Origin of the sequence: Helicobacter kayseriensis, from assembly GCF_021300655.1 — a bacterium.
GTDB lineage: Bacteria > Campylobacterota > Campylobacteria > Campylobacterales > Helicobacteraceae > Helicobacter_G > Helicobacter_G kayseriensis.
This window is the reverse complement of record NZ_JAJTNB010000006.1, coordinates 1-57,671: the sequence shown is the minus strand read 5'-3', so window position 1 is coordinate 57,671 and position 57,671 is coordinate 1. Positions and strand designations below refer to the sequence as shown.

Genomic DNA, 57,671 nt, shown 5'->3' with positions numbered 1-57,671 from the left:
AAAACGCTTCATATAGGAATAAAATCCCAAAATAAACAAAAAGGGGAAAGACAAAAGAAAAGCAAGGGAATTAATCATATAGCTCACACCAACAAATCCGAGTGCATTAAAGATGATCAAAACCCTCATTGCATTGATTCCAATGCGCCCATCAACACTTGGGCGGTTTTTTGTGCGTTCATTTTTTGCATCAATATCACGATCCAAATAGCGATTAAAAGCCATTGCAAAATTGCGTGCAAAGATAAGGGCAAGCAAGCAAAGCCCCAGTATTTCAAACCCAAACCACAAAGAATGATTTTTTTGCAAAGAAGCACACAATAGCGCAATCAACATAAAAGGAGCAGAAAAAATCGTATGTTCAAAGGCAACAAGCTCACTAAAATCTTTAATTTTTTTTAGCATTTCATTCCAAAAACAATAAAAATTAAACTTGCGATTTTACTCTCTCTTAGAGTATTTTATACATCAAATAAAGCCAAAACATTCCACTCACAAACAATGAAACAAAATAGACCCTTTTGCTCCAAATCGCCCCAAAACTTAGACTTCCATACATAATCGCTAACCACAAGGGTGTCGATACTGATATTTTTAAAGAAGAGAATTGCAAACACATTTGCAAAAATTGATCCCATACCCCACCCCATCCAAGAAGATGCAAGCACAATGCACTCACAAACCACGGAGCAAAAAGAATGCTCAAAGGAATCGCAAGCCAAGAATCAAGAGAAAAAGAAGGAAAAAAGAGATGTGTCCAAATCAACATATGAAAAAATAATACAAGGTTTAATAAACATAAAATCACAAATCTCTTGAGCCAAAGATTGCAAATCCACCCAAAAGAGCAGTGCCTGAAAAACAAAAAAATATAAAACACACCCAAAACAGAAAACCAAAATCCAAGAGAGAAAACAAAATGAGGAAATAAAGCAAGAATCACCATTGCGCACAATGCAAGAAAAGAAAAATTAACCAAATGAAAGTAATAAAGCAAAAATAAATAGCCCATCAAACTCATCACATAAGCCCTCACAAAAGAAGGAGGAAAATCAAGCAAAACCAAGTAGCCAAATAAAAAGAGATGAAGCAAAATCCCCACATCAAAAAAACGATTGCGATAAGTAAAGTATCTTGCCTGAAAGAAGCGATAAATTGGGGAAACCACACAATAAAACAAAAAAGCCAAGATTCCCAAATGCAAACCACTGATAGCCAAAAGATGAGAAATCTTAAGATCACTTGCAAAATCCCTCCACTCTTTTGGCAAAGCAGAGGCAAAAAAGAGAGCTTGATAGAGTTGAGAAAAAATTGGATCTTGATGCTGTGAGCTCACAAAATCATAAAAGCCATATCGCCAATCCTTAGGCAATAAATCAAAACTAAACACAACAAAAAAACAGCTCTGAAGAGATTGGATAAAGCTACACGAGGCTGGCTTTCCAAACATTGAAATATCGCGATTTTGAAGATTCTTAAGATCTTCACGACTTGTCGCATACAAGATCATTCCATTTTGCGCTTTAAGCTTCAAAACCCATTTGTCGTTTTTAAAGTATTGATTTAAAACTCTTGCTTGAATCTTTTGCTTCTCTTGAGAGATATATTCCTGAAAATTCCAAAAACGCCATCCAAGCATCGCAACAAAAACAATACCTATCACCCCCAAAGTAATGAACCATTCTTTTTTGGATTCCAAAAATAAAACTCTAGAATCCATACTCCTCCCAATCAAACTCCATCATTCTTGCAAATCATACAATTTGAAGCTCTTGACTATAGCGGGTTTTTAAAAAATAAAAAATTCCCACAAGCATTCCTCCGCCCACCACAAACGCTAGCAAAACAGAATCAAAGATCCCCAATACCAAAAGCGAAACAAAAGCTGAGAATGCAGCAATGCTTGCATAAGGAAGCTGAGTAATAAAATGGCTTTGGACAGAGCAACCTGTACCAGCAGATGACAAAATGGTTGTATCTGAAATAGGAGATGTATGATCCCCAAAAATTGCTCCAGATAGCACTGCTGCCAAAGCTAACGATACATCTCCCCCAAGAGAAAGAGAGAGATCTACTCCGATAGGAATCATCACTGCAAAACATCCCCAACTTGTCCCTGTCATAAAAGCAATAAAAATTGAAGCAATAAATAACAGCAAAGGAATAAGAACCAAGCTTTTATTGCCCAAAAGCTCTTTTGCAAAATCAGAAAGATAAATCCCCGTCTGTAAATCATCTCTAACAATTGTTCCAATCGCCCAAGCCAAAATCAAAATCACAACAGAAGGAAGAGAGATCTTAATCCCTTGCTTAAAAATCAAATAATAATCTTCCTCTGCAATCTTCCCCTTTGAGGTCAAAAAACTCACAACAAGAGCAAGAACTCCTCCAAAGAAAATCGAAAAGCCCGTTTGTGCTTGATTTAAGATTGTCACAATATCGCTTGATTTGGAATTCAAATATCCTGTCAAAAAAATCATTGCCAAAGTCCCAAATGCCAATGCAACAATAGGAAAAATCAAAGAAGACATTCTCCCACAAGGTGCAACCTCTTGCATTTTCTCAATACCAACATTGACATTGCAATGCATCACAGGAAGATTGACCCTCCAAAGGATTGTTAAAAACACAGCAAGCAATGCAAACCATGCATAAAAATTCAATCCTATACTTGAGATTAAAGTCACAAGCGCACTTTGAGACCCTTCTTGAGGCAGACTTCCATTTAAGATTCCAATGATATAAGCCCCCCAACTTGATAATGGGATCAAAATACACACAGGGGCTGAGGTGCTATCAATAATATAGGCCAAACGCTCACGACTAATCTTGCTTGCATCACCCAATGGACGAACAGATCTCCCAAGAGTGAGAGCATTGAACTGATCATCGATAAAAATAACAATCCCTGCTATAAAGATCAAAAATTCTGAAGATCGGCGATCTTTAACCTTTTTTCTTGCCCAAGAAACAAATGCCTCAATTCCCCCAGAGTAAAAAAACATTTGAGGCAAAATACCCAATATCATCAAAAAAACAAAAATATAAATTGCGTGCGTATTAAGCTCTCTCTTCCCCTGATCCACATAATAAAAGACCGAAAGAAGCTTTTCAAAGATATAGATAGGAATTTCAAGGGGGCTAGAAGATTTCACAACAAAAGCACCCAATACAATCCCCACACATAAAGGCAAAATAATGCGCTTAGTCCAAAAAACCAAAACAAAAACACTCAATGGAACCAGAATAGAAAGATATTGATCGAAGTTCAAGAGGAATCCTTAAAGCAAATTCTGCGAAAGAAAACTTTCACAGAATTATAAGCACAGATCCCTCATATTTTTTTAAAAACAATATGTATTTTTATTTTTTAATAGGTAGTTCGCCCCCATATCGTTTTGATAGATAATACAAACTCACCACAAGCAATGCTCCTCCTACACCAAATGCAAGCAATGTGCTTCCTCCCAAGGAAACAACACAAAATGCTACAAATGAGAAAAACGCAACAATTGCCGCATAAGGAAATTGGGTCATAAAGTGGCTCTGCAAAGAACACCCTGCTCCAATGGAGGAAAGAATTGTTGTATCTGACATTGGCGAAGTATGATCCCCATAAACCGCACCAGAAAGCACTGCTGAAATCGCTATGATCGCATTTCCTCCACTTTGGGCACTCAACTCCACAGCAATTGGGATCATAATCGCAAAGCATCCCCAACTTGTCCCTGTGCTAAAAGAAATAAAAGCTGAAATCAAAAATAAAAACACAGGGAGCAAGACCAAGCTATGGCTACTAAGATAAGTTTTTGCTAGATTGCCAAGATAAACACCTGTTTGCAAATCCTCCTTAATCACTGGAGCAATCGCCCAAGCAAGGACCAAAATCACAATCGCAGGAAGCATTGATTTGATTCCCTTTAAAACAATCTCAAAATACTCTGTCTCAGCAATCTCCTTTCGCGAAAGGACAAAAGACACTCCAAGAGCAATCAATCCTCCACAAAATAAGGCAAAAGCGGTGTCTGTATTGGCAAGCATTTCAAAAAACTCTAGAGATTTACTTGCTTTATACCCTGTGTAAAAAATCATAAACACAATCGCTACAATCAAGACAAAAATTGGAATCAGTAGAAGCGAAAGTTTAGATTCTCTTTGCAAGAGATCTTGGGAAGATTCTGCCACATCAACATTGACATATCGACGCATCGCGGGAAGATTGATCTGCCATAAAATTGTCAAAAATACAGCAATCAATGCAAACCACGCATAAAAATTACTCCCAATACTCTCAAGTAAAACAAACAGCGCGTGATTAGAATCTTTGGGGAGATTGCTTTGTAAGATTCCAATGATATAAGCCCCCCAGCTTGAAAATGGGACGATCACACAAACAGGGGCTGAGGTGCTATCGATAATATAGGCCAAACGCTCACGACTTGAAGAATACATCCCTCCAAGAGGTTTGGCAATCTGCCCCACTGTCAATGCGTTGAAATAGTCATCAATAAAAATAACAATCCCTGCAAAAAAAGCAACAAATTCAGAGGTCTTTGTATCTCTGACCTTTCTTCTAGCCCATGCGACAAACGCACCAACTCCCCCCGAATAAATCACAACTTGAGACAAAATACCCAAAATAATCAAAAACAAAAATACATAGATTCCATACCAATTTGCTTCAAGCGTCCCACCTTTATAGCTATAAAACACAGAGGAAACCTTCTGATAGACATAATCAAAAATCTCTATTGGATTTTCATAATGCATCATCACCCCACCCAAAACAATACCCACAAAAAGAGACAAAACAATTCTCTTACTCAGGAGCACAAGGCCTATCACCACAAGTGGCACAAGAAGAGAAAAAAAAGTATCTGAATAATTCAAAATAACCCCTTTCTAGACTAAGATTAAGCCCGCAATACTAGCAAATCTTTGAAAGTGTTGGATATTTTAATGCCGAATAATATCAACGCCTTTAGGGGGATTAAATTCAAATTCTTTGCTTGGAATCTTTGGATTGAGTTGCACATTTTTAAGCTCGATCACCATATGATTCCCAAGCTCATCATTGTATTCTAACCTCTGAGGGATTGCATTTTTGACAATCAAAGCATATTCTTTCCCATCCACATAAGCAAGATAAAGATCAGAATCTTTTGGACTCTGTTTTGCGCGCTGAATGATTTTGAGAAAATTGATGCTTTGATTGGTTTGCAAATAGACCACTTGAGAAAGCAAAGGTTCATAAGAGATCAGTTCTCCCTTTTTTAAATAAACAATTTTTTGGATTGGAGTTTGATATTCCCATTTTGCATCATATGGAGCTAGTGCCACAAGAGATCCAGAATAATAAACCCCGCCCTCACCTTGAGAATTTTGCGCATATTGCACAAAATCTGCCCTCAAGCTTGTAATATTTTTATCTAGACCCACGCACATCACAACGCTCAATATCCAAAACAATAACTTCTGCATTCCTCAATCCTCTCAAACAATGAAACTTCAATATTTTATAGTGCTTGTGTTAAAATTGACAATAAAACTACCAAATAATCACAACAAGGGGTCATTTAATGCTTTCATCCATTTTTGGTTCAATTTTTGGAACACGCAACACAAGAATCCTAAAAAAATACAAAAAAAGAATCCATGCAATCAATGCCTTAGAATCACACTATCAATCCCTGCAAGATCAGGAGCTTCAAGAGGCTTTTTTAGCACTCAAACAAAAAGTCCAAAATCAAGAAGCCTCCCTTGAAGATGTTTTGAATGATAGCTTTGCCATTACGCGTGAAGCAAGTCGCAGAATCTACAACAAACGCCATCATGATGTCCAACTTATCGGTGGAATGGTGCTTCACGATGGAAAAATTGCTGAAATGAAAACAGGTGAAGGCAAAACTCTTGTGGCGACACTAGCTGTTGCGCTCAATGCAATGGTAGGAAAAAGCGTGCATGTCGTCACAGTCAATGATTATCTAGCTCAAAGAGACGCAGAAGACTTAAGAGAGTTATATGAATTTTTGGGATACTCAATCGGCTATATCACTGCCTCTACAAATGAAGAGGAAAGACTCAAAGTCTATGCAAGCGATATTGTTTATGGGACAAACAATGAATTTGGCTTTGATTATTTGCGTGACAATATGAAGTATTCCCTTGATCAAAAAGTGCAAAAAAATCATTACTTTGCAATCATTGATGAGGTGGATTCTATTTTGATTGATGAGGCAAGAACTCCGCTTATCATCTCAGGACCAGCCAACAAAAAACTAGAAAATTATCAAATTGCCAATGAAGTTGCTCAAAAGCTCACCAAAGATCAAGACTTCACAATCGATGAAAAAAATCGCGTCATTCTTTTGACTGAAGAAGGCATCCAAAGAGCTGAGGAGTTATTCAAAGTCGATAATCTCTACAATATCGAAAATGCTGGACTTGCTCACCATCTTGATCAAGCACTCAAGGCAAATTATCTCTTCATCAAAGACAAAGACTATGTTGTGCAAAACAATGAAGTTGTGATTGTTGATGAATTCACAGGCCGATTGAGTGAGGGCAGACGCTTTAGCGAAGGACTTCATCAAGCCATAGAGGCAAAAGAACAAGTTGCGATCAAGGAAGAGAGTCAAACCCTAGCAGATATTACTTTTCAAAACTATTTCCGCCTTTATGACAAGCTTGCAGGGATGACAGGAACTGCTCAAACTGAAGCAGGAGAATTTTTACAAATCTACAATCTTGATGTTGTCAGCATCCCGACCAATATCCCCATCCAAAGAAAAGATCTCAATGACTTAATCTATAAAAGCGAAAGAGAGAAATTCCAAGCCGTCATTGAAAAAATCAAAGAACTCCACAGAAAAGGCCAACCTGTGCTTGTGGGAACAGCAAGCATCGAAAAAAGCGAAATCCTACACGAACTCCTCAAAAAAGAACGAATCCCTCACACTGTATTGAACGCCAAACAGCACACAAAAGAAGCCGAAATCATCAAAGATGCGGGAAATAAGGGAGCAGTTACAATCGCGACAAATATGGCAGGACGAGGAGTTGATATCAAGCTGACTGACGAGATCAAAGAACTAGGAGGGCTTTATATCATCGGGACAGAACGACATGAAAGTCGTAGGATTGACAATCAGCTCAGAGGGAGAAGCGGACGGCAGGGGGATCCTGGAGTGAGTCAATTTTATCTTAGCCTTGAAGATAATCTTTTGCGAATCTTTGGAAGCGACAAAATCAAAGGCATTATGGAAAAATTAGGGCTTAAAGATGGAGAGCACATCGAATCTTCTCTTGTTACACGCTCTGTTGAAAATGCACAAAAGAAAGTAGAAGGATTGCATTTTGAATCAAGAAAGCATCTTTTGGAATATGATGATGTTGCCAACGAACAAAGAAAGGCAGTCTATCGCCTCAGAAATCAACTTCTAAATCAAGATTTTGACATTGATTCCAAAATCAAAGAAGATCGTCAAGCTGTAGTTGAAAACCTCTTACTCCAACTAGATATAACGCCAGAAATTCACTATCAAAATTATGATATCCCCAAACTTCAAGTGCAATTCCAAGAAAGCTTTGGAATCAAAATCGAAGGACTTGAGAATCTAGACTATGAAGAGCTTCAAGCCAAAATCATCGATACCCTCAATGCTAGTTATGAAGAAAAAATGCAAACTCTTGAGCTCAATCAAAGAAGTGAAATTGAGCGTATCATTTATCTCCAAGTCCTTGATAGTACTTGGAGAGAGCATCTTTATATGATGGACAACCTCAAAACAGGAATCGGCCTTAGAGGCTACAACCAAAAAGACCCTCTTGTAGAATACAAAAAAGAAAGCTACAACCTTTTCTTAGAACTTCGCAACTCTATTAAGACAGAAACGATCAAAACCCTCCATCTCATCAAACTACAAGCCCACCAAGAAGAGGCCAACAAGCAAGCTTTACAGAATCTAGAAGATGAATTTTCTCAAAACCTCACCTCCTCTCACCATGAAAATAAATTTGGCGTCAAGATTGCAAGAAATGAACTTTGCCCTTGCGGAAGTGGAAAAAAATACAAACAATGCCACGGAAAAAGTGGGCCAAAAAAAGGACTACTCGCTAGGAAAGCTCAATGAGCCTCTCCTCTCTCCTTCTTCCCAAATATCTCAAGTTTGACAAAACTCAGCCTTTTATCTTTATCACAAGCCTTATCGCCTTTTTAGGAATCGCTATTGGTGTGATGGTCCTATGTGTGGCGATGGCGATTATGAATGGGATCTCCAAAGAGCTTCAAGAAAAGATTTTTATCATGAATGCACCACTCAATATCAAAACTCTCGGCAAAAACGCGATCCCTCAAGATCTCCTCTATCGCCTCCAAATCGAATTTCCTCACCTCAACTTCAGCCCATATCTACAATCTTATGCAATGATCAAAACTGAATATGGAATCTTTCCAACCGTGATTTTTGGGATTGATTCTGTTTTGGAAGGACAAGTCAATCCGATTTTGCAAAGCACTCTTGAAGGCAAAGAAATAGACTCCTTTTCTCTCGTGATGGGTGAGGATTTCTATACCTCTTATGGAATCCAAAAAGCCCAAAAAGTCGTGCTCTTTTTTACTGATCTTTCTCCAAGTGCTTTGAGCTTCTCTCCCACGATGAAACGCTTTGAAGTCAAAGGGTTTTTTCACTCAGGGATTAGAGCCTATGATCGTGGATATAGCTACACTTCTCTAGAATCCTTAGCCAAAATCAAAGGAATCCAGCCTAACCTCTATGATGGCATCCATATCAACTCATCTAATCCCATGAAAGACTACAAAGACCTCTCCAGCTTTTTGGCTCAAAATTTCAAAAATCGGTTTTTTGTAGAGGGATGGTGGCATCAAAATGGCAATCTTTTCTCGGCGATGGAGTTAGAGAAACGCGCACTTTTTATTGTTTTGCTTTTGATTATTTTGATGGCATCGCTCAATATCATCAGTTCTCTCTTAATGGTAGTAATGAATAGACGCAAAGAGATCGCCCTGCTTCTTAGTATGGGGGCAAGCAAAGCAGAGATCAAAAAAGCTTTTTTTGGCATTGGAATGACTTTGGGCGTGGGTGGGATCATTTTGGGATTTGGCTTAGGGTTTGGGGTGATGGAGTTTCTTGCACATTTTCCTATCATCTCGCTTCCTGCAGATGTATATGGGACGACTAAACTCCCGCTTGATTTTTCTTGGATAGATGGGGTAATGATCGCCATTGGATCACTAATCATTGTATGCTTGTCATCTTTCTATCCGGCCCACAAAGCTTCACAAGTCAATTTATTGGAAGTTTTGAGGAATGAATAAGATAGCAAATTCATTCAAACTCTAAGTTGCCAGCCTAAAGATTAAAAAGATTACAAACTTAGAGATTGAGAAAAATGCAAAAATTAAGATTATCGGGCAGAGATCACTGTTTTGCCTTGGATTTTAGAAGCGATGAAAGGATTATAAATGGGTTTCAACATTGATATTAAATTTGATGCAAATGAGGTTTATCGTGATGCCTTTCAACCAGCTTTGAAGGAAGTTGGAAAGAGACTAGAAGATGTGGCAAAAACTGCAAATCTTATTTTAGCTCCATTTACTTTATGTGGAGCGTATGGTGTGAGATTTAAGAAATGGTGCAAAAGAATTGAGAATGAAGTCGATGAGAAAAATGTACAAGAAGCTCAACCCAATATCTTGCTCCCCACACTTGCAGGATTGGCAATCAATCCTGATGAAACCTTGCTAGGGGAAATGTTTTTTAATATCCTCAAAAGCTCTATTGATAAAACTAAGCAAAAATTCCTAAGTCCTGCATTCCCTAAAATCTTAGAACAACTCTCCAAAGATGAGGCGGTGATGCTAGTATTGCTCAAAAAACAAAAGTATCGCCTTCACACAAAAATGGATTTAGATAAACAACAAAATCGTTTTATCAACGAACAAACTCTTCTTGATGAATTTCCAAGAGAGAAACTTGATTTTCAAGAGAACTTATGGATATATAACGACCACTTACATAATCTCAATTTGAGTGGATGTTGGGAATATAAACAACAAGAATCTATTTATAGTGAAAGAATTATAGAACAAGGTAGTGGAGCGTTTTCTCACAAAGTCCCAGAACAAATAGGACTTAAGCGTTTTATGGAATTTAGACTTACAGACTTTGGAAAACACTTTGTTGAGGCTTGCATAAGCCAAAAATGCGAAGAATACATCTAATGCAAACAGAAAAACTCTCCATAATAAAATCTATTGGTGATACACAGAGAGAAGGGCTTAAAAACAAAAGAAATAGCATTATTCTCACTATTGAAATAGTCCAATTTGAATCTCCTACCCCTCTACCTATACTCATCAATTACTATACTTCCCCCTCAAGTCATCCTTTTGATGAAGAACTAAGACACTCTATCTATTTGGATTATCTCTGCACTGAAAAAATCTATAAACATATAGAAAAATTCGATGACAATTTTGACTTTTTAATAATCACAAAAGAAAATCTTTATCTTGGCTTAAATAGTTACAACTTTTGGACTTCTATACACTTTAGGGGGATAGTCTCTAAAACCATTCCAAGCGATTTAGACACAAATGCAGTCAAAGAATACCATCACGCTTTTTACTCATCATTTTTTGGGACAAATGCTTGCAATCAGTCTATAGACTTCAACACATTTTTTCAAAACAAAGTAGAGATTAGTGGAAACTTCATTAAAGCACTCGATTTTAAGAATTCCTATTTTGATAGAGAAGTTTGGCTTCGATATCTTTTGGTAAGAAAGAGTATAGGTTTTGCAAATTGCAGGTTCAATAAAGATTTCACTATCTCTGCAATGACACTTGAGAGTAAAACATTTTTAGATTTTTCTCATTCTATCTTTTTCCAAAAGGCGGATTTTTCATCGACTCAATTTTTTGGAGCTATTCGTTTCCATCGCTCTTCCTTTATGGCTGAAGCTTTGTTTTACAATTCACAATTTTTAGACACTGTTAATTTCTACTTTGCAACCTTTATGCAACCCCCAAGTTTTTCAATGTGTGTTTTTAAAGATTCAAAACTAGTCCATTTCACAGGAGTAGATATTTCACATCTAACCCTTCAAGTTCTTAAAACAAATATTCAAGAAAAAGCACAAGAAGAAAGAGGTGAAGAAAATGATTTTCAGGGTAGAGGAACAACTTATCTGCAAATCCAGCACACAATCAATCTAAGAGATTCTTTTCGCGTCATCAAAGAAACACTCAATGCCCAATCAAATAGTCTAGAATCTCAAAAATGGCACAAACTTGAACTATACGCAAAAGAGCTTGAGCTCAAATACAGGAGAAAAATCAAAAATCTAGAAAAAGAAGCAAGAGAGTTTGATCAAATTGCAAAGCAAGATATGATCAACAACGAAAGAGCCAATAAAAAACAAGAGCTATATATTCCTCGCATCAAGCAAAACGATTCGGCACAAATGCTAGAAATCAACAAAAGAGAAAGTCTCAAAAACACCATTGAGTATATTCAACTATGGTTTTATCGCCATACCTCAGACCACCACACTGATTTACTCAAAATCATCTCTTGGGTGATTGTTGTGATTGGGTGCTTTGGAATCCTTCTGTTTGCTTGCAGATATGGGACAAATCTCCAAGCTTTTATTAACAATCACTCCAAAAATACTTTTGTGGCTTTATTTAATACCCCACTTATCACACAAAGCAAAATGATAGGACTAGTTTATCTTCTTGGGGTTTGTAGTCTTTTTTGGAAATGGAGTAGGATCTTATTTTTTTCTAGCATCACTCTAAGTATGACGCTCATCTCATCTAAAAGTATTTTTGGAGTAAGCAGTCTTTTGGCTTCAAGTGCCTCTTATAATCCCCTAGAAAACTTCCTCCTGCTCCTCTATGCCCTTGTGATGATTCTCTTACTCTTCTCCCTCCAAAAAACTGCACGCAAAAACTCTATCGTGCCAAGCTAACCTAGCTCTAAAGCACAGACTTGACTTACACCTTTAATGCAAGCTTTATTGATTGGAGCTAAAGATTTTTTTGAGATGAAAAGCATAATCAGCTTGATATTGTTCGATTTTGGGATTTTTGACCACATCATAGCAAGCAAAGCTTTCCAAAGCCTGCATTCCTATAAATTGATGCGTTTTATGAAGAGAAAACAATGCACCATCCACTCCCCTCCCCTCAAAAAACTGATTTTTCTCCACAAAGGCCTCAAGTGGGGCATTCCAAGTCGTGGAGAAAAGATACTTTTTCCCATGACTCCCTCCTCCTGTGCCATATTTTTTGCTCTCATCCTCTCGACTTCGTCCATCTCCACTGAAAAGTTTTCCATATAACCCCAAAAAAACCTCATCAATATATTTTTTCACAATCCAAGGCTCACCCATCCACCAAGCGGGCATTTGATAGAGCAATACATCAGCTCTTAAGATTTTCTCCACTTCTTCTTGGATGGTATATCCCTGATCAATACAAGTTTGCTCAACCTCATAGCCAAGCTGAGTGAGAATCTCATTAGCAAGTTGATGAAGGGCTGTATTGAGTTTCCCCCCAGAAGATCCAAATACCTTTGCTCCATTCAAAAGTAAAACATGTTTCATTTTCTACTCCTCTTTAATTTCCTCTATTTAAATGGGCGGGGATTGTATCAAAGCTCTTTAAAGAGGAGATTTATAGTTGATTACTTTGTTTCGTTGTGCATTTGGTTATACACACTTCCACTGTATCGCACCTCTTCAACTGGCGTTTCATCATCTAATATCGGAGAAATTTCACCTGAAATATTCTCTCTTGCCTTTTCTAGCTCTTCCTCACTATAGCTATAGTGCAGATGGGCTTCCAAAACACTAGGCAAAGCACCGACTGTATTCAAAATCTCCATTTCTTTTTCGATATTTTCTGCCTCAATACTTATGATAAGCACCCTTTTCCCCTCATCCATTAGATGCACTTCACATCCTTTGATTTTTTCAATCTCTTGTTTGGCTTGTATCACCCCCTCTTTGGCATATACGATTGCACTTGAAATATTCATTTTTCTTCCTTTTGATATGGTTTGATTCTGATTGCTTCTGTGGGGCATCTTGATAAACATAAGCCACATCCATTACAACTCACAATTTCAGGATAAAACATCCCCATAAATTCAATCTTGCACGGACATATATCTTTGCAAGATAAGCAGATTGATTTATTCCACGCAAGGCATCCATTTGGATCAATCTCTGCCCTCATATTTACTTCTTCTTTTGATAGATCAAATCCCCCATGCTCTCCATTACTCTGATAGCAAGCCTGAACACACTTTTGGCAAAAAATACATCCACTCTCCTCAAAATGAAGAGTTGGAAAACCATCAGGAGTTAAGACGATAATATTCTCAGGGCAAGAATCCAAACAAGAATGCGTGACACAAGAAGAACAGATTGCAGAAAGCTCTGAAGTCAGATAGGGCATCATTTGCAAGATCTGAGATCTTGCAAAGATTCTTTTACTGAACCCCCTCATTGATCACATCAAGAAGGTTAGATGATTTTTTACTCTCTTTTGAGCGATAGATAGGCTTGAAGTTATTTTGAACCGCAGGCTTAAGATCAGCTTGTGGAGCATGACATTGTGTGCAATTCCATCGACTATCAGCCACTCCATCTTGCACGGCTTGCTGATGTCGCAAATCATAAGTATGCGACTTTGGAACAGGTGTCGCACCCACATCTGCAGCAACCTCTGGAGAATGGCAATCCAAACACATATTGCTATCTTGAGTAAAATCTGTCAATCCTTCCACATCGTGAGGAATCATCGGTGGAGCATTTTCATAAGCTCTTTCAAAAACTTGACTTTCTCCTGGCGCTTTATCACCATATTTAAAGTCTTGGAGTTTTGTTTTGTCTTCACTTTGCAATGGGGTTCTTCTCAACCCAATCTCATCTTCACTGATACTCTTAGCACCAAAGGCAAAACTTACCAATAATCCCCCTACTACAAACAAATTCATCATTTTCATTTTTTCTCTCCTAATAAACTAAATTTAAGCGCATCATCCTGACACACCTCAACACATCTTCCACATCTCAAGCAAGCCATCTGTTTGACTTGAACAGATTCTTTGCCAATCATATCAAGCACCTGAGGCTCTGGGCAGATCTTAATGCACTCCATACATTTTGTGCAATTTGAAGCATTATGCTTAATACGCAACAAAGAAAATTTTCCAATCAAAGAGAATGTCGCTCCGATAGGACAAATATGGCCACAAAAACCATTTTTAAGTACAAACAAATCAAATAAAAAAATCAAAGCAACGCCCAAGATTCCAAAGCCCATCCCAAAAACCACTCCACGATGAAGTGCAGAAACAGGATTGATGCTCTCAAAAGCAGGAATTGCAAAGATTGCTGAAAGTATCAACGCCAACACAAGCACACCATATTTCAACCCTCTTGGTATATTGACACCCTTAAGGGCATTAAGCCCAAGCTTGCGACGCAATAATGATGCAAAATCACTCACCAAATTGATTGGACACACATATGCACAATATGCTCTTCCCGCAAAGATTCCATAAAATCCCACAACAATCAAGAATCCAAGCCATAAATCAACAGCAACAACCCCTCCAGCGACAAAAAGTTGCAAAGTCGCAAAAGGATCGCTCAAAGGAATCACACCAAACACTTTTGAAAAACTCAAATCTCCACTCAACACAGAGCTAAGATTCTCCTTGCTCAATATGCTTCCCTTCACCTCTTGATTATATATATTTTGCACCCATTGCTTTTTTTCTTCTTGATGATTTCGCAATTCCAAAACTGCATAATTTCCAAGGATAAAAAGCCCCAAGATTCCAACCTGCACTAAGCGTCTAAGAATCAAAAATTTATTCTTCCACAAAGCTCTCATCTTAGAACCCTCCATCATTGAGATATTCAAGAGCATCTTTTCTGGGAGTAGATGAATTGATACGCTCATTCATCCTCTTCTCATCTCCCTCTTTCCAGCTTCGGATATAGTGCTCTCCCACCTTTCCTAAGACTTTCTCTCTTGGAAGGACTCTGATTGTGGGCTCTTGTGTAACACACGCCTTTTCACACATTCCACATCCTGTGCAAATCTCTGCATTGACGATAGGCAACATTTGTGCGTGCTCATTTGTGAAAGTATTGTGTCGGTATTCCAACACAATCGCCTCATCAATCAAAGGACACGCTCTATAACACGCATCACACTGTATCCCACCATAGGCAATACAATGCGTCGTATCCACCACAGCTACCCCCATCCTAGATCGATTGATATCAGGATTTCCCTGACTATCAAGCAATCTTCTCACATCCAAAGCATGAGTTGGACAAGCAACAGCACAAGGAATGTCTTTGCACATATAACAGGGGATCTTGCGAGGCTCAAAATAAGGCGTCCCTGCCTCAATCCCACTTCCAAAAGGAGCGAGCTTAAGGGTGAGATAGGGACAAGATTCCACACACAAACCACAGCGTATGCAAGATGACAAAAAGCTTTCATCCGCACCTGGTGGTCGCAAAGCAAGATCGTTTTTCTTGCCCTGCAAGTGTGTGCTCCAAACCATAGCTCCTGCACCTAAAAGTCCAGCACTCCCAATCCACTTGAGAATCGTCTGTCTTCGAGCAGGATCAAAGCCTTTTTGCATCTTTAAGCCTTATAAATTTTTACAGCACATTTCTTATAGTCTGTTTGCTTTGAAAGAGGACAAGTTGAATCAAGGCAAACTTTATTGATCAATACATTTTCATCAAACCATGGAACATAAATCAAACCTTTTGGAGGCTTATTTCTTCCACGAACATCAATTCTTGCTTTTACCTTCCCTCTTCGGCTTTCAATCCAAATCGTATCACCCTGATTTAGTCCCTTGGCTTGCGCATCTTTTGGATTCATATAGCACATCGCTTCAGGCACAGCTTTGTAGAGTTCTGGCACACGCATCGTCATTGTTCCACTATGCCAATGCTCCAAAACACGACCTGTGCAAAGCCACATTGGATATTCATCATTGGGCATTTCGCAAGGATCCATATAAGGACGTAAGAAAATCTTTGCTCGATTATCAATACTTACTTTTTCAGCACTTGGAGCTTTTAAATCTCCTTTGGGAATAGAAGCTCCCTTATGCCCATAAAATGCATATTTTTCCCCTGCTTTTGCATATTTTTTTGCATAAGGATCATATTCGGCATTGAATCTCCACAATGTTTCTTTCCAACCAAGTTTTTCTTTTTTGTCTTCAACAACAGGCCATCTCAAACCTCTTACATAATGATAAACATCAAAAGGAGCTAGATCATGTCCATGTCCTGTTCCAAACTTACGATAATCCTCCCAAAGATACTTTTGGATAAAGAAGCCACATCCCTTATATTCCTTGCCATCTCCCCCCTTAACCTTTCTAAAATCTCCCAATACTTCTGTATTGTCAAAGCCTTTTGTAACCTTGTCTTTGCCATAAGCAAAGGTTTTGGCTTCTTTATTGGCAAACAACACATCATAGAGCGTATCGCTTTCTTTGTAGCCCATTTTCTTGGCTTCTTCAAGTGTGGATTTCATCTCAAGATCTGGGAAATCTTTGCCCCAAGTTTCCTTAATCGTGAAGCGTTTTGCAAACTCCATCATTTGCCAAATATCAGGCATCGCTTCCCCAGGAGCTACAACTTGTTGTCTCCAATGCTGACTTCTTCTCTCAGCATTTCCATAAGCTCCCCATTTTTCATACATCATCGCGCTTGGCAAAATCAAATCTGCCACTTTTGCACTGATTCCAGGATAGCAATCACTTGTCACGATGAAGTTATCCATTTCGCGCGCAGCTTTGAGCCAGTGATTGAGATTGGCTGTGTTTTGCCATGGGTTATTGACCGCAACCCAAATCCATTTGATTTTTCCTTCTTCGATTTGACGCATTGCATTTAAATAATGCGCACCAACTTTTCCATTCAATGTCCCACTAGGAAGTTTCCAAATCTTTTCTGTCACTTCTCGATGTTTTGGATTATCTACCACCATATCTGCAGGCAATCTATGACAGAAAACACCCACCTCTCTTGCAGTTCCACATGCACTAGGCTGACCAGTCAAAGAGAAAGCCCCACTTCCTGGCTGACTTTGTTTTCCCAAAAGCATATGCACCATATAGCTTTGCTCATTGACCCAGCTTCCTCTTTGGTGCTGATTCATTCCCATAGTCCAGAAACTAACAACCTTGCGATTTTTTTCAATGTAATAATTTGCAAGACTTTGAAGTTTTTTCTTAAATTCTTCTAAATCTTCTTCCTCATCACCCTTAGCAAGCTTTGCCACAAAATCAAGTGTATAAGGCTCTAGTCCCTTTTTGAATTCTTCAAAGCTGATTTCCCAGTTTGCTCCAGCTTTACCCGCATTATCCATTTTAAGATCATCACCTGCTTTTAAGCCAAGATATTGAAGAGTGATCCCTTCTTGATCGCTTAGCTTTTTAGATACCTCTTTGGCGACAATATCCTTTTCACTCTTTGAAACATATGGAGAATTAGGATCATTTCTTAAACCATAGCCGATATTGACAAATCCTGTTGTGAAAACACAATGCTTTTTCACAAAATCCCAATCAATCGCACTTGGATTGTTATATACAATCTCTCTAGCAATATAATTCCAAATCGCTAGATCTGTTTGAGGTCTAAAAATAATCTCAATATCAGCAATGTCTGAAGTTCTATTTCGATAAGTTGTGAGATTGACAATCTTAACTTTTTCTTTATTGGTTAGCTTATGATCTGTAACCCTGCTCCAGAGGATTGGATGCATTTCTGCCATATTTGCTCCCCAAGTAACGATCGTATCTGTAAGCTCAATATCGTTATAGCATCCCGCAGGCTCATCGATTCCAAAAGTTTGCATAAAGCCCACAACAGCACTTGCCATACAATGTCTTGCATTAGGATCAATATTGTTGCTTCTCAAGCCTCCCTTAAAAAGCTTTACAGCAGCATATCCCTCAGGAATCGTATATTGACCTGATCCAAAGACCATTGTTGCTGTAGGGCCATATTGGTTATAAACTTTTTTAAATTGTTCTTCCATCACATCAAAAGCTTTTTTCCAGCTTACAGGAGCAAATTTACCCTTCTTATCAAACTCTCCTTTATTATTGACACGCAAAAGGGGTTGAACTAAGCGATCCTGAGCATACATAATCTTGGCACAGAAATATCCCTTGATGCAGTTAATTCCCTTATTGACAGGCGCTTCTGGATCACCCTTAACTGCAACAATTTTGTTATTCTTTGTAGCAACCATGATTCCGCATCCTGTTCCACAGAATCGACATGTTGCCTTATCCCATCTCCAATCATTTTCTCCTTGTTTTGCCTTTGCTTCAAGACTTTGAGGGATTCCCACCCCAACACTCAAAGCCGCACTCATTACAGCTGAGCTTTTTAAAAAATCACGACGATCTAATCTCTCTTGCATATTTTTCCTTCCTAAGTAAGATTGAAAACTTAATTGATTGTGCCAATCAAGCAAGTCATCAAAATTATATTCCAAATCCCACTAGAACATTTTTGGATACACCACACACCACTATATAAATAAATATATAACTCCAAAACACGCTTTATCAACTTGCGCCCTCTAGACCAAAAATGCTACTATCTCATCACAAAAACATACGACACTCACAATCTTTTAGAAGCCAAAACAACATTAAAAACTCAAGGAGTATTTCGATGAAAAAAATATCTTCTCTCATCAGTATTTTTGCATCATGCGCACTTGCCAATATTGCTGATTATAATTTTAGCTATCAAGACTATTTAGACTTTGGTCAAAATAGAGGAAAATTTACTCCCCAAGCTACAAATTTATCCATCATAGAAAAAAACAAAACAGCTCATCTTATCCCTGTTCCTATGCCCGACTTAGTTGGGAAAGTCGATAGCCAATCAGGCATTATGACCTTTATGGGAGGATCTTATGTTTATACTGCTACTCATACTCGCCTTGAAAATGCCTTCTTCTTTGGTGAAAAATATACAGAGGTAGACTTCAACGAAAAAGAACTAACCCAAGGAGACCTCTCATATGTACGCTATAGCAAATTCATCACAGCTGCAGTTAAGGCTGATTATTTAGAGATTTCTAGAGAAAATGATCTTCTTGCAGATCGTGATCGATTCACACATTATTTCCGCAGTGGCGCAGGAACTGCTATGTATCGCAAACCTGATGGAACCTTGGAAAAGATTCAAAATTCAGGGATTAGAACAGGAGGAATGCAACACTACGACAAAATCATCAATCAAGATAATTTCATTAAAATTATGACAAGCAAAGCCTCTGTTCTCCCAAATCCTGTAACCAAAGGAGATAGCGGATCTCCACTATGGGTTTATGACAATCAAAATCAAAAGTGGTATATTGTGGGCTCTGCAAGTCGCGCTAATCTCTCTACAGAATCTTATTATGCAGTATATCGCCAAAGTTTTCTAGATGAACTCATTGATCGCAATACAAATCCGACTATTGCACTCAATGGATCCTCTGTACTATGGGAAGATCAAAACATTCTAGCCCCCTCCAAACTTTCAGCTACAAATAATGCTTCCAAAAACAAAGATATCGTCCTAAAAGGTGGTGGAAGAATTACCTTAACCTCTAATATCGATCAAGGACATGGTGGAATCTATTTTGATTCTCATCAAAGCTATATCATCACCTCTCCTCTTGATGGAAACAGCTCTCCTTATTCTTGGAAGGGAGGGGGTCTTCATATCGACAAAAACACAATTGTCCATTGGCGCATCAAAGGAGTAGCAGGGATCAAAGACCCAAACAACAATCGTCCTGGAGGAAGTTATCTCTCCGCACCTGATTCTTTGCACAAAATTGGAGAGGGGACATTAAGCGTAGAGGTATTCAATGGAGGATGGCTCAATTTGGGAGAAGGAAAGGTGATTTTAAATCCAAACGATACTTCCAAACCAACATTTGAACATATTATTCTTGTGAGTGGAAGACCTACTTTAGAACTCACAGAGGGAAAAGGAGAGGCTTTGGATACAGATAAATTTTTCTTTGCATTTCGCGGGGGAACACTAGATATCAAGGGAAATGATCTTACTTTCAATACAATCAATGCCTCAGATAATGGAGCCAATCTCATCAACACCGGAAGCAAGCAAGCAAAAATCACTATTAAAAAACAAATGCTCAACGCCTTTGATATACTCATCCCTGGATCTGGAGAGTTTCTCTATCATGGAAATATTGGCAACAATATTCTTATTTTCAAAGATGGAGAAAGCCAAGACAAATGCACGAGTTCTCCAGAGTTTTGTTTAGGGTATGGCGAGAATCTTTTGGCATTTGATGGAAATATCCTCAATCCGGATGGAGGGATCAAACACATCAATGGAAAACTTGTCTTGCAAGGTCACCCAGTCATCCACGCCTATCTTCCCTATGGAACAGCACAACAAATCTCATCAATCACAGGAGATGATATCTATTCTACACCTACACGCATTACTCAACAAGATTGGGAAAAGCGATTTTTTATTTTGAATCAAATTGATATTTTTAAAGACAAAAATGATTCGACCTTCATTTTAGGTCGCGATGCAATTTTGCTCACAAACCTCTATGCCAAAGATACACAAGTTTTCTTTGGTGGAAGAGAGGAGCTTTATATCGATGCCTATGATGGAGAAAACACAAGCTATTCTATGGCTGGACAATATACGCGATACTCGTTCAAACAAAAGCTTTCCAAAGGAATCAATCAAAAAGATCAATCTTTTTATTTTGAGGGAAATATAATTGGGGAAAATAACACAACAATCTCTATCCAAAATACCTCAACCAATCCTATACGCTTTGGATCTTTTCAAGGCTTTGATCGCTCAAAAGCACAAGAGATACAAGCCCTGTTTCTTCTTGATGGAGAAAAAGGACTTCAAAATCCCTTTATTCTTACACCCGTGAGCTATCAAGTTAAGCTTGATCCAAGCTCAGAATTTAAGGTTAAATATATTTCCCTATATGGAGAGAATCAAGTCATTTTTGACACACTTCCCACTACTTCATCTCTTGAGACATCAAACTCTTATGCAAATTTCACAATTGAGCACCTCTCCCTTCATCAACAAAGCTCTATTGTGCGAGGAAATCTTACAATTGCCCCATTGCAAGAGACTCAAAACAATCAAAGCTCAATTCTTTTTACAAACCTTCACTCAGCCCTAAAGCTCAAAGGTGGAATTCTCAATCTCTCTACCCAAACAAAGCTTTACTTTGATTTTGCAACAACTTCACTAAAAGATCTCACCTACAACACTCCCTACTCACTCATCCTATCAGATCAAGTCATTCAAGATCAAAGAGAGCACAAAGATATCGTCATCTTTAGCTCTGCTTCCGATGATTTTGCTCTTCCAAAATTCCTCACTCCAAACACTTTCAATCAAGATCATAGCATTGGCTTGATTTTCCAAAAGACACAAAGCTCCCCTCTTCCACAATATGATTGGTTTGAAAACTATATTTTAGGAATCATTCAAGAAAAAGATTCAGATCTTGCCGACCAAAAACTCCAATCTGTCTTAGAAGCAATTGGGGATAATCGTCCAATGCTTGAGGCCATCATGGCAAACAACCTAACAAATGATCAAAAATATTATGAAGTCGATCTTGATCGTATGATTTTTGAATCCTTGCAAGGCAATCATGAGCTTACAGATTTTTCTTCTTCTCACACTCAAAGCGCAGAAAATATCGCAAGAGAGGGGATAGTCATCACCTCAAGATTACTCAATAATATCACCTCATTCAACCTCTATCGCAATAGCCTTTTGGCTCTCAATGCAAAAGCGGGGAGTAATCTCACCTCTTCACAAACCCAAAAAGCAAAACCGCGCTTAGCCCTCAATCTTATAGATCTTCCTTCTATGGCTAAAAGCGACTTTGCTTCAACAAATAAGCAGCTTGAAATCAATCTTTTCCATCAAACATCCTCTTTAACCTCATCTCAAAAACATAATCTTTGGATCACCCCTCAAGGAAGCTATTTCTTTCTAGGAGGACAATATTTCAATGCTGGAGTCAGTGGAGGATATGACTATCTTCCTATTGCAACAACTCAAGAGTTCTTGAGTTTTGGAGCATCTTTGCATTATGCCTATACAGAATTTAAGCAAAACAAACTTCAAGAAAGCGGAAATGCGACTTTTATCGGATCTGGGATTCAATACCATTATCAAGGACACGAGATCCTAGCCTATTTATATGGAGGAGTTTTGCAAGAAGAATTGATCTTGCAGGATTCTTATCTTTCATCTTCTCCTATTAAACATTCTCAAAATACTTATGCTCTGCAATTACAGGCACTCTATAAATACGCCTTTGCTTTCAATCAAAACAAATTAAAACACTTCCTTAAGCCTGTAGGAGGGATAGAAATCAGCTACTATCATATTCCTCAAGGAGCATTTGAGTGGATTTCTTATGGAGAACTCAATTCCGTGATTCCCACCCTCAATCTTGGAATCGAATACAACATTCTCACACAATCTACACAAAACATCATCTCTGTTTTATTTAAACACAACTTCATCTATCCCCAAGATAGACCTATTTATTTTGGCATTATTCCTCTCCCCTCTCCTCTCACACAAACTGATCTTCAACAATCATGGATTGAGCTAAGCTATAACGGCAACTATCGATTCAATGAGGTTTGGAGCATTGATTATTCTCTTTTGGCATCTTTAAGTGCAAGCCAATGGGGATATTTTGGAATCAGTGGCAATATAGGAGTTAGCTGGAGATTCTAGCCCTCCTTTTTAGAACTTTTCTTGTGATAGATGAGATAAGCCAAAACTAAAAACACCAAAAAAATTAAAGCATAAATGATCCATTGATTGATCTGAGAGGCAATCCAATCGCTTGCTTGACTTTCAAACAAATGCTTTGAATCTAGGTTTTGAAAAAATCCACCAAGAGAATACCCAATCCACATCAAAATCCCCACCCATATTCCTGCCCCCAAACTTGTAAAAATACAGAATTTGGATACATTCATCCTAGAAAGTCCAGCAGGAAGAGAAATGTATTGCCTCACTGCAGGAATCAAGCGCCCAACGAAGGTGCTAATATGGCCATGTTTTTGAAAATAACTCTCCATCTTCTCCATACTTTTTGGAGTGAAAAATACATATTTGCCATATCGGATAATAAAAGCTCTTCCCATCTTAAAAGCAATCCAATAATTCAATAACGCTCCTGCCAAACTTCCACCCACCCCACAAACAAACGCCCATACCGCACTCATCTCCTGCTGATAGACTAAATATCCCGCTGGAATCATCACAACCTCACTAGGGAAAGGAAAAAAACTTGATTCTAAAAACATCATGACAAAAATCCCAAAATACCCCCATTCTCCAATGGTTTGAACTATAAAATCCACAATCTCTTTCACTAAAACGCTCCAAAACTTATTGCTATAATTTCACAAACTAAAGTACGCATTTTAAGGAAAAAATTGAATAAATTACTGCAAGGTGCTATTAAGTTCAAAGAAGAAGATTACAATGAACACAAAGAGCTTTATGAAAGCCTCAAAAGAGCACAAAATCCTGATACTTTATTTATCGGATGTGCCGATTCTAGGGTCGTCCCAAGTCGTATTACAGGCACTCTCCCTGGAGAGCTTTTTGTCGTCAGAAATGTAGGGAATATCATCCCTCCCTATACTGCAAAAAATGATGCTTATCTTGCAACAACTTCAGCAATCGAATATGCTGTTGTGATCTTGGGTGTAGAAAATATCGTTGTATGCGGACATAGCAATTGTGGAGCTTGTCAAGCACTTTATGATGAGAATCTTGGAGCAAATACAGAACACTTGCAAAAGTGGATCGAGCTTTTGCATCCTGTCAAAGAACAAGTTGCACTTTTATCCCCCAAAAGTATCGCCAAACGCACTTGGCTCACAGAACAAATCAATATTGAAGTCCAAATCAACAATCTATTGACCTATCCCTTCATTCAAGAAAAGCTCGATCAAGGGGAGTTAAAAATTTTTGGTTGGTATTATATAATCGAGACAGGAGAAATCATGAATTATGATCTTCAGACAAAACAATTTAGAGTGATCAAAAAAGATGAAAAGGAGCAAAAATGATTTTAATGAGTGGTCCATGTGTCATTGAAAGTTATGAGAATCTATCCAAAATCGCCCAAATGCTTAAGCCTCTTGCAAATCATCCAAAAATTGACTTTTATTTCAAATCAAGTTTTGATAAAGCCAATCGCACAAGTCTTGATAGCTACAGAGGTCCTGGACTTGAGGAGGGGATAGAGATCCTCAAAAGCATCAAAAAAGAATTTGGCTATAAAATCATCACAGATATCCACGAAAGCACGCAAACATCAAAGATTGCCGAAGTGGCTGATGTGATTCAAATCCCTGCTTTTTTATGTCGCCAAACTGATCTTATTGTCTCAGTAGCAAAAACAGACAAAATCATCAATATCAAAAAAGGGCAGTTTATGAATCCCATAGATATGCAATACAGTGTTTTGAAAGCAATCAAAACGCGAGGGGGAGAAAAAGCAAGCTATGAGGAGAGTCAAAAATACAAAGTTTGGCTTACAGAGCGAGGAAGCTCTTTTGGATATGGCAATTTGGTTGTTGATATGCGAGGACTCAAAATTATGCGTGAATTTGCTCCTGTCATTTTTGATGCCACACATAGCGTTCAAATGCCTGGAGCTGGAGGAGGAAAAAGCGGGGGAGATAGTTCTTTTGTCCCATTACTTTCTAGAAGTGCAGCAGCAGCAGGGGTTGATGGCTTTTTTATGGAAACTCATTTTGATCCAAGCATAGCACTTAGCGATGGTCCCAATATGATTGAGACACAAAAGCTAGAAGCACTCATCAATCAACTCTTGGCAATTTCTGAAATTTCACAATAAAGGAGAAAAAATGCAAATCATTGAAGGCCAACTTAAACTCAACGGAAATAAAAAAGTCGCAATTCTCTCAAGTCGTTTTAACCATATCATCACAGATCGTCTTATTGAAGGTGCAAAAGACTGCTTCTTAAGACATGGTGGAGAAGAAAAAAACCTCTCTCTTATCCTTGCTCCTGGTGCTTATGAAATTCCTTTTGTTTTGCAACGCCTACTCCAAAGCAACGCTTATAGTGGAGTTTGTTGCTTGGGGGCTATTATTCGCGGAGGAACACCTCATTTTGATTATGTATCTGCTGAAGCAACAAAAGGAATTGCAAACATTACCCTCCAATACAATCAACCTGTAAGCTTTGGTGTTTTGACAACTGACAATATCGAACAAGCAATTGAGCGAGCTGGAAGCAAGGCAGGAAATAAAGGTTTTGAAGCGATGAGCTCATTAATCGAACTAATTAATCTTTATCAAAAGGTCTAATATGGCGACAAGAACACAAGCGCGCGAAGCCGTTATTTCTCTACTCTATGCATATGATAGTGGGAATCAAGAAATCCACAAAAGTGCAGTAGAAATCCTTCTTGAAAAAAAGATTAAAAACAAGCAACAAGAATTTGCACTCTCTTTGTTTGAAGGGACGATCTCTCATCTCCCTCAAATTGATTCTAAGATCAGCAAACATCTAAAAGAATGGGATTTTGAACGCATCGGAGGAATGGAAAGAGCGATTTTACGCTTAGGAGTTTATGAGATTTGCTTCACCCCTACAGATGCACCTATTATCATCAATGAAGCAATTGAATTAGCCAAGATTTATGGGAGCGATCATGCACCTAAATTTATCAATGGCGTTCTTGATTCAATCAAAAAGGAAAACAATGCAGTTGTGTCTTGCTCTTGATCTAGCCTCTAAGGCTGAAAACCTCTCTCTTCTTCAAAAGCTCAAAGATTGTCCTATATGGGTCAAGGTTGGACTTAGGAGCTTTATTCGTGATGAAAAAAAATTTCTAGAAGAAATCAAAGCTATCAATCCAAATTTCAAAATTTTCCTAGATCTCAAGCTTTATGACATTCCCAACACGATGAAAACAGCCACTCAAGAGTGCAAAAACCTTGGCGTAGATATGATTACAATCCACGCAAGCAGTGGGATAGAGGCAATGAGTGAAGTGATGAGTGTTGCCAAAGATTCTCTTCTTGTGTTTGCCGTAACAGCACTTACAAGCTTTGATGATGAGGGATTTATCCCTATTTATAATGCCCCCATCAAATCTCACGCCAAAACTCTCGCACTTCTTGCCCAAAAAGGAAATTGTCACGGGGTCGTCTGCTCTCCTCATGAAAGCCTAGAGATCAAAAATTCTACTTCACTTTTAACACTGACTCCTGGGATTAGATTTGCCGAAAATGAATATGGAGATCAAAAGAGAATCGCCACTCCTAAAGTAGCCAAGGAAGCAAAGGCTGATTTTATTGTCGTAGGTCGCCCAATCTATACACACCACGATCCCTTGCAAGCAACACTGCGCTTCTTAGAAGAGATCCAATGAAAACTTTCCAAAAACACACTACCAAACTCTCTTATGTATTTGGCAAAGTCCTCTTAGGGGCTTGTTGCACTCTCCCTCTTATGGGATATGACACCATCGATGAGGCTCTAAAAAATGGAATCACTCAAGGAGATGTGGGGTTTGTCACAGACTATCTCAAACCTGACTATGCTGATATTTCCAATAATCTTCAAGATGCCTATTATCTTGCCATCACAATGGGGATTCAATATCGCTCAGCTTTTTATAAAAATATGAGACTTTCTGTAGGGTTTCGTGCAGCCTATCCGATTTGGCAATGGCATAGAAACTCCTTTTGGGGCCCATCAAGTGGAGATACGACTTATATCAAAAGAGGAGATATGTCTCTTGACTTTGATCCCCTTAATCGTGTCCTTTTGAGTGATACATACTTAGAATATTTTGATGGAGATACAAGCATCAAAGGGGGGAGATTTTTCATAGAAAATGAATGGATCAGCAATCAAGTTGATGGATTCTGGATACGCAATCGCTCTTTACAGGATTTGATGCTTGAGTTTTTTTGGATTGGGCAATATGGCGAAGTTACACCTACACAAATGACAGCCTTTACCCAACCCGAGCCTCATCACAGTGGATATTTCTACACGGCAGCAAAATATTATCTTGGTGATATGTTTTGGGCGAAACTTTATTTATTCTCAGCCTACTCTGTTGCTTTTGGAATAGGGACAAGTGCCAATTTTGAATATAAATTTTCTTCTTCCAAAATCGGCCTAACATTCAATACTGCTGGAAGCTTTGAATTTGAAAATGGATCTAAATGGCTCAATACACAAAAGACAATCAAAGGAGGAGATGGGATTGATCTTGATGTGAAATTTTATGTCGAAGGAAAGATCAAAAATGCAAGCATTGGACTTGATCTAGGCTATATCCAAACAGGAAAATATAGCGGATGGGGAAGCCTCAATCTCCTCAATAATACAATCTCTCCTCTAGGGATTGGCAATGTTTTCAATAATGGAATCACTGATACAAGCTTATTTTATGGCAATCTTTACACAACCTTTGATGCCATCACTCTTTCTTTGTTGTATGGAACAGCATCATTTGTCAATAAATCATTAGGATCAAAACATTTCAGACAAAATGAAATAGACTTTCAGATGAGCTTTAATTTCACCAATAACGTATCAGCCTTTTTTAATGTCTACAATACACATTTAGGAAATCAAGCTATCCCTACAACAACGGAAGTTCAAGGAGGATTTAAGCTCTCTTTCTAGGATTTTTAAAAAGCAAAGATTCTCAATAAATAACAAAAATGATAATCTTTCTCATTTATTGACTCTTGAGATAAAAAGAAGTAGAATAATCCATCATCTTGAATTTCTAGGACGAAACATGAAAAAGACAATCATTGTTGCGCTTGCCGGACAGCCCAATGTCGGAAAAAGCTCTATTATTAACAAAATCAGTGGCTCTAATCTTAGAGTGGGGAACTTTCCTGGTGTGACCATCGAAAAAGCCGAAGCAAAGATTCTCTACAAGGGATATGAGATCAAGATCATTGACCTCCCTGGGACTTATTCGCTCAATCAATATTCCCCAGAAGAAAAGGTCACTCAAGATTTTCTTCTCCAAGAAGAATATGATCTAATCCTCAACATCGCAGATTCTACCAATCTTGAAAGAAACCTTATCCTCACAGCACAAATTCTTGAGCTCAATAAAAAAACTTTGCTAGCACTCAATATGAATGATGAAGCACAAAAGGAAGGGATTGAAATCAATTCTCAGCTTCTCTCCTCAATCTTAGGGATCCCTACTCTCAAGGTTAGTGCCAAAAACCAAGAAGATATGCTTCTTATTCTTGATCAAATCATCGCACTCCACACAAAACCTTTCTGCCCATCAAAACGCACCTATAATGAAGCTCTGGAAGAAGCGATTGGTGAAATTGAAAATCTCCTTTCATCCAAGCAATATCCCTGCATTGCTCAACTAATGAAAGAAAACCATTTTCAAAACTTTCGCCATTTGGCCATCCTACTTCTTCAACAAAATGAGAAAATCTATGCACTCCTTTCTTCCAAACCTTGCTGGATAGAACTCTCTCCTCTTGTCGCTCGATTGATCTCAAGAATCTACACCATCTCTCAAGAAAAGAGTATGCAAGAAGTCTTTGCCCTTGATCACTATGCCTATGCCAAAGGAGCAAGCCTAGAGGCACAGAAGCAATCCAATAGCCCAAGAGATAAAACACAAAAAATCGACTCTATCTTGCTCAACAAATACCTTGGAATTCCCATCTTTCTTTTGATGATGTGGATTCTTTTCCAAGCGACCTTTACGCTAGGTGCAATCCCAAAAGATGCGATCGAATCGGGATTTTCTCTTTTGGGTGAAACACTCAAAGAGTATATCCCCTACCCTCAACTTTCCTCCTTACTTGCTGATGGGATTATTGGGGGTGTGGGTGCAGTGATTAGCTTCTTGCCTGATATTTTGATTCTCTTCCTTGGAATCGTATTGCTTGAAAGCACTGGCTATATGGCACGTATTGCATTTTTATTAGATGGTTTTTTTCATCGCTTTGGATTACATGGAAAAAGCTTTATCCCTCTTGTTACTGGATTTGGATGCAGTGTTCCTGCGTATATGAGCACAAGGATGCTTAAAAATCGTGGGGACAAAATGCTCACCCTCTTTATTATCAACTTTATGAGTTGCAGTGCAAGACTTCCTGTTTATGTGCTCTTTATTGGTGCTTTTTTCCCTGCTAGTCAAAGTGGAAATATCTTGTTTGGAATTTATATTTTTGGGGCTATTGTGGGGCTGGTTATGGCAAAGATTCTTAAAATGACAGCTTTTAAAGATATTGATGAACCATTTGTTATGGAAATGCCAAAGTATCGCCTACCTTCAGCAAAACTCATTCTATTTAGCGTATGGAACAAGGCAAAAATGTATTTAAAAAAAGCTGGAACTTTTATTCTTGCTGCTTCTATCTTGATTTGGTTTGCAGGGAAATACCCACAAGATCAAGAACTCATCGCACAATATGCTCAAAAGCAAGAAGCATTAGAGCAACAAGGTGCAAGCCAGGATCAGATCACAGAACTTATAAACGAACAAAACGCTCTCTTGCTTGAGCAAACTTATCTTGGGCGCTTTGGAGAATTTCTCTCTCCTATTTTTGCTCCTTTCAATTTTGATTGGAGGCTTTCTGTTTCTCTTGTCACAGGTGTCGCAGCAAAAGAAGTGATGATTTCAACACTTGGGGTACTTTATGCACTTGGAGAAGAGCTTGATGAAACTAGCCAAAGTCTTATGGAAACCCTCAAAGACAAGATTTCCATTCCCTCTGCGATTGCGTTTTTGATGTTTGTGATGTTTTATAATCCCTGCTTTGCTGCCACAATTGTTTTTGGGAAAGAAGCAGGTGGAAGAAAGTATATTTTCTATCTCTTTGTTTTTACTTCTCTTATTGCTTATTTCTTTGCACTTTTGGGATACTTCGGAGCTAGCTTATTTTTCTAAGCTTCTCCCCCTCCCCCTTTTACCAACTTGAAGAGTTACCTGAAGCAATCTTTGAGATATTGACCTCATGATCCCACACAACAATCCCATTTTCCAAATCCACTAAACTCATCAAAAAATAATAATCAATCCTCTGTTCTTTCCCAACTTGCATATTGCGTTGCACAACCTTTCCTGATAGAGAAAATGAAGGAGCCAAAAGTCGGCCTTGATTGATTGTGGAGTTTTGCTTATATTCTTGATTTCCCCTTGCCCCTCTTGCCTTTTGTATCATCTCTTCTTCTCTTTCTCCACTTCCAGCCATCGCGACACTTAAGACAAATTTTTGACTCTCTCTCAAACTTCTTGCCACCCTACGAGCAACTTGATTCATATCTAGTTTTTGCATCGTGTCATTGATAAAGTCAGAAATCACTAAAACCTTTGCATTCTCTCCAGAAGGTAAAGATTGGACAAAAGAACTCTTCAACAATGAATCAATACTCGAACTTGAAGCCTTAAGCAAATCATTAAAATCAAGTCCAGCACTCACATAAGATGGATTGCTTGGATCGATATATTTCACCCCTCCAGCACATCCATAAAACCCCAATACAACAACACAAATCAACATCCATCGTTTCATAACTTCCTCCTTAATGCCTTAAAATAATCTGATAAAAGCTATTTTTGCCCGCATTGCGAAAATAAATTATATTGTTTTTATTCAAGCAAAGCTCAGCCTCAGATACACACTCTTCCCCCATTTTCAGCTCAAAATACACACCCAAATCACCCTGTAATTTTAAAATCCCTTTTTGATTTTTGAGCCTTGCAACCCAAAAGCTATGAGGTAAAATCTGATTACTTCTCAAATCTGCTTGAGTTGTTGCTATATCATAAGCCATCCCACCCATTGCAAAAAGCATCTTTGTCAATCCTGAAGTTGTCTTCTGAATCCAATACTGAGAAAGCGCTCTTAGAGTCGAAGAAGTAATCGCACGTGTGAGCAAAAAAGGCAAGTGTTTGGAAAACTCATTGAAAATCAATGGATCTAGATTCCCAATCCTTTGAGCTTGACTCACACTCTGAGAAAGCCAAAGATGATAGCTTCTTTCTATCTCATTGCCCTTAGTCCAATCAGGCAATGCAAAAGCGATATCAAAAATCCCATCATATGTCACAACAGGGATCACAAAAGATTTTTGAATCTTTCTTGCACTCATCCCATCTTCAATAACCACCCAAGTATATTTTTCTCCCTTCATTCCTCTTTGCGCCATCAAAAAATCTTCTTGGATAAGCGAAATTCTTGAGATTCCATACGCTTCTTTGAGCAAATCAATCCCCTTTGGATCCCTTTCAAGCATAAAAAACAGTCCAGAGAGATAGCTCACTACAGGATTGATATATCCTTGAAAAGCTTCAATTTTTTTTAGATTCTGATAATCCCTCAAAACCCTCTCTTCACTAAATGAAAATTGTTGCGGATTCTTATCTTGAAGCTGGATTGCTTTTTGAATCTGTGTTTGATAATAAGCTTTTAGGCGTCTTTGTCGATCGTTTGCTCGATTAAACTCCACGCGTGCATTGGCTAAATCCCCCTCTTTCATCAAAAACAATGCCTTGTAGTAATTCACCATAACCCCCTCATATAAATACCCCTTATAAGGAATGATGCTTTCATTGACTGCAATAGCACCTATCCCCTCAAGCAGATCTGTAAGCATTCCTTGCTTTTCATTGATATTGATTTGTTCTTCTGCCCTTTCAAGGAGTGCAAAAGATTGAGGGAGAGACAAATCAAATCCTATCATTCCTCCCATCATCTCAAAAAGCAAGGCATCTGCTTTGTTTTTTGTCCCCTTCAAAGAAAGATCAAACGCCTTATTGGGATCTCCTTGATAATACTCATAAGAAACCTCACGCAAGGAGACACTTGAGCACCCAGAAAATAGCACAAACAATATCAATCCATACAAACCCCGCATTCTCTTTCTCTTCAAATAACAGTAATGATTCTTAGTGTGTATAATTCTAGTTTATTTTATTGACAAAAATGGGAGGAAAAAATGGCTGTTTTGCAGATTGGAGCAGGCGGAGTTGGAGGAGTTGTAGCTCATAAACTCGCTATGAATGCTCAAACTTTTGGAGAAATTACACTTGCCTCAAGAACACTAAGCAAGTGCCAAGAAATTGCTCAAAGTGTTTTTGAAAAAACAGGGATTCAAATCCAATGCAAAAGCGTGGATGCAGACAATGTTGATGCACTTGTTGCATTGATCAATGAAGTCAAGCCTAAAGTTGTCATCAATGTCGCTTTACCCTATCAAGATCTCACGATTATGGAAGCTTGTCTTCGCACAAAAACACATTATCTTGATACTGCAAATTATGAACACCCTGATACTGCCAAATTCGAATACAAAGAACAATGGGCTTTTCACAATCGATTCAAAGAAGCAGGGATTTTTGGACTTTTGGGAAGCGGGTTTGATCCAGGAGTGACAAATGTCTTTTGTGCTTATGCTCAAAAGCATTATTTTGATGAGATTCACTTCATCGATATTCTAGATTGCAATGCAGGAGATCATGGCTATCCTTTTGCGACCAATTTCAACCCAGAAATCAACCTCAGAGAAGTAAGCTCCAAAGGACGCTATTGGGAAGAAGGAAAGTGGATTGAAACCCAACCTATGGAGATTATGCAAGTATGGGATTATCCAGAGATTGGTCAGAAAGATTCTTATCTCCTCTATCATGAAGAATTAGAATCTTTGGTCAAAAACATCAAGGGATTGAAAAGAATCCGCTTTTTTATGACTTTCTCTCAAAACTACCTCAACCATATGCGATGCTTGGAGAATGTAGGGATGCTAAGAATTGATGAAGTTGAGCATAACGGCACAAAAATCATCCCCATCCAATTTCTCAAAACCCTCCTTCCTGATCCAGCAAGTCTAGCCGGACGCACAGTTGGCAAAACCAATATTGGATGCTATATCAAAGGGATTAAAGAAGGCAAAGAAAAAACGATCTATATCTACAATGTTTGTGATCACCAAGAGTGCTACAAGGAAGTCAATTCTCAAGCCATAAGCTACACAACAGGAGTTCCTGCAATGATTGGAGCCAAACTGATCGTAGAAAACAAATGGAGTGGAGAGGGGGTATTTAATATGGAAGAACTCGATCCAGATGCATTTATGGAAGAGCTCAATCAACAAGGCTTGCCTTGGAAAGTATTAGAACTCTAATGACATTTCAAGAAAAGATTCTTAAGCTTCATTATCTATATCACCTAGAGCTTTTTGGGGAGAGTTTCTGCGATGACTTTCCCCAATCTGCAACAGAAAAAAAACAAGGCATTTTGGGACACTCTCCCAAAGGAGCCAAAATCGGATTTATTTCACAAACTCCACTTTTAGATCAAGATTCTTCATTTCTTCCCAAAAAAAGCGCTCAAATGCTTGAAGATATCATTACCAAGGTTTTCAGCCTCTCACCCAAAGAATGTTGCATCTTGTCTTTGTTCAAAACTTCACAAATCTCTTATGATGAACATATCAAACAACACGCTGACATTCTGCTCTCTCAAATCTCCCAAAGCTCTGCACGCGTTTTTATACTCTTTGGGACATCTGAGATAGCAGATCATCTCTTCTCTAAACACACAGAGCTAGGAACTCCTATCAAATTCAAACACAAAACACTTATTCCGACACATTCCTTTGGGGCATTGATCAAACTCCCTGCCCTCAAAAAACAAACATTTCAGCACCTCACAACTGCAAAGGCTTTCATATGAGACTTCTAACCCTCTTTATTTTTGGCACATTGCTTTTAGCTCACCCTTTTAGTTTCATCTCCCCCAAGCTTTCTTCCCCCCAAGAAGAAATCATCTCGCAATTCTCAGAAGAGATCCGACACTCTTCACTCAAAATCGCACTGGTTATGCCCAAAAAAATCATCGGTCGCTACTCTATTGCAAGCATTGATACAGTCATAGCCTATCTGTCTTCTAGGGGAGTGGATTTTGAACTAGAAGTCTTTGACTGCGGAGATGAAGAAGAATCCTCTATCCAATCCATCTATCGAAAAATCTTAGAAGAAAGATTCCAATTCATCATCGCAATCTTTACCACCAAAGGGGCTCACGAAGTGAGCAAGCTCCCACTCCAAGTCCCCTTTTATATCCCTACAGTCAATATCACACAAATCAACTTCAACCCCTCCACCAACCCAATGCTCTTTTTTGGAGGTATTAGCTATAAAGATCAGATCCAACAACTTCTCAAGCTTCATCAAGCAGAGCACATCATCGCCTACAATGATGATAGCCCTGTGGGAGAAAGATTGGCAATCGATCTCTCTGATTTTGCACCCTATACACAAAATCAAACGATCACCAATCAAGATGCAGCGACATTCAACAAGCAAGCCAGAACTCAAGAAAAATTGATTCAAAATGCTGATGTATTTCTCAATACCCCTGTTGTCAAAAGCGGACTTCTACTTTCTCAAATGGGATATTTCAGAAAAAAAGCATCTAAGATTCTCTCTACTCAACTCAACTTCAACCCATCTATCACGGTTTTGACACAAAAACGCGATCGCAGGAATTTATTCATCGCAAGCTCAATAGGCCAAACCAACCAAAAACTGATCGAATATGGTTCTTTGCTCAATAGCGATTTGCAATATGATTGGGTCAATTACTCAACCGCACTAGGGATTGAGCTCTTTTTCCGGATCGTTTTTCCCGATAGCCTACCCTTCTTCCAAGAGCAAATGGCCGATAATCAAATCCAATACCAAACAAAAATCTACTCCATTGATAACAAAGGGTTTTTTATACCTGTAGATCTAAGCCTTTATCAATCTCCATCATCCCAAGAAGAGCAACCCTCTCAGCCCATCCAAGAAGATCCCTCTACTCTTCCACAGGAGCCTGAAGAAATCCTCCAAAACTTAGAATAAATCAGAACAAAATCCTTGAGGGATGAGTATAGATATTCATATTTTTCCCCCTTGCAAATCCACACAATGTGATTCCATGCATTTGAGCTGTTTTGACGCCAAGGAAGGTGGGAGCTGTGCGTGAAACCACGATAGGGATACGATGCATCACTGCCTTTGTCACCATTTCAGAGCTTAGCCTACCACTCACGATCAAAATGCCCTCATTGGGATCTTTTTCTTTTAGTCTTGCTTTTCCACAAACTTTATCAATAGCATTATGTCTTCCTATATCTTCACTCTCCAAAAACTCACCATTAGCAAACAAAAGCATCGCTTTATGCACGCATCCTGTCTGAAGATATAGCTCACTTTCTTGATAAAACCTCTTGACATGCTCCAAAATCCACCCGCCCTCTATGCGCAAATCACTTGCGTTGAACTCAATCTCGATTTGATTCCCTGTATTGCCCGTAATCCCTCCTCCACAGCCTGAGACAAGTGTTTTTTCTTTGTAGAGATTGATGAGATTTTTTTGATTGCTTCTTGCTTCCATCCAAACTTCTAGCCCACTATTTCTAACCTCCAAAGAAGTGATATCTCCTACCCCATCTATCACGCCCTCACTCAACAAAAAGCCGACCATATGCGCATCTTCATCTTGCGGGATACACATCGTTGAAATGATTTTTTCTCCATTGAGATAAAAATTGACACGACTTTCTAAGATCACGATATCTTCTTTTGGGACTTGATTCCCATCTTCAAATCGCACGATATTGATTTTTTTCAAAACTTCCATAATAAGCCCCAAACTATAAAGATAAAATAGATATTTTATAATCCAAAATTAAGAGAAAAACATGAAAAAAATAATTTTCTTCCTTATTTCTGCATTAATTGGGATCGAACTTTTTGCAGGAATTGTTATCGCCCCCACAATTTTTTTCCCTCAAAAGTATGGCCTCAATATTTCATTAACACTTTTTGAAAGTGGGCTTTTGATGACTAGAATTTTTGTGATCTTGGGTTATATTCTTTTTCCTATTGCACTCATTGGTCTATTCTATGCCTTGGTACAAAAAAATAAAATCTTACTTGCAGTAATGTTCATAATCGCCTCTCTTGTATCTTTATTTGTTTTTTATTTCACTCCTTTTATTTTAGAATCTCAAGCATTAGGGGAGCTAGCAACCCAAAATAAACAATTTGCTCAAATGCATACATATAGCCAATGGTGTCTCAAGGCCATCATCTTCTTCCAATTCATTGGACTTATACTACTTGCACAAGGACCAAGAAAATGAAAAATGCTTTTTTATGTTTTTTCTTATTGTTTCATCCATTTTTCCCTGCACAGGCATCTCTATCCAAACCCAAGATAAAAAGCACATCCAAGCACGCACAATTGAATGGGGAGAATTTCCTCTTGGAAGCAAACTAATAATCTCACCTAGAAATCAAGTTTTTCAATCTCTAACCCCTGAAGGAAAGAATGGAATCAAATGGCAAGCCAAATATGGTTTTGTGGGAATTAGTGTTGCCAATGATGGGTTTATTGGTGAAGGAATCAATGAAGTTGGACTCAATGCTGGATTATTTTATTTTGCTCATTATGGAAGCCTAGCTCCATATAATCCAAAAGATTCCAAAAACTCAATTTCGGATATGGAGTTCACCAAATATATTCTTTCTAATTTTAAAAGCGTCTCTGAAGTCAAAGAAGCACTTAAGATCCTCAAGGTTGTTCCATTTATGCTTGAAAATGGAAAAGCTCCTCCGACCGCACATTGGAGAGTGACAGATGCAAAAGGAGGCAATATCGTCATTGAAATTATTGAGGGCATTGTCAAAATTTACGACAATCCTGTGGGTGTTCTCACCAATTCTCCTGATTTTTCTTGGCATCTTACAAATCTCAATAATTACATCAACCTACATTCTGGAAGTGCAAAAGGGTTTATGATGGGAGATAAAAAGCTCTTTGCAATGGGTGCAGGAACAGGACTACTTGGACTTCCAGGAGACTTTACTCCACCTTCCAGATTTGTACGCGCAAGCTTTTTCTTACATACTGCTCCCACCCCCAAAAATTCTTATGAGGGCATAACTCAAGCCTTTCATCTCCTTAATCTTTTTGATTTGCCTATTGGAACAGAGTTTGAAAATAAAGCCAAAATTCCATCTGCCCTACCAAGTGCTACCCAATGGACTACTGTTAGCAATCTATCTGATTTGGAATTTTTCTATCGCACAATGTACAACTCCCGAATTCGCAAAATTGATCTCAAAAAAATTGATTTTCTAAAAACAAAATTTCAGAGCTTAAAGCTTGATAAAAAAGAGTTTGAAGAGATAGAAGAAATAAAAATAAAATAACCCTCCCTCAAAGACCCCCCAAAAAAAGAGGGGGTTATTTATCTTGGTTAAGAAGACCCAAAACAGCTACAGCATAAGGAGTCATTGCTCCACATTTATTGCATACTGTATGAACAGCTGGGATCATTGGACCATTGCTTACAATGCTTCCATCGATTTTGTTTTGAAGCATAATATTGCTAAAACCTGGAGCGATCCCAATTTCACTCCCACCGCACACTGGGCATTTCAATTTGCCAGCTTTTTCTTTGATTTTGTCTAAGATTCCTTGCTCTGTGATAGAGATATCTTGTGCCATTTTTTCTCCTTTTTGTTTTGATTATTTTAAGATCTGGATGTTCCCATTCTCTTAAAGACGCCATTATATCAAATGTCCCAAAATCATCGGTATTGGCTCAATCATTTGGAAATAAAGTTTTCCTCCGCATTCCTCTTTAAAGATAAAAGTAAGATATAATCTTAGATTTTCTTTAAACGTTTTAAAGTGAGGTTTTTGATGTTTGAGTTATTGACAGATCACCATTTCCCAGACCATCTAAAAGATAAATATCCGCTTATTCGTTTCTCTCCTTCCTCAGATGATATCATCATATCCAATCTCGCATCTCACACTCAAATTACTGCACCCGAAATCAATTGGTATCTTGCAAACTCTCAAGCCAATGAGGAAATCAAACTTGCCAACCTTCATCGCCTTTACCAAAATAAGCTCAATATCTTTGATCATGCCCCATTTAAAGAATACACGACGCAAGTACAAAACGATCTTTTACTCCTTGGAACTCAATCACCTATCGTGCAAGATTTCTTCAATCAAGCAACCACAGAGGGCTTCTCCCCTACCCTAATCAATCCACAAGAAATCACACACATCAAAGGAGAAATCGGATCTTTTATAGCAATTTTGCAAAACGGAGAGGAGTTAGCCTTCTCGCAAGCTGTTTTGTTTGTGCAAGATGAGAATCTCTGTAAATTTTTGGGCATTTTAAGCATCCAAGATTATTATTCAGCTCAAGAAGTTTTAGAGATTTTAAAAAGTCGCCTAGGAACCTACACCTACAAAACAACAACTCTCTATACTCCATCTCTTTGTCAATACCACCAACGAAGACCAGACAAAAATGGAGAAGGCTTCTGTCACAAATGCGTCAATGTCTGCCCCTCTTTTGGCGTGACAAAAAATGACACTTTAATGGAGCTTTCCTTTTCTCAAATTGATTGCATGGGGTGTGGAGGATGTATCGCAACCTGCCCCACAGGAGCGCTTGACTTTGCTCCATATACGATTGATTGCCTCATAGAATCTTTGCGCTTCTATCAAGATACTCAGATTTTATTGATTCCAGAAAATTATCTTTCTCTCCTAGATGAGATTCAAATCCCCCAACATCTCTCCCCCCTCATTATCCCTAGAGAAAAATTTCCCTCAGAAGCTCATCTTTTGGCCATCACTCAAGAGAGCGGACATTCTTTTATTTTCTTTTCTCCTGTGATTTCTCGTCCCACAAAAGAAGCAATCAAACTAGTCAATGATATCTATCAAGCAATCTTTCAAACAGATGCAGCTTATGTCGCTCACGACACTGCCACTCTTCAAACTCTTTGGGATAAGCCTCAAAAACTCATCCACTATACCTACACTCCAAGTCCAAAAGAAGCAAGACGCAAGCATTTTGCAGAACGCTTGATCTATATGATCAAAGAAGGAGATTTTGGTAGGGTAGAAAGTGGTGAGAGTGGAGAAATGATCCGCTATGGAGAAATCCAAATCGATGAAGATAAATGCACGCTTTGCAATAGTTGCGTGGGGGCGTGCAATGTCGATAGTTTGATTGCAAACTCCAAAAATTTCTCCTTGCAATACAATCCCAGTCTTTGCACCACTTGTGGATACTGCATCCCAAGCTGTCCAGAAAATGCCATATCTCTCCATCTCAACGGGATCAAGCTCTCACCTCAATATTTCACCTATACAACAATGGCTCAAGATTCTCTGTTTTCTTGCATAGAGTGCGGAAATGCCTTTGCTACAAGCAAATCCATCCAAAAAATCAAAACACTTATGACGCCACTCTTTGCCAATGATCCCATTAAACTCAGAACACTTGAATGCTGTGCTGATTGCAAAGCAAAACTGATGTTTGAAAGGTAAGCACAATGACACAAGAAGAACTCCAAATCACCAAAGCACGATCGCTTTATTATTCTTTGCTTGGCATTTGCTTTAGCTATCAAGGATTCCAAAAGCACATACAACTTGCACTCTCCATCCTTGATCAAATTTTTGCAAACCCCATCAATGACCAAACACAAAAAGATGCTCACATTCTCCTACAAGAACTTGAAGCACATGGTTTTCAAAACATACAAGAAGAATTTGAAACACTTTTTATTGATAATTTTAGCCACAAAGCAATCAACCTCACTGCAAGCTATTATGATGAGGGATGGGAATTTGGAGAAAAGTGTCTAAGAATCCGCGATTTAATTCTTGAAAGCGAATTTCGCAAGGATGAAAATTTCATTGAGCCCGAAGATCATCTAGGCTTTCTGCTCATTTTTAATGCCTCTCTTTTAAACAAAGCCAACCCTTGCTCTATCGCTATGGCAAAACAAATCTTTGCCGATATTCTCAATGACTATGTGAATTTTGTCATTCTTGAGATTCTTAAAAACAAAAAATCCAAGTTTTATAAATCTATCGCCAAGATTCTAGGAAGTTTTGCAGAATTTGAGCGACTTTATCTTGAGGTAACTCCCCCTCCGTTTGAAGAATTTATCGATCTTGGGGAACTCAAGAAAGAAGAAAGAAAAGGAAAATGGAAAAAACGAATCAAAACCCAAATCAGCGAAGAGGAGATTAAATACAAATAATCTTCTCTTATTGCAAAATGTCTTACTGCAGGGATTAGACCTAATCTCTACAGTAGGGCATCCCCTACCATCCTAAAATAAAGGAGCAGATCATGGAAAATGTTTCATTGACTAAAGAATCTCGTAGAGATTTTTTAAAAAATGCTAGCAAGACCTCTGTTGCTGTCGCTGTTGGCGGAATCGCTCTTGCAGGTTGCGGAAGTGATATCCCAAGAGAGAAAAATGGGGTCAAAACTGGATCCAGCAAGAAAAAAGAAATTTTGTATAGAAGCACCAAATATTGGAGCTCTTACTATGCATCTGCAAAATAAGGAGGTCAGGTTATGAGTGAATATATCGCACAGACTTTTTCACCGCTTAGAGCCTCTCGTCGAAGTTTTCTTAAGATGAGTGCTTTAGGGATTGGTGCAGGTATTAGTAGCCTTAGCGCAAGCCAAGGAATCATCAGAGAGGCAACACAAGAGGAGCTCAAAGAAGCTTATCCAGATAGTCAAAAAATCAAAACAGTTTGCACGATTTGTTCTGTAGGATGTGGGATCATCGCAGAAGTCAAAAATGGCACTTGGGTGCGTCAAGAAGTCGCACAAGATCATCCTGTAAGCTTAGGAGGACATTGCTCTAAGGGTGCAGATATGATCGATATGGTGCGCAGTGCCAAAAGAATCAAATATCCCATGAAAAAAGAAAATGGCCAATGGAAGCGTATTTCGTGGGAACAAGCACTTGATGAGATTGGAGATAAGCTCAAACAACTCAAAAGTGATCACGGCGCAGATAGCGTGCAGTTTTTTGGGAGTGCCAAACTAAGTAATGAGCAATGTTATTACATTCGCAAATTTACTACTATGTTTGGGACACACAATATCGATCACCAAGCTCGTCTCTGACACAGCTCCACAGTCGCCGGTGTGGCGAATACATTTGGATATGGAGCGATGACAAATCATCTTGGAGATATTCAAAACTCAAAAGCAATTATTATTTTTGGAGCAAATCCTGCGGTCAATCACCCTGTTGGATTCCAACATTTCCTTAATGCCAAAGAAAGAAATGGAGCAAAGATCATCGTCATAGATCCACGCTTTACACGCACTGCAGCTAAGGCAGATATGTTTATCCAAATCCGCGGAGGAACTGATATCGCTTTTATTTATGGAATGCTTCACATCATCTTCAAAAATGGTTGGGAAGATAAGGAGTTTATCCAAGATCGCACATTTGGAATCCAAGCGATTAGAAAAGAAGCTGAAAAATTCCCTCCTCATGTTGTGGCTGATATTTGTGGAGTCACAGAAGAAGAATTGCTCAATGTGACTGAACTTTATGCTCAGACTAAGCCAGGAACATTGATTTGGGCGATGGGTCTTACACAACATAGTATCGGAACAGGAAATACAAGAATTGCTCCAATCTTGCAACTTGTCTTAGGGAATATGGGGAAAGTTGGCGGAGGAACAAACATTCTAAGAGGGCATGATAATGTCCAAGGTGCGACAGATTTAGGATGTCTTTCTGATAGCTTGCCAGGCTATTATGGGCTCAGTGAAGGAGCTTTTAAGCATTGGGCTAATGTGTGGAAGGTCGATTATGAATGGCTCAAATCTCAATTTGATCCTGAAACAATCCATGTCTCAGGTTTCACGCTTGCTAGATGGTGGCAGGGTGTTCTTGAAGAGGAAAAAATCCATAATGGAAAAGCAGGAAAGATTCGAGCTATGGTTTGTATGGGAAATGGAATCATCTCAATTGCCCAAACAAACAAAGTCGCTCAAGCCCTCAATCAACTTGAACTTTTTGTCATGATCGATCCATTCCCTCATGATGCGATTGCTTATACAGAAAAACAAGATGGTGTTTATCTCCTTCCTGCAGCCTCCCAAATGGAAACAAGTGGTTCTGTAACTGCTACAAACCGCTCTGGCCAATGGAGATTCCAAGTTGTAAAACCTCTCTATGAAAGCAAACCTGATCAAGAAATACTCTTTGAACTTTCCAAACGCCTAGGCTTTTATGAGCAACTCACAAAAGCATTGGGAGATGGAAAAGGCAACTTTACTTGGCCAGAAGATGCTACAAGAGAGATCAACCTTGGAATGAAAACAATCGGGCTTAGCGGATGGACGCCAGAGCGCCTCAAAGATCATGCGACTAATTGGCATCTTTTTGATCCTATAACACTCAAAGGAAAAGGGCCTCTTCAAGATGCTTATTATGGACTCCCTTGGCCTTGCTGGAATGAAAAACATCCAGGTAGTCCAAATCTTTATGATGATTCTATCCCTGTAACACAAGGAGGAATGGGCTTTAGAAATAACTTTGGAATGGAGCAAGAACTTTTTGGTAAAAAGTACAGCATGCTCGCAAGCCAAGGAAGTGTCCCACCCCAATCAAGTCAAAAGGGAGGCTACCCTGAAATCACAGCAGAGAATATTGAAAAACTCACAGGAAAAAAACTCACAGCTCAAGAAAAAGAAATAACCAAAGGCAAAAATTGGAAAACAGACTTAAGTATGATTTTGGTCAATAAAGCACTTGAAGCTGGGCTTTGTCCTTATGGAAATGCAAGAGCTAGAATGTATGTTGATAGTTGGGTTGATAAAATCCCACTTCATCGTGAGCCAATCCATACGCCACGCCCTGATTTGATTAGCAAATATCCTACCTATGAGGATCAACCTAACCATTGGAGAGTTGAAACAAAATTCAAATCCTTGCAAAAAGATTGGACAAAAGATTTCCCACTCCAACTCAATACCGCAAGGATCGTAACTCACAGCGGTCAAGGAATTGAAGCGCGTGTTAGTCTCGCACTCAGTGAGATTAACCCCGAAATGTATTGTCAAATCCATCCCAATACGGCAGCTAATTATGGAATCTCTGAAGGAGATTTTGTATGGATTCACTCTCCAGAGGGCTTTAAGGCTAAAGTCAAAGCAAGATTGAGCTATAGCCTTAAAGAAAATGTGATCTTTGCACCTTTCCATTGGGCAGGAGTTGCTCAAGGTGAGAGCTTAGAGGCAAATTATCCACAAGGATATGTCCCCTACAGCATTGGAGAATCCATCAATGGTGTAACAAACTATGGATATGACATCGTGACACAAATCCCAGAAACCAAATGCGGGCTTTGTCGCATAGAAAAAGCATAAGGAGTAAGCTATGAGTGAAGCACAATTTAGCTCTGGAGGGCCAACCTTCCAAAGCCAAGCAAGAATTAAATTCTATTGCGATGAAGATCGTTGCATTGATTGTCATGGGTGTGATGTTGCCTGTAAAGAAGCTCATCATCTCCCTGTAGGAATCAATCGCCGAAGAGTCATTACCCTCAATGATGGGATACAAGGCAAAGAAAAAAGTCTCTCTATTGCCTGCATGCATTGCTCTGATGCTCCTTGTGCCAAAGTCTGCCCTGTGGATTGTTTTTATATTCGAGCAGATGGCATTGTTTTGCATGACAAAAAAACTTGTATCGGATGCGGATATTGTCTCTATGCCTGCCCTTTTGGAGCACCTCAATTCCCCAAATCTGATGTCTTTGGATCTCGCGGGGCTATGGATAAATGCACATTCTGCGCAGGAGGTCCAGAAGAAACACATTCTGAAGAAGAATTTAAACTCTATGGACAAAATAGAATCGCTGAAGGAAAAGTTCCTGTTTGTGCTGCAATGTGTTCGACTAAAGCACTCTTAGCAGGAAGCGGGGAAGAAGTGAGTGCCATTATCCGCCACAGAGCTATTACAAGAGGAAGCGGAACTCCTAAGATTCCCTATACTTGGTCTAAAGCCTATGGTGAATAAAAGGAGAAAAAATGAGAACATATTTGTATGTATTTTTCTTCTTTCTCTTAAGCACTTTTGGACTGGCTCAAAACATCAAAGAACCTGTAGATTTTTCTCAAAATACCCATATCTATGGAGTCAAACAAATTGAGCAAATCAAGAATTGGGGGATCAACTCCCCTACAAGTGGAGTTGTCAGTGGTAATGTGATGGAAATGCAAGGAGGCTCTATCAATCCTTCAATGAGTGGAAAACCTCTTGAAGGAATTGAATCGCTCAGAGGATTGGGAGAGCTTTTTACTTTGTTGCAAAACAAAGTCTTTGCTCCTATCTTTCTAGCAATCATTATCCTTGTCCCTCTTGCGTTTTTGACACATTTGATGATTTTCAAATCTAAGCGTTTCTCTCATGGAATCTCTTATAAAGTCTTCTCTACTTACAATATTGCAATCCATTGGCTCTCTGCAGTGCCTTTTGTTGTGATTTGTATCACTGGGTTGATTATGGTTTTTGGAGATAAGCTTGGAGGGGGAACTTTTGTGCGTCTTGCAAGGGACTTGCATGGAATCTCTACCATCGCATTTGCAATTTTTGGCCCATTGATGTTTTTGATGTGGGTCAAGGCTTCACTACCTAAGATATATGATCTTAAGTGGCTTTTGATGCTAGGGGGGTATCTCACAAAAGGGAGGACGATCTCCACTCCTATTCCCTCAGGACAATTCAATGCAGGAATGAAGATGTGGTTTTGGACTTGCACTGTGGGAGGATTTATTATGATTTTCACAGGAGCAATCCTTTATTTTCAACTCTCTTCTATCAATGCTTTGAGATTAAGTGCTATTATTCATAACTGCTTAGGTTTTGCAATCATCGCTCTTTTGATCACTCATATTTATATGTCAGTCTTTGCCATTGAGGGAGCTTTAAATGCAATGGTTGATGGAACGATGGGAGAAGAAGAGCTTGCAATCTTGCATTCTTACTATTATAAAGAACTTCAAGAGGGTGGGAAATTAGAGAAAATGAGGGTGGGAAAACCTCATCATCACTAAGGCTTGGATCTTTTTCCAAGCCCCCCAACTTTTAATCACTTCACTCCATTTGTTTTCAGCTAAAATTGCACCCTTTAAATCAATCTGGATAAGTATATTGGTAATGAATCTATCAAACAATGCTCATACAACATCTTTTTACACAGATCAAGAACTTCAACTCTTTTGTTTTTCTCTTGAACAAAATGGTGATTTATATGCAGTCAATGTTTTAAAGGTTCGAGAAATCATTAGATACAAAGACAAAATCACAAAAGTCTCCTACGATAAAAGCTCTATCATAGAAGGTCTTATTTCAATTAGGGGGATTGATATCCCTCTTTTGGATATGAGAAAATGGCTATATTACAATCCAAATACCCCCGATCAAGATCTCACACCCTTTACCACTCATTCTAAAGAAAACGAATTGACAATTATGATTTGTGAATTTTCTCAATGGAAAATTGGAATCAAGCTCTATCAAGAAAATCGTCTTTTGCAAAAAAAATGGAATGAGCTCAAACAAGAAATTGATCTGAGTGGAAATTTGAAAAATGGAAAGTTTATTCATAGGACAAGGTATTTTGATCATCAAATCGTCCAAGTTATTGACATTGAGAAAATGCTTTTTGATGTTTTCCCATGGATTACTCTTGAAGAACAAAGAACCCTCTCTCATCTTCAAACAATCCAAAGCAAAAAAGTCATCCTTTTTGCTGATGATAGTCCAGCAGTCCTTAAAACAGTGCAAAGACTCCTTGAACATTTGGGGCTCAAATACTATTCATTTCACAATGGAGAAGCTCTTCTTGACTTTATCCAAAGGCAAACCATCCCAATTGAAGAGATTGGGTTAATTATCACTGATCTTGAAATGCCCCAAAAAAGTGGATTTGATGTGATCCGATATATCAAAGAAAACCCTCTTACATCACACATTCCTGTCATTGTCAATTCCTCTATGGGAGAAAATAGCAATCAAGAAATGGTATTTTCCTTGCAAGCCAATGGCTTTATCGCCAAACCAAACCCACAAGGAATTGAGACGATGATTAAATACTATCTGGAGAAAAAATGAAAAAAAACCTAATAGCACTTATTTTTGGCCTTTTTTGTATGCTTCATGCTCAAGAAGAAGAAATGACACAAGCCCAAAAGATTTGGGGGAGAAAGTTTCAAGCAGGTCTTGGATACGCTTATTTCAATACTGGGCATCACGGATTGCAAATCAATTATGGGATGTGGGATCTCAACACAATGGGAATCCAAGCTGAAATTTTTGTTCCACTCACCTATTCCAATGAAAGCAAAATTTATCTTGTCACTTTTTATTGGGTTGCTTGGGATTGGGCACCCATCAAAGAACTAAGCATCATCCCCAAAGTAGGCTATGGTCCTAAAATCTATGAACGCAAAGATTCAGGCTTTTTTCTTTCATGGGAACCTTCTTTGAGTTTAGATCTCTCATACAATATCAATGCATTTGTCAAACTCTACGCCTCATACACTTGGGCAATGTTTAAAGATGAACAAACACATCTCAATCAACTTCATGGAGGAAGTGTGGGGGTGAGAATTGCTTACTGATCTTTATTCCATCCCCTCTCCCTGCTATGTTTTGGAAGAAAATAAATTAGAACACAATCTCAAAATCCTAGATCAAGTCCAACAAAAAAGTGGAGCTAAGATTCTAGTGGCACTCAAAGGATTTGCATTTTGGCAAAGTTTTGGTTTAGTCAGTCAATATCTCCATGGAAGCACAGCAAGTGGGATCTATGAAGCACGCCTTGGTTATGAAACCTTGGGAGGAAGAGAGCAAGCCAAAGAAGTTTGCGTCTTCTCTCCAGCGTATAAAAAAGAGGAGATTTTAGAACTTCTTCCAATCGCAACGCACATTATCTTCAACTCCTTCCACCAATGGCAAACTTTCAAGCCCCTTATTGATGAGCACAATGCAACTCACTCCAATCAACACATTCAAGTAGGACTAAGACTTAATCCCCTTTATAGTGAAGTCACACCAGAGATTTACAACCCATGTGCTCCCAAATCGCGCCTTGGAATCACACCTCAAGCATTCCAACAAGGCATCGAGCAATATGGTTTAGATGGGATTAGCGGACTACATTTTCATACACACTGCGAACAAAACAGTGATGCGCTAGAGCGCACTCTTCCTCATATTTTCAAACATTTCTCAAACTATCTCTCTCAAATGAAATGGATCAACCTTGGAGGGGGGCACCACATCACGCGAAAAGATTATGATTTATCTTTGCTGATTTCATTGATTGGGATGCTTAAAGAACGATTTCCCAATTTAGATGATATTTTTTTAGAGCCTGGAGAAGCTGTAGGCTGGCAATGTGGATATCTAATGGGAGAGGTGATTGATATCATCGAAAATGAAGGGAAAATCGCGATTTTAGATGTTTCAGCAACTGCACATATGCCTGATTGTCTAGAGATGCCCTATCGCCCAAACCTCTCTAAACTCTCAAAAGGAATCCTTGAAGCAGATCAAGGAGAAAATAACGCTCCTTTCAGATATCGTCTTGGGGGACCTACTTGCCTATCTGGAGATGTAATTGGGGATTATAGTTTTCATTCTCCTCTTGAGATTGGGGATCGAATCTTTTTTGAAGATATGATTCACTACACCATTGTCAAAAACAACACTTTCAATGGCGTTCCACTTCCATCATTGGGAATGATCCAAAAAAATGGGGATTTCAAACTTCTCAAAACCTTCAACTATCACCACTACAAGGATCGTAATGGCTAAATTACATTTTGAAAATCTTTTAATGCTTGCGCCCCTAGCGGGCTTTACAGATCTCCCCTTCCGTAGCGTTGTCAAAAAATTTGGCGTTGATCTTACAGTAAGTGAAATGATCAGCTCTCACGCACTTGCCTACCAAAGTCAAAAAACACTCAAAATGATTGAAAAATCCCCTTTTGAAGATCCCTATAGCGTCCAGCTCTCAGGTTCTAAAGATGAGATATTGCTCAAAGCAGTTCAAAAACTCAATGAAACTGAGGGAATTGATGTGATTGATTTTAATTGCGGATGTCCTGCACCCAAAGTTGCCAATCACGGCAATGGAAGTGGATTGTTAAAAAATCTTGATGCACTTGTACAATGCTTACGCCTAATCAAAGAGCATAGCAATAAACCCTATACAAGCATCAAGGTGCGACTTGGATATGATGCAAAAATCCCTGAAGATATTGCTCATGCAATCAATGATAGCGGAGCTGATTTTTGCGTCGTGCATGGACGCACGCGCAGTGATGGTTACAAAAAAGAAAGAATTGATTATAAAAGCATTGCACTGATGAAAAAAATCGTGAAATGCCCACTGATTGCAAATGGAGAGATTGATAGCCCACAAAAAGCAAGAGAGGTTTTGGAAATCACAGGTGCCAATGGCATAATGATTGGGCGTGCAGCCTTGCAAAAACCTTGGATTTTCTGGCAAATCAAAAACAATACAGACGCGCTTCCTTCTATGCTAAAAAAAGAATTGGTGTTAGAACACTTTGATTTGATGATGCAATTTTATGGGGAATATGGATGTGTTATGTTTAGAAAAAATCTCCACGCTTATGCAAAGGGTGAGAAAGAAGCGAGCGAATATCGCAATCTTGTCAATTCCATCAAAGATCCAAAAGAAATGCGAGAAAGTATTGAAGAGTTTTTTAGCTCTTCAATGATTGATGAGATCCCCCCTATCGTGCATCTCAACAAGAAAAGTGTCTGATCCTACTCTTCACCTGGGAAGTCGTTGGGGTGCTTCCATGGCCCATATTTTGCCTTAAGATATTCTTGAGGGTTGAGCTGTTGCTGAGGAGAGGCAAAATATTCTGGCTTGAGTGATGGAGATTGCATATATGCCTTATCCAACCCTGCACGATTTTCAGTGCTCATCATTGGCATCCTTACAAACCCCGTATTGAGATATGCGGCCAAATCAAGTGCTTCTTGCGGAGAAAGGATTGGAGCATCAGCACTCGCCCCATAAGGCATAGAAGATCTCAAAAATCTTGCCAAAACAGGCAACATTGCCATATGCCCACCATCTGGCCATATCAACAAAGATGGATATTGATGCCCTCCTCCTTGCAAATAATCCTCATTTTTAACTCCCATCGCATCTACACCATGGCAAGCTATACAATTCTCTTCATAAAGTTTCTTTCCACGCACAGGATCTGCAGGGCGATTTGGAAAATCCATCTTAGCAAGATAAGTCCCCTCAAGCTTAACTCCATCTTTGATTCCATAAGCTTTTTTAAGCCATTTAAAGTAAGCAATGATTGCTTTCATCTCCCTAGAATCATTGGGAAAATGCTCTGAATCCACTCCGCCCATTCCACGGATTCTATCCTCTAGAGAAATAATCTTCATCGTCTCAATGTCTAGCTTTGGATAGCTATTGATCGCGTTGATAAAAGGAAGGACATACTTTTTCGTTCCAGGCAATCCATTCCCATCATCTTCCATATGGCAGGCAGAACAATTGACTTCATTTTTGGTGATTTTAAGCTTTCCCTTTGGCCCTAGTGTTTTTTCAGTCTTGCTCAAAAGCTCGATTCCATATAAGATCAAATCCCCCTCAGCTCCTTTTGGAACATCTTTGATGCTTAATTTCTTATCTGGCCATTTTTGTGTTGGACGCTTATTGTATTGCTCAAAGTATTGCACACCTTGAGCATCATTAAGAGTATCTCCAACTTGATAAGCTTGAGCGACACATAAACCTAATAAACAAACTAAAAAAATTAGATTTTTATTCATGATCATCTCCTTAAGTTAAAAAATATTTAACTTTTATAATTTTAGCACAATGATCAAAAAAGGATTAAAAAAGACCCCCTCCCCCTAATTTTTATTACTTAAATTAAATTTATTCTACTTCAGCATCAATCACATCATCATCTTTTTTACTTTGTGATGCTCCACCTTGAGGGTTGGCTTGTGCTTGTTGTGCCAAAGTTTGAGCTACTTGGCTTAGAGCTTGAAGCTTGCTTTCAATCTCTTCTTTGCTTGCATTTTCATTCTTTGCCACTTCCTTAAGCTCATCGATTGCTTTTTGAATCTCATCAGCATTGACTACATTAGCCTTATTCTCATCAAGCATTTTTTGAGTTTGATGAGCCATACTATCTGCTTGATTTCTAAGCTCAATCACTTGCTTACGCTTCATATCTTCTTCCTTATGAAGCTCTGCATCTTTGACCATTTTTTCAATCTCACTATCGCTCAAACCACTTGATCCGCTGATCTTGATTTCTTGAGATTTACCTGTATTTTTGTCTTTTGCGCTAACTGTAAGGATTCCATTAGCATCAATATCAAATGTAACTTCAATTTGAGGCACACCACGAGGAGCTGCAGGGATACCTGTAAGGTCAAATCTTCCCAAAGACTTATTGTCTTTTGCAAGTTCTCTCTCTCCTTGCAATACATTGATAGAAACTGCGGGTTGATTATCTTCATAGGTTGAGAAGATTTGAGATTTCTTTGTAGGAATTGTCACACCACGCTCAACAATTTTTGTACAGATTCCTCCAGCAGTCTCAATCCCCAAACTCAAAGGCGTTACATCAAGTAAGAGAACATCTTTCACATCTCCTTTAAGCACACCTCCCTGAATCGCAGCACCTACTGCAACAACCTCATCAGGATTGACAGATTTGTTGAGTTCTTTTCCAATAAACTCTTTAACTCTTTCTTGCACTTTTGGAACACGCGTTGAACCACCCACCATCACTACTTCATTGATATCATTTTTGCTCAATCCGGCATCTTTGATGACAAAGTCAATCTTAGCAATCGTCTCTTCAATCAAGTCATCAATCAAGCTTTCAAACTTCGCTCTTGTGAGCTTTTTGACAAAGTGCTTTGGACCACTTGCATCTGCAGTAATAAAGGGGAGATTGATCTCTGTTTCATTGGCACTACTGAGCTCTTTTTTGGCATTTTCACTTGCATCTTTCAATCTTTGCAAAGCCATAATGTCTGATTTAAGGTCAATGCCTGCTTCAGATTTAAACTCCTCAACTGCCCAATCAATGATTCGATTATCAAAATCATCTCCACCCAAGAACGCATCTCCACCAGTAGCCAAAACCTCAACAACATTGTCTCCCGTTTCTAGCACTGTAACATCAAATGTTCCTCCACCTAGATCATAAACCACGATTTTTTCAGATTCTTTTTTATCCAACCCATAAGCCAAAGCTGCACTTGTAGGCTCATTGATGATTCTAAGCACATTAAGCCCAGCAATTGTTCCAGCCTCTTTTGTCGCCTTTCTTTGAGCATCATTGAAGTATGCAGGCACAGTAATCACCGCTTCGCTGACCTCCTCACCCAAATAGCTCTCAGCGTCTTCTTTGAGCTTGCTTAGAATCTTGGCACTAATTTCTTGTGGAGTATAGATCTTATCTCCAATCTCTACAGCACAAGCTCCATTGCGATCGACAATCTTATAAGGAAGTCTTTTTTCTGCTTCCTTTGCCTTGTCTTCATTAAACATCAAGCCCATAATTCTTTTGATTGAATAGATTGTCTTTTGAGGGTTTGTGATCGCTTGTCTTTTTGCTGGATCACCGACCAAAATCTCACCCTTATCTGTAAAAGCCACAATCGAAGGTGTTGTATTTTTTCCTTCTTTGTTTGCAATGATTTTTGCTTCATTTCCTTCATATACAGCCATTGCTGAGTTTGTTGTCCCCAAATCGATTCCAATAACTTTTGCCATTTTAAACTCCTTATTTTTAAGATTAATTTTTTGCTACGCTGACCATCGCTGGACGCAATGTTCGCTCTTTATACTTATAACCTTTTTGCAAGGTTTGCACAATCTGCCCTTCTTCAACTTCAGAAGATGGAACTTGCATAATCGCATCATGCAAAAGTGGATCAAATTCACCATTTTCTGCGATGATTTCAATCCCGTGCTTCCCTAAGACTTTCAGTAGATTCTCAAGTGTGAGTTTGATTCCCTCACTGATTGCCTCATCTCCTGCATTTTTTGCACTTTCCAATGCTTTCTCAAGTGTATCAACGACTGGAAGTAAATCTTTGGCAATTCCTTCATAGCAATACTCCAACGCCTGATACTTCTCTCTTTCTAAGCGTTTTTTTACATTTTCAAAATCCGCATGAACACGCAGATACTCACCCTCAAGCTCCTTAAACTTCGCTTCATAATCAATCTCTTGATTTTGCTGAGCTTCCTCTTGAGGAGCTTCTTGAGATACGCTTTCTTGAGTATTTTCTTTTGCTTCTTCGCTCATCTTTTCTCCTTTCTATAAGATTGAATAATTTTTGTCAAGTTCTCCACAATATACAACTTGTGCATTTCTTCCCTCCACAACAGCATCAAAAATCAATGCAAGATAATTCTTTGGAAGCGTTTCATCAAAATAGATTCCATGACCCAATCGCTTAAAAATCTCTCCACTGCAAAAATCAAAAAACAATCTTTCGCCCCTTGAAGTTTGCATAAAAGAAGCAAGATATCTTGCCCCACAGAATCGATATTGATCACCCGCCAAAGCACTGAGAGATCGGAACACATCCATTGCATGAACTTGCAAACAAAAGGACTGAATATCCTCCAATGTCATCCCCACCAAATCATCCAAAAACCTCTTCAAAGGCTGAGAGTATCGCAAGATCACCTCATACTCCTCACCAAAGCTTAAGCACAAAAACGACTGATGCACTATCTCGACTTTGAGAAGTTTGAGATAGCTAGGATAAAACACTCCCACAAAGCAACCTATCTCTGCACTTTTTTTCTCCAAAAATGCAAAAGAGGGAAATTCATAGCTTTGATGCAAGTCAATCTGCTCTCGCCAATAATTTTTAAAGGCATAACTTGTAGGAATCCTTCCACTACTGATGTGAGTTTGAGCCAATAACCCCTCTTCCATCATTACCTTAAAATGATTGCGAATCGTGGCTGAAGACATTTTGATATTGGCAGAAATCTTGAGCGATTGAGATCCTATGGGCTGACCACTTTTGAGATACTCTTCAATCACTCGATTCAATAAAACTTGTCTTTTTTTGCTCATTTTTACAACCTACAAATTTTCGTGTGAGAATCACAACGCGGTAATTTTAATTTATTTTTAGCAATATTCCATTTACTTTGCTAAAAAATCTATAAATTTAGTCTATCTCTATAAACTTTTATGCGTCATCATAAATAAATAATTATTAGCTTATAAACTTCAATATACAAAAAACGACACACGCTATAATTACACAAAGACAAAAAAGGATTTGCATGCAAGAACCCATAGATTTCAAACACTCAGAGATTACAGAAAGACTTCGCAGTATGTCCCTTTCTATGTTTCGCAAAAACTTTTTTGGAATCTTCCATGGCTCCATATCGGCTAGATTGGGCTATCAGCAATTTATCATCAACAAAAAACGAGCAATCTTTGATGAGCTTGTTTCTAAAGATCTCATTGCTCTTAATGTTCAAAAAGATTATCGATGGAATGAAGCAAGCATTGACACCCCTATTCACGCTCACATCTATCAAGCCCACCCTGATGCCAAATTTATCGCTTATGCAATGCCTCCCTATAGCGTATCTTACTCCCTGACACACAAGATGCTCTGCCCTCTTGATTACTTTGGGCAAAGAATCTTGGGCAAAGAGATTCCGATTTTGGACCCCAAAGATTATGATACTTGGTATGAAAGAGCGGTCTATGAGATTCCGCAAGCTTTCAGCAAAACCAACCAAAAATTCACTCTTATCAAAGGATATGGGATCTATGCCTTTGATCGCGATCTCCACTCCCTTGGCAAAACTATCGCACTTATTGAAAACACTTGCAAGATTTTGCACTATAACGCTAGCCTAAGAGAGATCTAGAGATTTTTGTCAATATAAACTTTCCCTTCAGCACATCATCTGACACTCTTGTTTGATCCAAACCTCCTCCATTTCAAAATCTTGTTAAAATTGACTGACTTTAATTTATGTTAAAGATTCCCAAATAAGGATTTAAATGAAAAAATATGATGCGATCATTATAGGTTCTGGGCTTGGTGGGCTTACATGTGGAGCAACACTCGCAAAAAAAGGAAAAAAAGTCCTTGTTCTTGAGCAACACAACCTTATCGGAGGATGCGCGACTTGTTTTTCTCGCAAGGGAATGCTTGTAGATGCGGGTTTGCACGAAATTGATTTTGGGACGCCAGAAATGGATCAAAAACACTACATTTTTGATCAACTAGGATTGTGGGAAAAGGTCAATTTTATCCCTCTTCCTACAGCGTGGAGTATCCAAGTGGGAGATCAACACTATACAATCCCGCACAAAAACACAGCCCAAGCCCTCAAAAAAATGTTTCCTCACGAATCTAGGGGGATTGATCGATATTTTAAAATGATGAAATTGCAGACAAAAAAGGTCGTCCGCTTTCCTTTTGAGATGAAGTTTTTCTCATTTTTCTTTGCGCCAATCACCACGCTCCCTTTCCTCCTCTACAATGCCATCACCAACCGCACCACAGGAAAGATCTTAGATGACTGCATTAAAGATTCTAAACTCAAAAGAATCCTAAACATCAACATCGTGTATTACCATCACGATCCTTATAAATTCATTTGGAGCTTTCACGCAATCCCTCAATACAACTATTACACGCAAGGAATGTATGTCAAAGGAGGCTCCCAAGCGCTCTCAAATGCGATTGCAAGCATCATCACAGAAGGAGGTGGGGAGGTGCGCACCAAATCTGATGTGACAGATATTTTATTGGAGGGCAATAAGGCCATTGGCGTGCGCTATATCGACAAGAAGAGCAAAGAAGAAGTGGAAGTCTATGCAGATTGTGTTGTTGCAAATTGTGATCCAATGATTGTCTATCAAACACTTCTCCCACAAAACAGAAGCTATGCCAAAGACCTCCAAATCACAAAAAACTTCCCTATCACTACCTCGCTGATCTCTATCTATATGATTTTTGATAAAAACCCCAATGATCTCTATTCAGATATGGACTACAGCACTTTTATTGTCAATCCCACAAATTTTGAAAAAGATTTTAAAGAATCAGATTGCGAAAATATGAGCTATGAAGAGATGGATTTTGTTTTTGTCAATTATTCAAAAGTCGATAGTGGTTTGAGTGATCGAGAGGATCGCCACTTAGGCGTCATCACAACTTATGGGAAATATGAAGATTGGGATCTTGACAAAGAAAGCTATCAAAACAAAAAAGCAGAGGTCAAAAAGATTTTGGAAGATCGATTAGAAAAAGCTTTTCCTGGGATTATGGCGCATTGTATCCACTCAGAGCTTTCAACTCCCAAAACGATCCAACGCTACATTCGCACAAGAAAAGGCACTCCTTATGGATATGACCAAAACCAAGAAGGCTATATTGGAAGAGAACGATTCAAAAGCAAAACCATCAAAAATCTTTATTTTGCTTCAGCGTTTGGATTCCCAGGGGGAGGATTTACTGGAGCGATCCTTACGGGATTTCGCACAGGGCGCAAGATCCTTGATCCTTATGCTTGGCCTAGAAAACTCGCTCTTTGTGTCTTGTTTGGATTTGGAATCTCTAAAGCGATTGAGTTGATTCTACGCTCACTCTAAACCCCTCTCCCCTCTTCTTGAGAGGGAGAATCAATGCAAAACAAGATGAGAGAAAATAAACTTCACCCAAGGGATTCCAATTACAATGTAAATGGCAAGATAAATAAATGCAAAAATACCTCCAAGTAAGAAAAACTGAGGGCCTTTGATATATCCACTTCCAAACCACAAGGGAGAACAACCTGTCCCATAAGGAGTAATAATCCCCATAAATCCCATCGGTAAGAGCAAAATAAGCATCACTTCTGCAGGATTTAGCTCAGGAATCGCACTCACAAAAGTCGTAAAAATAGCAATCACAGCAGTGACATAAGCAGTCCCTGAGGCAAAAAAGTATCGAAGCCATGAAAACAGCAAAAGCAACAAAATCATCGAGACCAATGGAGACAATCCAATCAAAGAAGATCCAAGAATCTGTGTCAAATAGTCCAAAAATCCGACATTTTTGATCCCTCCTGCCATCGTCACAAGTGAGGCAAACCATACCAAAGTCCCCCAAGCAGATTTATTGCTCAAAAAATCTTCCCAAGTAATCACGCCCAAAGACACCATTAAAACCACTACAATCAAAGCCGTCGTCGTTGGATTGATCCCAAAAAATGAAGCTCCAATCCAAAGCACAAGCCCCACCAAAGCGATCAAAATCATATAAATCTGCTTAAGTGGCATTTTCCCAAGTGCTTGATACTTCTCCCTAGCCCATATTGAGATCTCCAAAGACCCCTTAACCTCTGGAGGATAGATCCAATATGCCAAAAGAGGAGTTAAGATAAAAAGAATCATCCCCATCGGCAAAAATGCCAAAAACCACCCCATCCAATCCACGACTTCGATTCCATTTTGAGCCACAAGGGACAATGCCAAGGGGTTGGGGGCCTGTCCTGTCAAAAAAATCGAACTTGTAACACAGCTACTACTCAACCCTACCCACACAAGATAAGATCCGATTTTCCTTGGGTTTTGTGATGCAAGGCTTTGAAACATAGGAGCTACACTTGTCACAATAGGGAAAATCGTCCCTCCGCTACGCGCAGCATTGCTTGGGATAAAAGGAGCCAAAATCAAATCCACGATCGCGATAGCATAACCAAGCCCAAGAGAAGATTTCCCAAGCTTTGATACAAGCAAAAAGGCGATCCTCTCTCCAAGTCCAGTCTTAGAAAAACCCAAACCGATACTAAAAGCAGAAAAAATCAACCACACAACAGGATTGGCAAACCCACTCAACCCCCATTTGATCGCCTCTGATGCACTAACCATAGATTGCGGATCTCCTGATCCATTTGGACCGACTTTGAACACAATCGCCAAAACCAATGCAATCATCCCTACAAATGCTGGCGGAACAGGCTCTAAAATCAGCCCGATAATCAATCCCACAAAAATAGAGAAATAAACCCAAGTGGGATGTGTAAGCCCATCTGGAATAGGCAAAAGATAGACAAAAATCCCACAAATCAATGGGATCAAAATCTTGAAATACTTCATCTTATCCTCCAAATTTCGATTTCACCTTAGTGTAACTCTTTTCTTGAGATAGCGATAGAGAAAGACTTAAGGATCAAAGATCATATGGCTTATCAAGAAAATATAAGCTCCTCTAGCACCAAATCATCTCAAGCACCTTCAAAAACCACTCAGACATCAACACATCACACAAACAATCAAATATCGATATCTAGGCATCTTCTCATAGTCAAAAATCACACTTTGAATCGATCAGATTCTCAATCTTTTGTTTTGTAACTTTGCGTATCAAAATGATCTTTTCATCCAAACAACTCCAAACTAACTCAAAAGACAAACCAAACTCTTAGAGCTCAATCCAAACAAGATGACTTGCAAAATCATCGATTTTGCCCATCATCACCAAGTTTCACAACCATCACAAAAGGTAAAAATTTAAGATCATAAAAAAT

The 57,671-nt window shown here is 38.8% G+C and carries 51 protein-coding genes (1 of these 51 running past the window's edge); 29 read left to right on the top strand and 22 right to left on the bottom strand.

Going from position 1 to position 57,671, the window contains the following annotated elements:
* The 5 genes from mqnP to lolA all read right to left on the bottom strand — a co-directional run.
* Positions 1-405 carry the start of a menaquinone biosynthesis prenyltransferase MqnP gene (gene mqnP, locus LW137_RS05365; RefSeq protein ID WP_233033956.1) on the bottom strand. It extends 459 nt beyond the left edge of the window, so only the first 405 of its 864 coding nucleotides appear in the window; it begins with the start codon at positions 403-405; its stop codon lies beyond the left edge, outside the window.
* A gap of 46 nt (positions 406-451) precedes the next feature.
* On the bottom strand, positions 452-1,720 hold the full coding sequence (locus tag LW137_RS05360) for a ComEC/Rec2 family competence protein (RefSeq protein WP_233033954.1): 1,269 nt from the start codon (positions 1,718-1,720) through the stop codon (positions 452-454).
* 34 nt (positions 1,721-1,754) lie between these two features.
* Positions 1,755-3,272 (bottom strand): Na+/H+ antiporter NhaC family protein, encoded by a 1,518-nt coding sequence (locus tag LW137_RS05355; protein ID WP_233033953.1) that lies wholly within the window; start codon positions 3,270-3,272, stop codon positions 1,755-1,757.
* Positions 3,273-3,363: 91 nt separating this feature from the next.
* The gene (locus LW137_RS05350) at positions 3,364-4,890 is read right to left on the bottom strand and encodes a Na+/H+ antiporter NhaC family protein (RefSeq protein WP_233033952.1); all 1,527 of its coding nucleotides are present in this window, start codon (positions 4,888-4,890) and stop codon (positions 3,364-3,366) included.
* Between the two features lie 66 nt (positions 4,891-4,956).
* Positions 4,957-5,481, bottom strand: coding sequence for a LolA-like outer membrane lipoprotein chaperone (gene lolA / locus LW137_RS05345; RefSeq protein ID WP_233033950.1), 525 nt, complete (start codon positions 5,479-5,481; stop codon positions 4,957-4,959).
* A gap of 98 nt (positions 5,482-5,579) precedes the next feature.
* Here lolA and secA point away from each other — a divergent pair, with 98 nt between their 5' ends.
* From secA to LW137_RS05325, 4 genes are all read left to right on the top strand, one after another.
* Positions 5,580-8,132 (top strand): preprotein translocase subunit SecA, encoded by a 2,553-nt coding sequence (secA, locus tag LW137_RS05340; RefSeq protein WP_233033948.1) that lies wholly within the window; start codon positions 5,580-5,582, stop codon positions 8,130-8,132.
* The gene (locus LW137_RS05335; RefSeq protein WP_233033946.1) at positions 8,129-9,337 is read left to right on the top strand and encodes an ABC transporter permease; all 1,209 of its coding nucleotides are present in this window, start codon (positions 8,129-8,131) and stop codon (positions 9,335-9,337) included. Before secA ends, LW137_RS05335 begins: the two co-directional genes overlap by 4 nt.
* Before the next feature lie 147 nt (positions 9,338-9,484).
* On the top strand, positions 9,485-10,243 hold the full coding sequence (locus tag LW137_RS05330; RefSeq protein ID WP_233033944.1) for an Abi-alpha family protein: 759 nt from the start codon (positions 9,485-9,487) through the stop codon (positions 10,241-10,243).
* The gene (locus LW137_RS05325) at positions 10,225-11,997 is read left to right on the top strand and encodes a pentapeptide repeat-containing protein (protein WP_233033942.1); all 1,773 of its coding nucleotides are present in this window, start codon (positions 10,225-10,227) and stop codon (positions 11,995-11,997) included. Before LW137_RS05330 ends, LW137_RS05325 begins: the two co-directional genes overlap by 19 nt.
* 45 nt (positions 11,998-12,042) lie before the next feature.
* Here LW137_RS05325 and LW137_RS05320 read toward each other — a convergent pair whose 3' ends face one another.
* The 7 genes from LW137_RS05320 to napA form a co-directional block, all read right to left on the bottom strand.
* Positions 12,043-12,633: an NAD(P)H-dependent oxidoreductase gene (locus LW137_RS05320; RefSeq protein WP_233033940.1), complete on the bottom strand. Its 591-nt coding sequence runs from the start codon at positions 12,631-12,633 to the stop codon at positions 12,043-12,045.
* 80 nt (positions 12,634-12,713) lie between these two features.
* A complete protein-coding gene (locus LW137_RS05315) occupies positions 12,714-13,067 on the bottom strand; it encodes a chaperone NapD (RefSeq protein WP_233033938.1) in 354 nt (117 codons plus the stop codon).
* Complete coding sequence (locus tag LW137_RS05310) at positions 13,064-13,540, bottom strand: 4Fe-4S dicluster domain-containing protein (protein WP_233033936.1); 477 nt, start codon at positions 13,538-13,540, stop codon at positions 13,064-13,066. The genes LW137_RS05315 and LW137_RS05310 overlap by 4 nt, the downstream gene beginning before the upstream one ends.
* Positions 13,524-14,039 (bottom strand): nitrate reductase cytochrome c-type subunit, encoded by a 516-nt coding sequence (locus tag LW137_RS05305; protein WP_233033934.1) that lies wholly within the window; start codon positions 14,037-14,039, stop codon positions 13,524-13,526. The genes LW137_RS05310 and LW137_RS05305 overlap by 17 nt, the downstream gene beginning before the upstream one ends.
* Positions 14,036-14,935: a quinol dehydrogenase ferredoxin subunit NapH gene (gene napH / locus LW137_RS05300; protein WP_233033932.1), complete on the bottom strand. Its 900-nt coding sequence runs from the start codon at positions 14,933-14,935 to the stop codon at positions 14,036-14,038. The genes LW137_RS05305 and napH overlap by 4 nt, the downstream gene beginning before the upstream one ends.
* A gap of 1 nt (position 14,936) precedes the next feature.
* Entirely contained in the window at positions 14,937-15,701 is a 765-nt protein-coding gene (napG, locus tag LW137_RS05295) for a ferredoxin-type protein NapG (RefSeq protein ID WP_233033929.1), read from the bottom strand.
* Positions 15,702-15,703: 2 nt separating this feature from the next.
* The gene (gene napA, locus LW137_RS05290; protein WP_233033928.1) at positions 15,704-18,517 is read right to left on the bottom strand and encodes a nitrate reductase catalytic subunit NapA; all 2,814 of its coding nucleotides are present in this window, start codon (positions 18,515-18,517) and stop codon (positions 15,704-15,706) included.
* Between the two features lie 257 nt (positions 18,518-18,774).
* Between napA and LW137_RS05285 the strand changes: the two genes are divergently transcribed.
* On the top strand, positions 18,775-22,878 hold the full coding sequence (locus LW137_RS05285) for a S6 family peptidase (RefSeq protein ID WP_233033927.1): 4,104 nt from the start codon (positions 18,775-18,777) through the stop codon (positions 22,876-22,878).
* Here the strand turns inward: LW137_RS05285 and LW137_RS05280 are convergent.
* Positions 22,875-23,525: a DedA family protein gene (locus LW137_RS05280; RefSeq protein ID WP_233033926.1), complete on the bottom strand. Its 651-nt coding sequence runs from the start codon at positions 23,523-23,525 to the stop codon at positions 22,875-22,877. The two genes, LW137_RS05285 and LW137_RS05280, sit on opposite strands and share 4 nt — an antisense overlap.
* A 63-nt stretch (positions 23,526-23,588) precedes the next feature.
* Between LW137_RS05280 and LW137_RS05275 the strand changes: the two genes are divergently transcribed.
* The 7 genes from LW137_RS05275 (at position 23,589) to feoB (ending at position 30,097) form a co-directional block, all read left to right on the top strand.
* Positions 23,589-24,230, top strand: a complete 642-nt coding sequence (locus tag LW137_RS05275) for a carbonic anhydrase (RefSeq protein ID WP_233033924.1) — start codon at positions 23,589-23,591, stop codon at positions 24,228-24,230.
* A complete protein-coding gene (gene kdsA, locus LW137_RS05270) occupies positions 24,227-25,024 on the top strand; it encodes a 3-deoxy-8-phosphooctulonate synthase (RefSeq protein WP_233033922.1) in 798 nt (265 codons plus the stop codon). The genes LW137_RS05275 and kdsA overlap by 4 nt, the downstream gene beginning before the upstream one ends.
* 10 nt (positions 25,025-25,034) lie before the next feature.
* The gene (gene ribH, locus LW137_RS05265; RefSeq protein ID WP_233033920.1) at positions 25,035-25,499 is read left to right on the top strand and encodes a 6,7-dimethyl-8-ribityllumazine synthase; all 465 of its coding nucleotides are present in this window, start codon (positions 25,035-25,037) and stop codon (positions 25,497-25,499) included.
* 1 nt (position 25,500) lies between these two features.
* The gene (nusB, locus tag LW137_RS05260; protein WP_233033918.1) at positions 25,501-25,920 is read left to right on the top strand and encodes a transcription antitermination factor NusB; all 420 of its coding nucleotides are present in this window, start codon (positions 25,501-25,503) and stop codon (positions 25,918-25,920) included.
* The gene (pyrF, locus tag LW137_RS05255) at positions 25,898-26,569 is read left to right on the top strand and encodes an orotidine-5'-phosphate decarboxylase (RefSeq protein WP_233033916.1); all 672 of its coding nucleotides are present in this window, start codon (positions 25,898-25,900) and stop codon (positions 26,567-26,569) included. Before nusB ends, pyrF begins: the two co-directional genes overlap by 23 nt.
* Entirely contained in the window at positions 26,566-27,840 is a 1,275-nt protein-coding gene (locus LW137_RS05250; protein WP_233033914.1) for a hypothetical protein, read from the top strand. The genes pyrF and LW137_RS05250 overlap by 4 nt, the downstream gene beginning before the upstream one ends.
* Before the next feature lie 118 nt (positions 27,841-27,958).
* A complete protein-coding gene (feoB, locus tag LW137_RS05245) occupies positions 27,959-30,097 on the top strand; it encodes a ferrous iron transport protein B (RefSeq protein ID WP_233033913.1) in 2,139 nt (712 codons plus the stop codon).
* A 19-nt stretch (positions 30,098-30,116) separates the two neighbouring features.
* Here feoB and lpoB read toward each other — a convergent pair whose 3' ends face one another.
* Both lpoB and LW137_RS05235 read right to left on the bottom strand, forming a co-directional pair.
* Entirely contained in the window at positions 30,117-30,722 is a 606-nt protein-coding gene (gene lpoB / locus LW137_RS05240) for a penicillin-binding protein activator LpoB (protein ID WP_233033910.1), read from the bottom strand.
* Positions 30,723-30,732: 10 nt separating this feature from the next.
* Positions 30,733-32,067 (bottom strand): COG3014 family protein, encoded by a 1,335-nt coding sequence (locus tag LW137_RS05235; RefSeq protein WP_233033908.1) that lies wholly within the window; start codon positions 32,065-32,067, stop codon positions 30,733-30,735.
* Between the two features lie 81 nt (positions 32,068-32,148).
* Between LW137_RS05235 and LW137_RS05230 the strand changes: the two genes are divergently transcribed.
* The 3 genes from LW137_RS05230 to LW137_RS05220 are packed head-to-tail and all read left to right on the top strand — an operon-like array spanning position 32,149 to position 35,056.
* Positions 32,149-33,333, top strand: coding sequence for a saccharopine dehydrogenase family protein (locus LW137_RS05230; RefSeq protein WP_233033906.1), 1,185 nt, complete (start codon positions 32,149-32,151; stop codon positions 33,331-33,333).
* Positions 33,312-33,884: a hypothetical protein gene (locus tag LW137_RS05225; RefSeq protein ID WP_233033904.1), complete on the top strand. Its 573-nt coding sequence runs from the start codon at positions 33,312-33,314 to the stop codon at positions 33,882-33,884. The genes LW137_RS05230 and LW137_RS05225 overlap by 22 nt, the downstream gene beginning before the upstream one ends.
* On the top strand, positions 33,881-35,056 hold the full coding sequence (locus LW137_RS05220; RefSeq protein ID WP_233033902.1) for a hypothetical protein: 1,176 nt from the start codon (positions 33,881-33,883) through the stop codon (positions 35,054-35,056). Before LW137_RS05225 ends, LW137_RS05220 begins: the two co-directional genes overlap by 4 nt.
* Before the next feature lies 1 nt (position 35,057).
* Here LW137_RS05220 and fdhD read toward each other — a convergent pair whose 3' ends face one another.
* The gene (fdhD, locus tag LW137_RS05215; RefSeq protein ID WP_233033900.1) at positions 35,058-35,837 is read right to left on the bottom strand and encodes a formate dehydrogenase accessory sulfurtransferase FdhD; all 780 of its coding nucleotides are present in this window, start codon (positions 35,835-35,837) and stop codon (positions 35,058-35,060) included.
* A gap of 61 nt (positions 35,838-35,898) precedes the next feature.
* Here fdhD and LW137_RS05210 point away from each other — a divergent pair, with 61 nt between their 5' ends.
* Together LW137_RS05210 and LW137_RS05205 are read left to right on the top strand one after the other, a co-directional pair.
* Positions 35,899-36,342 (top strand): DUF4149 domain-containing protein, encoded by a 444-nt coding sequence (locus LW137_RS05210; RefSeq protein ID WP_233033899.1) that lies wholly within the window; start codon positions 35,899-35,901, stop codon positions 36,340-36,342.
* Positions 36,343-36,355: 13 nt separating this feature from the next.
* Entirely contained in the window at positions 36,356-37,414 is a 1,059-nt protein-coding gene (locus LW137_RS05205) for a linear amide C-N hydrolase (protein WP_233033898.1), read from the top strand.
* Between the two features lie 34 nt (positions 37,415-37,448).
* Here the strand turns inward: LW137_RS05205 and LW137_RS05200 are convergent, their stop codons facing one another.
* A complete protein-coding gene (locus LW137_RS05200) occupies positions 37,449-37,712 on the bottom strand; it encodes a hypothetical protein (protein ID WP_233033897.1) in 264 nt (87 codons plus the stop codon).
* 198 nt (positions 37,713-37,910) lie between these two features.
* On the opposite strand from LW137_RS05200, the gene LW137_RS05195 reads away from it, so the two are divergent.
* From LW137_RS05195 to LW137_RS05150, 10 genes are all read left to right on the top strand, one after another.
* Positions 37,911-39,566, top strand: a complete 1,656-nt coding sequence (locus LW137_RS05195; RefSeq protein ID WP_233033895.1) for a 4Fe-4S dicluster domain-containing protein — start codon at positions 37,911-37,913, stop codon at positions 39,564-39,566.
* A 5-nt stretch (positions 39,567-39,571) separates the two neighbouring features.
* Positions 39,572-40,288: a TorD/DmsD family molecular chaperone gene (locus LW137_RS05190; RefSeq protein ID WP_233033893.1), complete on the top strand. Its 717-nt coding sequence runs from the start codon at positions 39,572-39,574 to the stop codon at positions 40,286-40,288.
* A gap of 92 nt (positions 40,289-40,380) precedes the next feature.
* Positions 40,381-40,599: a twin-arginine translocation signal domain-containing protein gene (locus LW137_RS05185; protein WP_233033891.1), complete on the top strand. Its 219-nt coding sequence runs from the start codon at positions 40,381-40,383 to the stop codon at positions 40,597-40,599.
* 12 nt (positions 40,600-40,611) lie between these two features.
* Positions 40,612-43,437, top strand: coding sequence for a formate dehydrogenase subunit alpha (locus LW137_RS05180; RefSeq protein WP_233033889.1), 2,826 nt, complete (start codon positions 40,612-40,614; stop codon positions 43,435-43,437).
* Between the two features lie 10 nt (positions 43,438-43,447).
* Positions 43,448-44,086 carry a formate dehydrogenase FDH3 subunit beta gene (fdh3B, locus tag LW137_RS05175; protein ID WP_233033887.1) on the top strand — a complete coding sequence of 213 codons (639 nt, stop codon included), beginning with the start codon at positions 43,448-43,450 and terminating at the stop codon, positions 44,084-44,086.
* Between the two features lie 11 nt (positions 44,087-44,097).
* Positions 44,098-45,123, top strand: a complete 1,026-nt coding sequence (locus LW137_RS05170) for a formate dehydrogenase subunit gamma (RefSeq protein ID WP_233033885.1) — start codon at positions 44,098-44,100, stop codon at positions 45,121-45,123.
* Between the two features lie 103 nt (positions 45,124-45,226).
* Positions 45,227-46,183 carry a chemotaxis protein gene (locus LW137_RS05165; protein ID WP_233033884.1) on the top strand — a complete coding sequence of 319 codons (957 nt, stop codon included), beginning with the start codon at positions 45,227-45,229 and terminating at the stop codon, positions 46,181-46,183.
* Complete coding sequence (locus tag LW137_RS05160; RefSeq protein ID WP_233033881.1) at positions 46,180-46,692, top strand: hypothetical protein; 513 nt, start codon at positions 46,180-46,182, stop codon at positions 46,690-46,692. The genes LW137_RS05165 and LW137_RS05160 overlap by 4 nt, the downstream gene beginning before the upstream one ends.
* Positions 46,682-47,890: a carboxynorspermidine decarboxylase gene (gene nspC / locus LW137_RS05155; RefSeq protein ID WP_233033879.1), complete on the top strand. Its 1,209-nt coding sequence runs from the start codon at positions 46,682-46,684 to the stop codon at positions 47,888-47,890. The genes LW137_RS05160 and nspC overlap by 11 nt, the downstream gene beginning before the upstream one ends.
* Positions 47,883-48,869: a tRNA dihydrouridine synthase gene (locus tag LW137_RS05150; protein WP_233033877.1), complete on the top strand. Its 987-nt coding sequence runs from the start codon at positions 47,883-47,885 to the stop codon at positions 48,867-48,869. Before nspC ends, LW137_RS05150 begins: the two co-directional genes overlap by 8 nt.
* A gap of 2 nt (positions 48,870-48,871) precedes the next feature.
* Here LW137_RS05150 and LW137_RS05145 read toward each other — a convergent pair whose 3' ends face one another.
* The 4 genes from LW137_RS05145 to LW137_RS05130 form a co-directional block, all read right to left on the bottom strand.
* A complete protein-coding gene (locus LW137_RS05145; RefSeq protein WP_233033875.1) occupies positions 48,872-49,906 on the bottom strand; it encodes a c-type cytochrome in 1,035 nt (344 codons plus the stop codon).
* Positions 49,907-50,015: 109 nt separating this feature from the next.
* A complete protein-coding gene (dnaK, locus tag LW137_RS05140) occupies positions 50,016-51,875 on the bottom strand; it encodes a molecular chaperone DnaK (protein ID WP_233033873.1) in 1,860 nt (619 codons plus the stop codon).
* Positions 51,876-51,897: 22 nt separating this feature from the next.
* Entirely contained in the window at positions 51,898-52,413 is a 516-nt protein-coding gene (gene grpE / locus LW137_RS05135; protein WP_233033871.1) for a nucleotide exchange factor GrpE, read from the bottom strand.
* Positions 52,414-52,425: 12 nt separating this feature from the next.
* Positions 52,426-53,199, bottom strand: coding sequence for a hypothetical protein (locus LW137_RS05130; RefSeq protein ID WP_233033869.1), 774 nt, complete (start codon positions 53,197-53,199; stop codon positions 52,426-52,428).
* A gap of 215 nt (positions 53,200-53,414) precedes the next feature.
* Here LW137_RS05130 and LW137_RS05125 point away from each other — a divergent pair, with 215 nt between their 5' ends.
* Positions 53,415-54,017 (top strand): class II aldolase and adducin N-terminal domain-containing protein, encoded by a 603-nt coding sequence (locus LW137_RS05125; protein ID WP_233033868.1) that lies wholly within the window; start codon positions 53,415-53,417, stop codon positions 54,015-54,017.
* 136 nt (positions 54,018-54,153) lie between these two features.
* Positions 54,154-55,752, top strand: coding sequence for a phytoene desaturase family protein (locus LW137_RS05120; protein ID WP_233033867.1), 1,599 nt, complete (start codon positions 54,154-54,156; stop codon positions 55,750-55,752).
* Between the two features lie 30 nt (positions 55,753-55,782).
* Here the strand turns inward: LW137_RS05120 and LW137_RS05115 are convergent, their stop codons facing one another.
* Positions 55,783-57,240: a DASS family sodium-coupled anion symporter gene (locus LW137_RS05115; protein WP_233033865.1), complete on the bottom strand. Its 1,458-nt coding sequence runs from the start codon at positions 57,238-57,240 to the stop codon at positions 55,783-55,785.
* Positions 57,241-57,671: the final 431 nt, after the last annotated feature.

Excerpts from the sequence above, each read along its gene's own strand:
- LW137_RS05325 (WP_233033942.1), top strand. The coding sequence starts at position 10,225 with ATGCGAAGAATACATCTAATGCAAACAGAAAAACTCTCCATAATAAAA.
- LW137_RS05305 (WP_233033934.1), bottom strand. The coding sequence starts at position 14,039 with ATGAAAATGATGAATTTGTTTGTAGTAGGGGGATTATTGGTAAGTTTT.
- LW137_RS05320 (WP_233033940.1), bottom strand. The coding sequence starts at position 12,633 with ATGAAACATGTTTTACTTTTGAATGGAGCAAAGGTATTTGGATCTTCT.
- nusB (WP_233033918.1), top strand. The coding sequence starts at position 25,501 with ATGGCGACAAGAACACAAGCGCGCGAAGCCGTTATTTCTCTACTCTAT.
- LW137_RS05150 (WP_233033877.1), top strand. The coding sequence starts at position 47,883 with ATGGCTAAATTACATTTTGAAAATCTTTTAATGCTTGCGCCCCTAGCG.
- LW137_RS05120 (WP_233033867.1), top strand. The coding sequence starts at position 54,154 with ATGAAAAAATATGATGCGATCATTATAGGTTCTGGGCTTGGTGGGCTT.
- LW137_RS05185 (WP_233033891.1), top strand. The coding sequence starts at position 40,381 with ATGGAAAATGTTTCATTGACTAAAGAATCTCGTAGAGATTTTTTAAAA.
- LW137_RS05115 (WP_233033865.1), bottom strand. The coding sequence starts at position 57,240 with ATGAAGTATTTCAAGATTTTGATCCCATTGATTTGTGGGATTTTTGTC.
- napH (WP_233033932.1), bottom strand. The coding sequence starts at position 14,935 with ATGAGAGCTTTGTGGAAGAATAAATTTTTGATTCTTAGACGCTTAGTG.
- LW137_RS05170 (WP_233033885.1), top strand. The coding sequence starts at position 44,098 with ATGAGAACATATTTGTATGTATTTTTCTTCTTTCTCTTAAGCACTTTT.
- fdhD (WP_233033900.1), bottom strand. The coding sequence starts at position 35,837 with ATGGAAGTTTTGAAAAAAATCAATATCGTGCGATTTGAAGATGGGAAT.
- LW137_RS05190 (WP_233033893.1), top strand. The coding sequence starts at position 39,572 with ATGACACAAGAAGAACTCCAAATCACCAAAGCACGATCGCTTTATTAT.
- LW137_RS05210 (WP_233033899.1), top strand. The coding sequence starts at position 35,899 with ATGAAAAAAATAATTTTCTTCCTTATTTCTGCATTAATTGGGATCGAA.
- LW137_RS05200 (WP_233033897.1), bottom strand. The coding sequence starts at position 37,712 with ATGGCACAAGATATCTCTATCACAGAGCAAGGAATCTTAGACAAAATC.
- LW137_RS05165 (WP_233033884.1), top strand. The coding sequence starts at position 45,227 with ATGAATCTATCAAACAATGCTCATACAACATCTTTTTACACAGATCAA.
- LW137_RS05330 (WP_233033944.1), top strand. The coding sequence starts at position 9,485 with ATGGGTTTCAACATTGATATTAAATTTGATGCAAATGAGGTTTATCGT.
- lolA (WP_233033950.1), bottom strand. The coding sequence starts at position 5,481 with ATGCAGAAGTTATTGTTTTGGATATTGAGCGTTGTGATGTGCGTGGGT.
- napG (WP_233033929.1), bottom strand. The coding sequence starts at position 15,701 with ATGCAAAAAGGCTTTGATCCTGCTCGAAGACAGACGATTCTCAAGTGG.
- LW137_RS05145 (WP_233033875.1), bottom strand. The coding sequence starts at position 49,906 with ATGAATAAAAATCTAATTTTTTTAGTTTGTTTATTAGGTTTATGTGTC.
- LW137_RS05285 (WP_233033927.1), top strand. The coding sequence starts at position 18,775 with ATGAAAAAAATATCTTCTCTCATCAGTATTTTTGCATCATGCGCACTT.
- feoB (WP_233033913.1), top strand. The coding sequence starts at position 27,959 with ATGAAAAAGACAATCATTGTTGCGCTTGCCGGACAGCCCAATGTCGGA.
- LW137_RS05335 (WP_233033946.1), top strand. The coding sequence starts at position 8,129 with ATGAGCCTCTCCTCTCTCCTTCTTCCCAAATATCTCAAGTTTGACAAA.
- napA (WP_233033928.1), bottom strand. The coding sequence starts at position 18,517 with ATGCAAGAGAGATTAGATCGTCGTGATTTTTTAAAAAGCTCAGCTGTA.
- grpE (WP_233033871.1), bottom strand. The coding sequence starts at position 52,413 with ATGAGCGAAGAAGCAAAAGAAAATACTCAAGAAAGCGTATCTCAAGAA.
- dnaK (WP_233033873.1), bottom strand. The coding sequence starts at position 51,875 with ATGGCAAAAGTTATTGGAATCGATTTGGGGACAACAAACTCAGCAATG.
- ribH (WP_233033920.1), top strand. The coding sequence starts at position 25,035 with ATGCAAATCATTGAAGGCCAACTTAAACTCAACGGAAATAAAAAAGTC.
- LW137_RS05235 (WP_233033908.1), bottom strand. The coding sequence starts at position 32,067 with ATGCGGGGTTTGTATGGATTGATATTGTTTGTGCTATTTTCTGGGTGC.
- LW137_RS05310 (WP_233033936.1), bottom strand. The coding sequence starts at position 13,540 with ATGAGGGGGTTCAGTAAAAGAATCTTTGCAAGATCTCAGATCTTGCAA.
- LW137_RS05315 (WP_233033938.1), bottom strand. The coding sequence starts at position 13,067 with ATGAATATTTCAAGTGCAATCGTATATGCCAAAGAGGGGGTGATACAA.
- lpoB (WP_233033910.1), bottom strand. The coding sequence starts at position 30,722 with ATGAAACGATGGATGTTGATTTGTGTTGTTGTATTGGGGTTTTATGGA.
- pyrF (WP_233033916.1), top strand. The coding sequence starts at position 25,898 with ATGCAGTTGTGTCTTGCTCTTGATCTAGCCTCTAAGGCTGAAAACCTC.
- kdsA (WP_233033922.1), top strand. The coding sequence starts at position 24,227 with ATGATTTTAATGAGTGGTCCATGTGTCATTGAAAGTTATGAGAATCTA.
- LW137_RS05130 (WP_233033869.1), bottom strand. The coding sequence starts at position 53,199 with ATGAGCAAAAAAAGACAAGTTTTATTGAATCGAGTGATTGAAGAGTAT.
- LW137_RS05125 (WP_233033868.1), top strand. The coding sequence starts at position 53,415 with ATGCAAGAACCCATAGATTTCAAACACTCAGAGATTACAGAAAGACTT.
- LW137_RS05205 (WP_233033898.1), top strand. The coding sequence starts at position 36,356 with ATGTTTTTTCTTATTGTTTCATCCATTTTTCCCTGCACAGGCATCTCT.
- secA (WP_233033948.1), top strand. The coding sequence starts at position 5,580 with ATGCTTTCATCCATTTTTGGTTCAATTTTTGGAACACGCAACACAAGA.
- LW137_RS05250 (WP_233033914.1), top strand. The coding sequence starts at position 26,566 with ATGAAAACTTTCCAAAAACACACTACCAAACTCTCTTATGTATTTGGC.
- LW137_RS05160 (WP_233033881.1), top strand. The coding sequence starts at position 46,180 with ATGAAAAAAAACCTAATAGCACTTATTTTTGGCCTTTTTTGTATGCTT.
- LW137_RS05230 (WP_233033906.1), top strand. The coding sequence starts at position 32,149 with ATGGCTGTTTTGCAGATTGGAGCAGGCGGAGTTGGAGGAGTTGTAGCT.
- LW137_RS05360 (WP_233033954.1), bottom strand. The coding sequence starts at position 1,720 with ATGGATTCTAGAGTTTTATTTTTGGAATCCAAAAAAGAATGGTTCATT.
- fdh3B (WP_233033887.1), top strand. The coding sequence starts at position 43,448 with ATGAGTGAAGCACAATTTAGCTCTGGAGGGCCAACCTTCCAAAGCCAA.
- LW137_RS05195 (WP_233033895.1), top strand. The coding sequence starts at position 37,911 with ATGTTTGAGTTATTGACAGATCACCATTTCCCAGACCATCTAAAAGAT.
- LW137_RS05220 (WP_233033902.1), top strand. The coding sequence starts at position 33,881 with ATGAGACTTCTAACCCTCTTTATTTTTGGCACATTGCTTTTAGCTCAC.